The sequence below is a fragment of the Fibrella aquatilis genome, from assembly GCF_017353255.1.
Lineage (GTDB): Bacteria > Bacteroidota > Bacteroidia > Cytophagales > Spirosomataceae > Fibrella > Fibrella aquatilis.
Genome location: NZ_JAFMYU010000019.1, coordinates 57,672 through 113,855, shown reverse-complemented (window position 1 = coordinate 113,855; position 56,184 = coordinate 57,672). Strand labels below are relative to the sequence as shown.

The window sequence follows — 56,184 nt, the reverse complement described above, 5'->3', positions numbered from 1 at the left end:
ATGTCCGCCCAGCACTTCGGGCACGTTCATAAACCCGCCAATTGCCGACAGCACCGCTAGCACGATCAGGGGCAACGTCATGCTCAGCGGCGACTCATGGAGGTGATGTTTTTGTTCGTCTGTACCCCGGAACTCGCCGAAGAAGGTCAGGAACAACAGCCGGAACATATAGAACGATGTCATGGCCGACCCCAGCAAACCCAGCGCCCAAAGCACCTTGCTGTGTTCGTAGACGTGCGCCAGGATTTCATCCTTCGAGAAAAAACCGGCCAGGGGCGGAATACCGGCAATGGCGATGGTGCCAATCAAAAACGTCCAGAACGTAATGGGCAGCGACTTCCGCAGGCCACCCATATTCCGAATGTCCTGTTCGTTGCTCATGGCGTGGATGACGCTGCCGGCACCGAGAAACAGCAGGGCTTTGAAAAAGGCGTGGGTGATAACGTGGAACATACCCGCCGTATAAGCCGCCGCGCCCAGACCCAGAAACATATAGCCCAACTGCGACACCGTAGAGTAGGCCAGCACTTTCTTGATGTCGTTCTGCAACAGACCAATAGAGGCTGCCAGCAGGGCCGTAGCAATGGCAATGCCGCCGATAATGTCGAGCGTGAGCGGGGCCATGCTAAAGAGTACGTTGGCCCGCACCACCATATAAATACCCGCCGTGACCATGGTGGCTGCGTGAATCAGCGCCGACACCGGCGTAGGACCAGCCATGGCGTCGGGGAGCCAGGTGAACAGCGGAATCTGCGCCGATTTGCCCATTGCCCCCACAAACAGCAGCAGCGTAATGGTCAGAATCACGGGCGCACCTACCTCCATGCCCACCACCTGTTCGAACACGTCGGTGTATTCAACCGAGCCGAACGTGGTCATAATCGTGAAAATGCCCAGCAAAAAGCCCAGGTCACCAATGCGGTTCATGACAAAGGCTTTGCGGGCGGCGTTGTTGTAACTCGTGTTGGTGTTCCAGAAGCCGATGAGCAGGTACGAACAAAGCCCCACGCCTTCCCAGCCAATAAACATGATAACGAAGTTGGACCCCAGCACCAGCAAGAGCATAAAGAACAAAAACAGGTTCAGAAACGCCATGAATTTGCCGTAGCCCTCATCATGGTGCATGTAGCCAATGCTGTACAGATGAATGAGCGAGCCAATACCCGTCACGATGCCCAGCATGAGCATAGTGAGCTGATCGATCTGAAACGAGAAGTTGATGTGCATCTCGCCGACGCTGATCCAGTCGAAGAGGGTGGTTTTAATAACGGCGTCGTTGCCCGCGTGGAAATGACCCCAGAGCAGGCAGACGCACAAGAACGCCAGCACCGGCCCCGCCAGACCAACAATACCCACCAGACTGGTCGGCACTTTGCGGAAACCCAGCCCGTTAACGACAAACCCCAGCAGGGGCAGCAGCGGAATTAAGATACAGAGTAGATCAGGAGACATAGAAACCGAAGGGGTTCCAGTTTGGAGTTTACAGTTTAGAGTTTTCAGTTAGCTGACGCTAGAATAAGTTTGCGTCAGCCAACTGAAAACTCTAAACTGTAAACTCCAAACTGGTTTACCATTTAAGCTTGTTGAGCACCCCCACATCGATGGTGCGGATGTTGCGATAGATCATGACAATGATGGCCAGGCCAACCGACACTTCGGCGGCGGCAACAGCCATAATGAAAAAGACGAATACCTGCCCCGTGGGGTCTGACCGGTACGACGAGAAGGCGATGAGGAGGGTGTTCACGGCGTTGAGCATCAATTCGATAGACATGAATATGATGATGGCGTTGCGCCGGGTCAGTACGCCAATGATGCCAATGACAAACAGGGCGGTGCTAAAGATGAGGTAGTAATTCAGCGGAATCTGTTGAATAACCTCAGGAATGGTGACCGCTACGTCGTTTGGTTGCATAAGTGCCAATGAATGTTAACGTGCGGGCAAAGGTAGGATAAAATCTATTTTTCCCGTGAAGCGCCCCGCGAATGCGTCCCATTCAGTGCGCCCGTTAATGAGCGAAGGCGGATTTCGGTGAGGCGGCGTTTGGTATCCAGCGAAAAGTCGCCTTTCTGCATCCAGTCGTAGAAGGCAGGCTCGGTTTTTAGCACGTCGAGCACCAGTTTTCCGGCATGTTTGCCGAAGTTAACCACAGCCTCGCCTTTGTCATTATATACCATCCGCCCGGCCAGATCTACGTTGTTATTGCGGGCAATGGCGTCCAGCGCTTCTACGTCGTTGCTCAGGACGAAATCAAGCTTGCGCCCTTCGTCGCGGATGGGGCGGCCCAGGTGTTGCTGCACCATCGTGTCCAGAATCTCGAACGTGGCAATAGTATCGACTTCGGCACCGTGGGCACCAATCAGTTCTTTCCCGCAAAAATGCCGGTAGGCCGCCGTGAGGTTGCGCGGCTCCATGAGGTGGTAAATGCGCTGCACGTCTACCATCCGCCGGTTTTTCACGTCAAACTCGACGTTGGCGCGGAGAAATTCTTCTACCAGCAGCGGAATATCGAACCGGTTACTGTTGAACCCGGCCAGATCGCAGCCTTCCAGAAACTGTGCCAGCGTGCGGGCAATAGCCTTAAACGGCGGCGCGTCCTTTACGTCGTCGTCATACAGACCGTGTATCAGGCTCGTTTCCAGCGGAATAGGAATACCCGGATTCACCCGAAACGTTTTCACCTGCACCTCCCCCCCTATCATAGCCTTGGCCACGCAGAGTTCCACGATCCGGTCTTTGGCGGGGTTGACGCCCGTGGTTTCAAGGTCGAAAAAGGCCAGTGGCTTCTTCAGGATAAAGTGATGGGTCATGGTCGGCTATGTCTCGCAGGTCGGACTGGTAAGCCACAAAAATACATGAGGATTGCTTCCGGTAAGCGCCGTTCCGAACCCCGCCCCGGCCAACGGTGTTTTATACCTATGACCGAATACCTCAAAGATGCCCTGCGGAAGATCGCTTCGTACTGCGCGTATCAGGAACGGACGCAGCAGGAAGTGCGCAAACGGCTGGACAAATGGGACATCTACGGCGACGATGCCGAAGAGCTTATTGCCGAACTCATCACGCAGGGCTACCTGAGCGAAGAGCGGTTTGCTACCAGTTTTGCAGGAGGTAAATTCCGGGTCATGGGCTGGGGCAAACGCAAGATCTCGCAGGAATTAAAACAGCGCGGCATCACGGGCTACAACCTCAACAAAGCCCTTGCCAACATCACCCCCGACGACTATAAATCCCGCCTCACCGAACTCCTCGACAAAAAGCGCGGCCTCATCCGCGACGATAACCCGCTGATTGTCAAACAAAAATTAGCCCGCTACGCCCTCAGCAAAGGCTACGAATCGAACTTAGTCTGGGAAGTGCTGGGCGCGGAAGAGGAATAAATTTTTAGATGCATTCATGTCCTGTGTGACTTCGCGCTTTAGGCTACGCGCCGCCACACAGGACAGCAAACTATACAAAGGGCGCAACGAGAATAACCTTCGTTGCGCCCTTTGGACTTTAGACATTAAACGTTAAACTTAAAAATCTTCCTCCATCGAGAATTTGCCGACTTCTTTTTCTTTGGTAGTTGAACTCATCACGCCGGCTTTTTGGTACTCGCCTACCTTCTTTTCAAAGAAATTAGTTTTGCCCTGTAGCGAAATCATATCCATGAAATCGAAGGGGTTGGTGGCGTTGTAGATCTTTTGCAACCCCAGCGTTACCAGCAGGTGGTCGGCCACAAACTCGATGTATTGCTTCATCAGGCCCGCGTTCATGCCAATCAGCGAAACGGGCAGGGCGTCGCTCACAAACTCCTGCTCGATCTCTACGGCGTTGCGGATGATGTCGTACACCGCCGCTGGGTCCATTTTGTTGCGGATGTGGTCGGTGTAGAGCAGGCAGGCAAAGTCGCGGTGGAGGCCTTCATCGCGCGAGATCAGCTCGTTGGAGAACGTCAGGCCGGGCATGAGACCCCGCTTCTTCAGCCAGAAGATAGAACAGAACGAACCTGAGAAGAAAATGCCTTCTACGGCTGCAAACGCAATAAGCCGCTCGGCGAAGTTGCCATTTTCGATCCAGCGCAAGGCCCACTCGGCCTTTTTCTGCACACACGGAATGGTGTCAATAGCGTTGAGCAGCCGGTCTTTCTCGTTGGGGTCTTTGATATACGTGTCGATCAGCAACGAGTAGGTCTCCGAGTGGATGTTTTCCATCATGATCTGGAAACCGTAGAAGCATTTCGCCTCGGCATACTGCACTTCAGAAAGGAAATTGACCGCCAGGTTTTCATTCACGATGCCGTCGGAGGCGGCGAAGAAGGCCAGCACGTGCGAGATGAAATGCCGTTCGCCGTCGCCCAGCGCGTTCCAGTCTTTCATGTCCTGCCCAAGATCAATTTCTTCGGCGGTCCAGAACGATGCTTCGTGCTTTTTATACATCTGCCAGATGTCATCGTGCTTGATGGGGAACAGCACAAAGCGGTTTTTATCTTCTTCCAGAATGGGTTCTACACTGACTTCGGTAAGCATAAGGTATGAGTTGTTTAGCGATGAAAGACCGCCTGGTCGGCCCGTTAAAATTGGTTGTGGTAGACAAAAATAACGATTCGACCGGCCCCGCTACCAGTTACCGCCAGATATATTTCTGAGGTTATCCAATGGGCATTTCTGTAAATAAAAAGCACCCAATCCTATCGGAGACGGGTGCTTTTTGATACGTACAGGCAAGTTAAAACAGCGGCTTTAATCTAGTAATTACTCAAGCAATTTACTGATTATCAACCAATTCAGGTTTCAGCTTGTCGGCCAGATGTTTCTTGAATTTTTCTACTTTGGGCGTTGATACACTCATGATGTAGAAATCGTCGGGGTGAGCGCGGTAGTAGCCCTGATGATACACCTCGGCGGGGTAAAACGCCTTAAACGGCACTACCTGCGTCACCACCGGGTCTTTGTATTCGCCCGACGCATTGAACCGGGCAATAGCTGCCTCCAGCGACGCTTTTTCGGCGGGGGTGCGGTAGAACGCCACCGACCGGTATTGGGTACCCCGGTCGGGTCCCTGCCGGTTAAGCGTGGTGGGGTCGTGGGCCATCAGAAAAGCCTTCGCCAGCGTGTCGTAGGGAATCACCTTGGGGTCGTAATACACCTGCACCGACTCGGCATGACCCGTATTACCCGAGCCTACTTCTTCGTAGGTAGGCTGTCCGCCCGGCCCGCCCGCATAGCCCGACACGGCATCACGCACGCCCTTGAGCAATTCAAACTCTTCTTCGATGCACCAGAAGCAGCCCGCCGCAAATGTGGCTACGGCCTCGCCGGGTTTGGGTTCGGGCAGCGGGGCAATGGCGGTGTTTTTGGCTTCGCTCCGGGCTTCTTTATCGGCCGCTTTTTTGGTAGCGCAGCCCGCCGAAAACAGAGCAAGTAACAGGGCAACGGCAACGTAAGGTTTCATAGATCGGATCGGTTTGTTAGCTAACCGTATATACGTATAACCAGCAACCGGATGATTTAGAACGTAAGCGGGTCTAAATTTTTAAAGTGCCCATTCAACCGGATGCGTTCTTTGGTGCGTTCCATGTCGGCTACTACGGGAATGACTTTGTCGAGGTGCTGAATAAGCAGTTGCTGCCGGTCAGACTCGCGGTCGAGGGTTAAAATCTCATATTCCTGCTCAATAGACAGGCCTACTTTATGGCTGATGCGGTACGAAAAATCGGCCCCTTTCTTAGGGTCGTAATCGGTCTCGATCTGCAATAGGTCGTAGAGCCGCCCCAGCCGGTCGAGCAGGGCGTTGAGGTACTGATTGGGCGTAGGGTCAGGGGCGGGCAGCACAAACTGAACGGTACCCCCGGCGTAGAGCTTGCCCGGCAGCGGATTTTGAAATTCGTTCATCTTGAACACGCGTAAGCCCTTGGTTTTCACGTCCATACGCCCGTCATCGTAGCGCTGATGAAGCATCGTTACATGTACTTCGGTACCATAGCCGGGCAGTTTGTTGTCGATGAAGGCGGGGATGCCAAAAGCTTTTTCTTCTTCCAGGCATTCGTTGATGAGCTGCCGATAGCGCGGCTCAAATACGTGTAGATTGAGGTCTTCGCCGGGGTAAACCACCAGGCCGAGGGGAAAGAAAGGAATGGGTGTGTCCATAAAGTGTGCACGAATGAGAGCTTACTGACTGCTTTTTTCAACGCTGATACCCACGCTGACCAAGTCGGGCAGGGGGTCCTGACGCATGTACTGCTTAATGCGAAGGATGTAGGTACCGGGTTTGGGAAATCGGTAGGCCCGTTTCAGCACTACCTTATTATCATACAAATCGCCGAGTCCTTTGCCACGGGGTTGCCCGGTTTTAGGGTCCATCAGCAAGAGTTCGTCCAGACGTGATTCAATCTCGTGGCCTTTTTCGTCGGTGAGGTAGCGGGTCAAATACAGGTTATAGTAGGGGTAGGCCAGTCCGTTGCGTACTGTGTAATACAGGTCGTAGGGAACGGCAGCGTTGGTAATGGTAAACCGAAACGACGGGGTGTTTTTCACGTACCACTTGCCCCCCTCAATGTCCACGTTTTCTTTGTAGACAACAGATGGGTCTTGCTCACAGGCGGTTACGCCCAGGAGCAGGGCAACGTATAAACAATAGTGGCGCATACGGATTCCTTTAACAACGTACACAAAGCTACTCACGAAGCAGTTCATCACCCCAACGTATGCTAACCCAGCTAGCCCGCCTCGATGCACACCACCGGCTACTCATTGGCCTCGGCGTGGCAGCCATTGCGCTTGGTGTTTCTTATCAAATCCTCACCCTGCCTATTCGTGTACTGGTCGTTTACTTGTCCTATTCGTTGACAATCAACGCGTTGACGCTCATCACTATGGCAAATTTACATCCTAGCGAAACCCGACAAACGTACAAGCTTCAGGATCAGGGGCGGGTGTTTATACTACTATTTGCTGTTTCAGCGGCCTTTGCCAGCCTGTTTGGCGTTGTTTTTTTGGTCGACATGGTGAAGCAAGCCGACCCTGGGCACCTTAAGCTCTACGCGGGACTGTCGGTGATTACGGTGCTCAGCTCCTGGACACTGTTGCACACCCTGTTTACTCTTCGCTACGGCCACATGTACTATCGGTCTAACCCCGGCACAGGCCTGAACTTTCCGGATACCGAAAATCCTGACTATCAAGACTTTGCTTACGTGGCGTTTGGCATTGGCATGACTAGTCAGGTGGCCGACGTTGGCCCTACCAATCAGCGTTTCCGGCGCATGGTGTTGCAACACAGCCTCATCTCATTTGGCTTCAACACCCTCATCATCGCCCTCAGTATCAACGTCGTGGCCAGTTTGTTGTAGTAGCGGGCTGGCGGAGGGGCATTACGGCTTTTCACTCGCTAAGTTTTCTCGTGCTGCCTTGCGATACTTAGCTGAAAGGGGCAATTTGCCTTGATAAAACCGCATCGCTTTTCATGTTTACGCAAGCCGATCTTGACCAAATTGCCGCGCAGGGTGCTTCAGTAGCCCTGGTGGAAAGACAAATACAGCATTTCGTCGACGGGTTTCCTTTCCTCCACGTCATCCGCGCCGCCACCATCGGCGATGGCATGGTTCACGTGCCCGACGACCGTCTGACGCGCTACATCCGTCAGTATGACGAGCAGGCGGGCGACCTCGACCTCATGAAATTCGTACCGGCGTCGGGGGCGGCCACACGCATGTTCAAATCGCTGTTTGCGGCGCTGGAAGGCAAATCAGACAAGGCTACTGACCAGTTTTTTGAGCGTCTCGACGACTTCGCTTTCTACGACGACCTGAAAGCCGCCCTGGCTAAAGACGGTCTGGAGCTAGATCAGTTACTGACCGCTAACGACCGCCACACGGTGCTCACCTACCTGCTTACCGACAAAGGCCTGAACTATGGTAGTTTGCCCAAAGGCCTGCTGAAATTCCATAACTACGCTGACGGCCCGCGCACACCTGTGGAAGAACACTTGGTAGAAGGAGCCGCCTACGCCAACGCCGATGGGCAGGTACGGGTCCATTTCACGGTCTCACCCGAGCATCGGCAGCATTTTGAAACCCTCATTAACAATGAGCTGGCTGACTATGAGTCGTGGCTGGGGGTCGATATCCAGGTGTCGTTTTCAGAACAGAAAAAGGCTACCGATACCATTTCGGTGAACATGGACAACACGCCCTTCCGCAATGCCGACAACTCGCTGCTATTTCGGCCGGCGGGACACGGGGCACTGATTGAGAACCTTAACGACATCGACGCGGACATCGTGTTCATCAAAAACGTGGATAACGTGGTACCCGACGAGTTGAAGGAGACCACCGTCACGTTCAAAAAAGTGCTCGCCACGGTGCTTCTCGATGCCCAGAAGCAACTCTTCCGCTTCCAGGAATTACTAGCCGACGATAGCCCCAGCGAGGGTGTACTGACCGAAGTAGATACGTTCTTGCGCCAGACCCTGTGCGTGACCCCACCGGCTGGTTTCGAGAACCAAAGCACCGCCGACAAGCTGACTTATTTCCGTCAGAAACTCGACCGGCCCATTCGGGTGTGTGGCATGGTGAAGAACGTGGGCGAACCCGGCGGCGGACCATTCTGGGCCAAAAACGCCGACGGTTCGGTGTCGTTGCAGGTGGTCGAATCGGCGCAGATTGATATGGACGACGCGTCGCAAAAAGCCATTTTTGAACAGGCCACGCACTTTAACCCCGTCGATCTGGTGTGTAGCCTAAAAAACCGGCAGGGTGAAAAATACCACCTCCCTGATTTCCGCGACCCGCTGACGGGCTTTGTGACCCAGAAATCGAAAGACGGCAAAGACCTGAAAGCGCAGGAGTTGCCCGGCCTCTGGAACGGTGCCATGGCCAACTGGAACACCCTGTTTGTGGAGGTGCCACTCATCACGTTCAACCCCGTAAAAACCGTCAACGACCTGCTCCGCGCCGAACACCAGCCAGCAGAAATTGGTCATTAGTTATTCGCTGCGCTGTCATTGGTCGTATCCCGTCGGACCGTACCAATGACTAATGACCAAAAACAAACCCCTCACTGGTTTTAGCCAGTGAGGGGTTTGTTCTTGAAATAGAAGTAGCGTTATATCATACGCAGACCATGAGTTAGGCCGACATGAGGCCGACGTCTGAGCCAGAAACGGCAGGTGAGCCAATCGAAATCTCTTTTGTTTCCAGCGACTCCAAGTTCTGGAACGTCAGCAGCGAGGTGTTCTCATATACACCTAAGTTCGCATCCCGAACGCGCTCCATAATGGGTTTCAGGGCACAGGTAACTTCGTCTTCGCAGTCGTCGCATTTCACGTAGAAATTCAATGAAACGCAGGGAGTAGGAGCAATGGGGCCGTCGATCACACGCAATACCTGGGCCAGATTCACGCGGGCCGGGTCTATGCGGAGCAGGTAGCCGCCGCCTTTGCCTTTTTGGCTTTGCAGAATGCCGTGGTTACGCAATTCGAGCAGAATAGCTTCCAGAAATTTTTTGGGAATGCTCTCTTTTGCCGAAATGTAAGAGATGAGAACGGGACCCTTACCAAACTCTTCGGTAAGTACTTTGAGCGCCTTAATGGCGTACTTTGCTTTCTTTGAGATCATTGGTTACGGTAGTCGAACCGTTCATCGCGGCTAGGTGAGAAGAAACACAGATTAGGTAGTAATTACCAAACAACAAACGCCGAAGTTAGTAACCAACTCTATATCAGTCAAATTTTAACTTCGTCAATTACCAAGTCTATCATATATCGGGCCAAAAAAGTTCCTATACTCTATAGGCATACCGTTTCATCTCCCGTTCAATACTTTCCCTATAGGGGTGAAAATCAACTTGCAATGTATGCCGCGCCGACTCTTTATATCGCTGCAGGTTCTGTTCGGCATCACGCCTAATAGCCCCCAGCATGGTGGTGCGGTCAGGTAGGCGGCACTCGCCCACAATTAGGCTGGCAATCCAGTTAGCCTGCATTTCGGCCAGGGGCATAATGGCCCCCAACGGTTGCACCAGTCCCTGAAAATACAACCCCGGATAGTCGGGATGCACCACCCGCCGGTACAATTGCAGGTTATTGTCAGCTTCGACGTTGATGAAATCAGGAGCAAAAAACGGGAACGTCACCTTGTAGCCTGTGGCATAGATAACCATGTCGAACCGTTGCCGGGTGCCGTCGATAAAGACCACGTCGTGGCCCTCAAACAACTGAATATTAGGCTTAAACTGCACCAGTCCCCGACCTACTATGTTAAGCAGATCCTGCGAAATGGTGGGATGCTCACTCAACAAGGGGCGCTTGGGTACGGGCACTCCGTAAGCATCTTGCCGCCCCCGCGCCAGCAATAACGAGGCTTTCAGCAATAGCCGTTGCAGGGTCATGGGCAGTTTGGCCGTGAGCGGGCTGGCCAGCGAATCAAACGGCATGCCCATTAACCAGTTTGGAAGAATATAGGCCCCACTCCGCGTAGAAATAACTACTTTATTACCAGTGGCTTGCCGGGCGGCTTCGCAGGCAATATCGACCGCCGAGTTGCCAATGCCTACAATCAGGATGTCTTTGCCCTGAATTTGTTCGGGCACTTTATAATCGTGCGAATGCATCACCTGCCCTGCAAACTGCCCTGGAAAAGCAGGGTCGGGATAGCGCGGATTCCAGTGGTGACCGTTCGAGACAATTACGTGGTCGTAGGTGTGTTCCTTCCCATCGCTGGTGCTTACGCGATAGCCCCCCCCCTCATTACGCCGCACGTTGGTCACGGTGGTGTTGTAGGTGATCTTGTCGGCTATGCCGAAGTGCTGTACGTAGTTTTCGAAATACTGGATAATCTGGCTATGGTGCGGAAACATGGCATAATCGGCGGGCATCGGAAAATCGCTGTAGGCCATCACCATACGATTGGTGTTGATGTGCAGCGACCGGTAAGCACTTGACATGCCGTTGTCGTTATTGTAGCGCCAGTTGCCCCCAATGGCCGATCCTTTCTCAAAACAGTCGAAGGCTATACCCTTCTGTTGCAGCACTTTAGCGGCCGAAATGCCCGACGAACCGGCCCCGATAATACAAACAGTAGGTGTCATAACGCAGTAGCAGGCTGAGGTTGTAATGTCTGAAGAAAAGGGGTTATCAGGCCCGCTATGATCCGGGCACCTATGCTGTTGAAATGGAGCATATCCTGGGTAAGCTGATTGCCGTTGGCGGCACAGATTTGGTCCCACGAATGGCCAAACAGATAATGACGGGCTACACTCACCGTCAACAACCGCCGCGCCGCCTCATAACCGTAACGTCGTTTGGTAGGGAAATCGCCTAGGTAAGCCTTCATCTCTTCGCGCACGGGCAGGTAGGTGAGGCCTTCGTCAATACATAACTGTTTAATAAACAGACTATAGCTATCAGCGCGTAGGTTGGCTTCGTGGGTAAGGTCTTCGCCCATAACAGGCAGTGACGCCAGCGCAATACGGGCCTTTGTTTCAGCCCGTAACCGACTGATGATCTGCCGATAGTTAGCCTGAAACGACTCGAAACTGGGCGTTACGCCGGGGTCAATTCGCCCGATGTCGCGGTATTCTTTCAGCCGCCACTGGCTCAGTGTGGCGTTAACATCATTGGTACCAATCAGCACCGTAACCAGGTCGGGCTGAAGTTGAATAACATCGTCCAGCCGGTCGAGCAGGGTGTAAGTCAGGTCGGCGTTACGTCCAGCGTTGAAAAACTGCCAGGGCCTATCGGCAAAGGTGGTCGCTAGCAGATCGACGTAGTTAGCCCCTGTGTTGCCGTGGGTGATGCTATCTCCAATGCAGACAACTACCTGTTTATCAGCCAGTTTCAGTGCCGTATTGGGGTAATTTTCTGGCCGGTGGTGTAGCACTTTGCTGCGTAGCCAGAAGTAAACGCCAACCGGAATGCTGAGCAAAAGGCCGACAATTACATACCACATAAATAGACCGATGTCAAGATTTTATAAAACAAAACTTATAAAACAAAGGTAGGCCTTTTTGTTCAGTTGCCAGACAGCAAACCACCACGACCACAAAAAAACCGATACCCGGCTAGGGTATCGGTTAATAATATTCAACATCGTTCTGCTTTATGTGGTCACATCGGCGAGTTCTTCTTCGCGGATGGGTTGGCCCAACAGCGTGGCAAAGCGATTCACGTTGAAGGTAGGCTCAAACCAGACCTCGCCCAGCACGGGGTGCTTCACCGGCACGTCGGGATTCTGTATCTCCGCCAGCAATACGCCCGTTTCGCCAGTGGTGTGCTGCTTCACCTGCCTGATGGTGTAAAGCGTATCTTTCTTCGGCGTTTGTACCCCAAATTCGGCGTAGAAGGCCAACACAGGGGCCGGAAACTTGTCGTTTGTGCAGATAACTTCCATAATCAATAAGACTTACTCTGTTGAAAAACGGTCTCGCTCTGTCGAAAGTTCGGGTGGCTTTACGGGCCAGTCGGCAGCTACCTGCTCACAAACGGCCAGGAAGTTATTCACCACCGGATTCGGGTCGTTCATGCGCCAGATCAGATAGAGCTGTGTGCTGTTAGGCAGGATCAGGAAACGCAGGTTGAGCGAGGTACCCGACTGGTAAGAAATAGGCAATACCGCCAAGCCTAGCCCTTTTTCTACCAGCCGCAAGATGGTGGCCCCGTAGTTAGACTCATAGCGGGCTTTTGGCGTGTAACCATGCGTGGCAAACAGGCTTAGTAGTTGCCTGGTGTAGGTGATGCTCTTGCCCAGAGCAGGCAGAATAAATGGCTCATCGTGGCACTGCGCCAAACTCGTAAACGTGCTGGGGTTGAGCCAATGATTGCGCGGCAATACCAGGGAAAAAGGTTCTTCCAGCACCATTCGGCTGCTCAGGCGCGGGTCCTGCGGCAACTCACGCACAAAACCGACATCAATTTTTTGTTGCAACAGCGCCTCCTGCAACTCAACCTCGTTGACCTCACGCAACGAGGTGACTACACCGGGATACAGCCGCGAAAAGTCGGCCAGTGCATCGGGCAGGACAGAGTAGAGGGCTGATCCGGGATGGCCAATGCGTAGGTCGCCGAGGTCACCGTTGTGAATACGCTGCGCTTGCTCAGTGAGGTGGTCCAGGGTATCGAACCAAGAGCCTAGCTGTTCGTTGAGGTATGCTCCGGCGGCTGTCAGGCGCACAGTTCGCTTGTCGCGGTCGAACAAACGCACACCCATAGCATCTTCCAGGCTCTGAATTTGCCTGCTAAGGGCCGGTTGCGCCACAAATAATTTCTCGGCCGCCCGTGAGTAGTTCAGATCGGTAGCCACCTGACGAAATGCGCGTAATAAGCGTAGTTCCATGGATTAACTGGTTATGCCCCGGCGGCATCAATCCATGTAAAAATAGCATTTCCGAACATAAATAAAGATGCAGTGCTTTACAATCAAGTCATTGATCTCCACTCAGTTTAGACGCGCTGCTTTATGAAAAACGCCTACTACAGCTTCCTAACAGCTTTCGTCTTCAGCCTGTTAGCATTATCGACCAGCTATGCACAGCTGAGCGAAACCTATGTCAATGGCATAGGGTCTGAGACTATTCGGCAAGAGGCCTTCACGCTAATCATCACACCTGTGGGTGGCGCACTGCTCGATATATCGATCGACAAAAACCCCTATGCCAACACGAGTATACGGTTACGAGACGACCAAAAAACAACGATATACACTGCTCACTCACGATCTGACAACCCGCTGTTTGCCCGTCGGCTTGACCTGCGGGAATTAGACAATGGCACGTATTGGCTCGACGTCTGGGTAGATAAAAAGCACGTTGTGCGGCGCCTACAACTGACTTCTGTAAACGGCGAATACCAAGCCGTCATACTTCCCTAACGAACATCCAGCACCCAGGAAGGGTTACCTCCGGCCTATGCACAGCACAGACGATCCGTACCAGCCACTGGGCAGGAGTTTACTTTCCCAATACATCAGGTGGCCAATAAGGCCATGGGCCAGCGCAACAACGCCTTTGGGAGGTCGTTGCTGCTCGTTGCGGTCAGTACGCGAAAACCGCGTTTTAGCAAAAAGCAGGCAGTAAAGCGATTGAAAAAAGTATCGGTTCGTAACAACCTGAAACCCAAGCGCCTCCACCACCCGGCGCATATCGGGCAGGCTATAGCGCATAAAGTGACGGTTAAATTCGTCGAAATTCGTCCAGATTTCCTGCCGGGCTGGCACGGTGAAGACCAGTTCTGTCACATTGGGGTAAGCCTTCAGAATAGTTTCCAGAAAAGGAATGGGCTGCTCAATGTGTTCGATGACGTCGAAAAATGTGAGCGCCCCCACCTGAAGTCGTAACGTCTCGGGCAGCTCGGTCACGTTCGTTTTGTAGTGTATCGGTACCGTGTTGTTGGGCATGGGGTTCGAATCACCCAGTTCGGCGCCCTCAATAACAACCCCATGTTTGAAGAGGTAATCGGTCACAATACCCCGTCCACTACCCACATCCATATATAACAAACCAGGCGATAACGCATTCATTATCAGTCGATTTCGGCAGGTATGCCAAAAATTCGCTTCGATACCCTGGGGATATATTTCGTCAAACTCTTCGTCGGTAAACGCCGTTTCGTCGCTGGTTATGGCACGATTAGTCATTGGCTTGGGATTTAAACAAAACGCTAAATCATCTTGTAACCCCATAGGTTGTAGGCATTTACTCAACGACGAACGCAAGCCGAAAGGTATCTAAGAATAGCATGAGCTTGTGTATCAGCCCTCAAACAAATTACCCAATTGCCCCAGCACCGAACCGCCCTCTTTGTTGGCGTTGCCACCATAGGGTGCCAGCCGCTGAATGAGTTTCGAAATGGGCATAGACTGAATCCAGACGGTACCCGTGCCGCGCAATGTGGCCAAGAAGATGCCTTCGCCGCCAAACACCATGCTACGCAAGCCCCCCGACCGCTCGACGCTGAAGTCGATTTGTGGTTCGAAACCCACCACACAGCCGGTGTCTACCCGAATGGTTTCATTGTTAAGCTGCCGTTTCATTACCACCCCACCGGCGTGAATAAACGCCATGCCATCGCCCTGCACTTTTTCAAGGATGAACCCCTCACCGCCAAACAGGCCCGCGCCCAGTTTTTGGTTAAAATGAATGCTGAGTTTTGTGCCCAACGCGGCACACAAAAAGGCATCTTTCTGCACAACCAGGGTATTCTGGTAAATATTGGCCAAATTGATGGGCATGACTGTGCCGGGATACGGAGCCGCAAACGCCACCTTTTTCTTGCCACTTCCCCGGTTGGTGAAGTGCGTCATAAACAGCGATTCGCCCATGACCAGCCGCGAGCCGGCCTGCATCAGCTTGCCTAGAAAGCCCCCAGTTGCCTGCGAGCCGTCGCCCATTTTGGTTTCAAACGTGATGCCGTCTTCCATAAACAACATCGCCCCGGCTTCGGCAATGACGGTTTCGTTGGGGTCCAGTTCTATTTCAACGACCTGGATGTCCTCGCCAATAATCTTGTAGTCTATCTCGTGAGAAGTCATGTTTCACCAGTGGATTGGTTATGACACGAAAGCTATCAGATTAGCCGATTTGACCCGAAGGAAATTGGATAAACGGACGTGGAAGGGGCTTTGATGTTCAAAGTCTAAGGTCTAAAGTTTAAAGTTGGCTGACGCAAGAGACTAAGTGCGTCAGCCAACTTTAAACTTTAGACCTTAAACTTTGAACCTTGTTCCCCTCTTTTACTTCCCTTCGTCGGGCAGAATGTCATCGGTTTCGTCGAAGAGTTTTTCGGGGTCGTCGGCCTCATCAGCATCGTCGTCGCTGTCAGGTGATTCACCCTTGAGGGCTTTCAAATCGTCGCGGTGGCGTAGTTTTTTATCGTCTACAGTCCGGTTCAGAAACTGGTTGATCTTGTCGATCTCGAAGCTCGTGACGATCTCGCCGAACGAGTTAATCTCAATATTGAACCCTTCGAGTTCTTTGTGTACCCGTGGCTTTTCTGGCTCGTCGGGGTTGGGGAGTGGTTTCTTCTTAGCCATAAACTGACGGATGTAGGGAAGTTGCTGTATCGTTAGCCTGGTCCATGATTCAAACCGTGGACTAGAACATGCATTGCTTTGCAGTTAACTGAATAAGCCAGACTACAGTTTTGCCAGTGCATTCTCCAGTCGTGCCACTACCCCCTCTTTGCCCATGATCTGCATGCTCAGCATCAGATCGGGGCCAACGCCAGAGCCGGTGAGGGCCAGGCGCATAGCCTGCATGATCTTGCCCTGTTTGATGCCCGCGGCCGTGAGGGTGTCAGCCAGAAGGTGTTTAATCGCATCGGCTTCAAAAGGACCATCGTAAGTCAGCAGCGCGTCGCGAAAGACGGTCACGGCCTTGCGGGCGTCGTCGTTCCACTTGGCGGCGCGGATGGCTTCATCGTAGGTGTTGGGGGCATAGAAAATGGTATGGGCTTCGGGGAAAATGTCCCTGGCGAAGCTTACTCGCTCCTTCAGCAAACGCACCACCGCTTCGGCCTTTTCGGGCGGACAATCCAGTCCAGCGGCGGTTGCCTGCGTTTGTACGGCGGGGGCCAACTCAGCATCGGGCCGCTGACGCAGGTACTGCTGGTTGAACCAATCGGCCTTTTCAATATCGAAACGGGCACCACCTTTGTGGATTTTCTCCAGGTCGAATGCCTCGATCAGCTCGTCCATTCCGAAGAGTTCCTGCTCAGTGCCGGGGTTCCAGCCTAGCAGGGAGAGGAAATTGACTAGGGCTTCGGGCAAATAGCCGTCTTCGCGGAAACCCCGTGCCACGGTACCACTAAATGGGTCGGTCCATTGCAGTGGGAAGATCGGGAAACCACCCAAATCAGCATCGCGCTTGCTTAGCTTGCCGTTGCCTTCAGGTTTCAGCAGCAGGGGCAGGTGGGCAAATTGCGGCATGGTGGCCTCCCAACCCAGGTACCGATACAGCAATACGTGCAGCGGAGCCGAAGGCAACCATTCCTCCCCCCGAATCACGTGCGAGATGTTCATCAAATGATCATCAACCACGTTGGCCAGGTGATAGGTAGGCAGCCCGTCAGACTTCAACAGTACCTTATCGTCAATGGCCGATGAATGCACGTTGACCCAGCCGCGCACGATGTCGTTGAGCCTAACTTCCTCTTTGCGAGGCGTTTTCAACCGAATCACGTGCGGTTCACCCCCCTCAATGCGGGCCTTCACATCGGCGGCGGGCATGGTGAGGGCGTTGCGCATCTGTAGTCGGGTAATGGCGTTATACTGCGCGGCGGGGGCGTTGGCTTCTTCCAGCCGCTTGCGCATGGCGTCGAGTTCGTCGGCAGTGTCGAAGGCGTAATAGGCTTTACCTTCTTCTACCAGCCGGAGAGCCTCGCGCTGGTAAATCTCGCGCCGTTCCGACTGCCGGTAAGGTGCATCAGGCCCCAGGGGACCATTGGCAGTTTGCCCCTCGTCGATCTGGATACCTACCCAGTTGAGGGCCTCAATAATATAGCTTTCAGCCCCCGGCACAAACCGATTTTGGTCGGTGTCTTCAATACGGAGGAGCATTTTGCCGCCCGTTTTCCGGGCGAACAGGTAGTTATACAGTGCCGTACGGACCCCGCCAATGTGGAGCGGACCGGTGGGACTGGGTGCAAAACGGACGCGCACGTCGCGAACTAAATCAGGCATATCATGGTGTCAAAAACGAACTTGCAAAAATACACCCACAAAGGAGTCTTCTGTTTACTGTTTACCGAAGACCCCCTTGTTATGATGCCCGCAGGCGGTGGATGAACTCGTCTTTGAAATTTTTGCTCATGGGCACACTGTGCTTACCCAGCGTCACCTCATGGTCGCTGAAGGTGTCTACCTGACTCACGTTGACGGCAAATGACCGGTGTATCCTGACAAACCGTTTGGCGGGCATTTTCTCCAGAACGGAGGTTAGCGGTAGCCTAAGGGCATACTTGCGAACTTGGGTCACAAACGTAGTATATATATTGTCGGCTTCGAGCAAGACAATATCGGCTAGGTTTACTTTTACAAACTGGTAACCCTGCTTCAGAAATAGCTGGTCGTTTACCAGCAAAATGGGGTCTCGCACCAGGTCACGTTCAGTAGGCGAGGTTGTCGTTGCCATATCGGCAGGTGCTACGTCGGGGCTGTTGCGCTGCACAAAATTATGGATGGCTAGGTCAATAGCCAATCGTAAACTACTGATATCGAACGGTTTAGACAAGTACGCGGCAGGATAAGTCTGTTTGGCGCGGCCAACGGTTTCGTTGTCAGCGTAAGCCGTTAGGTAGATCACTGGCACGGGGCGTTGCTGCATAAGCTGGTGAACGGTCTCAATACCATCCCACGGCCCTTTGATCTGAATATCGGTTAAAATCAGGTCAACAGGATTGGCCATAAACAGGCTCAGGGCCTTGGCGCCGTTGTTTGCTACACCTACTACCGTATAGCCTTCGGCTTCTAATTTATCGCTGAGGGTCATGGCCAGAACAGCCTCATCCTCGATCACTAAAATATGTACAGGGGTGTGCATGCGGGCAATAACTTGTCAGGCCGATGCCAGCGGCGATGCTGGCACGTAGAGCCGGAAAGATAAGCCATCGCGGTTGTTTACAGTGACTTTTGCCCCAATTTGTTCGGCCAACCCCTGAATCAGCCGCTTACCAAACGAGCCTTCGGGTTGGTGCCAGGTTGCCAGGTCAAGACCGGGGCCGTTATCCTGCACGTCAAGCAGAAGCCCGCCAGCGCCGTTAGTACCAACGGGCTGATTGAGTTGAATACGCAGACTGGGACGGGCCACGTGTTCGTAGGCATGTTTGAAGGCGTTGGTAAGCAGTTCATTCAAAATCAACCCTACCGGAATGGCCGTGTCGGTATCTAGCGTACTAACGCCCACCTCTATGGTCAGGTCGAATTTACCAGCCATATGGCCATAGGCATGCATTAATGAACTAGCTAGGTGCTCCACATATTCGCGCATGTTGATAGTGGCGATGGCGTCGGACTGGTAGAGGCGCTGGTGAATAAGGGCCATAGCCTGCACCCGCTGTTGTCCTTCCTGCAATACCCGCCGTGCCGCACCATTGGGTAACCGACTGGCCTGTAGTTCCAACAGTCCTGATACCACAGCTAAGTTATTCTTCACGCGGTGGTGCAGTTCTTTCATCAGCATCTGCATCTGGTCGGCCTGCTGCACAATCTGTTCGCGGTTTTTCCGAATACGTACCGACTGCCGGTAGCTTAACAATAACAGTAACAACAGCAGTGCCACCCCCCCACTAAGCCATGCCATCTGCCTGTTTTTCAGCTCATTGGCTTTATTCAACTGTTCAAAGCGGGCTTGGTTTTTTTCTAATTCATAGCGGCTTTTCACTTCGGCCACGGCACGGGCTTTTTCTACGTCGGCGCGGCTGCTAATCAGCGAGATCCGGTGGGCTTTATCTGCCTCAATACGGGCCAGGGCTTGTTGCTGACTAAGCAGCAGGCGGGTTTTCACAGCGCTAATCTGCTGCTGCTTCTGAGCTTCGATAGTGGCCAAGTCGCGAGATTGGCGGTTGGCGTATTGAGCCTGTAATTCTGTCACGGCCCGCACGCTCTCGCCCCGTTGCAACGAATCTTCCAACGCCTTTAACTCTTTCAAATGCGCCAGACTTTTGGCCGGGTCGCCCGCTGCCTCGTAAATAGCCTGCGCCGCTCCTAACGACCGCAATAGTCGGGCCGACTCATTGAGCCGCCGCGCCATCTGTACTGATTGCTGCACATACGGAACAGCTTTTGCGTAATCTTTCTTGCCCTCATAGGCCCGGCTCAGCCGCAGGTTGAGGTATTCAGAATAAACAAGGCGCGGTTTAGCGGCATTGAATACTTGTGCCTTTTCCAGCAGCGCAATGGCTTCATCATACTGCCCCCGCGCTATCAGTAGTTCGCTCAAGTTGCCATAAAGCACCACCGGGTCACTGATCTTCCTGGTTTCAAGCAGCGAAATGGCCGTTCTGAATACCCATTCAGCCTCGTCATTGCGGTGGAGGTCGCGCAGGATAATACCCATCTGGTTATAGGCCGACGCGACGTTGTTCCAGCTTTTAGCCTCTGAATAAAGCGCCAGGGCCTCGCGGGCATAGACGAGGCCTTTTTCTAACAGGGGCTGAATATGCTGCTCGCCGCTGATGGTGGCCATTTGCTTATACATCAGCGCCATCTCGTTATATACCCCTGCCACGCCCGTCTTTCGCTTAATCGACTGATAAACCCGCAGTGCCCGTAGCTCATACTGTATGCCCCTGGTATAATCACCCTGATCAGCATAAACCCGGCCAAGCAAAAAATAGCCCCGCCCCAGCGCTAACGGCACGTTTCGCTGCTGCCCTAACGACAAAATCTGCCGGGCATAGATCGCCGCCGAATCTTTGTTGTCGTTTTTAATGGCCAGATACCGGTCGTAGAGCCGTTCGGTCAACATCGAGTCGGCGCGGAACGTGGCACTCTGCTGGCATGGTGCTACCAACGGGCCGCCCAGCAAAGCAGCCCAGAGTATTCCCATAAGCCAGCAATGCCATCTGTTCATGTGGCCGAAGAAAGAGCGATTTCGACCCAATAAGATGCACCCTACTACTTTACATTGGTTGCGGTTGTATGCGAAACAGACTGCTGCTGTGGTCAACGGCCTTTTTTTGTAGGCCAACGGGCCAACAACGCCTGCTACCCTACAGCAATAACCGAAATTTCGACGTTGACATCGCGGGGTAAGCGGGCCACCTCGACGGTTTCACGAGCAGGATAGTTGGTAGCGAAATAGCTGCCGTATACCTCGTTGATAGCGACAAAATTGGTCAGGTCTTTTACGAAAATAGTGGCCTTTACCACATTGGCATAGTCCATGCCGGCAGTACGGAGAATGGCACCAATATTTTTCATCACCTGCTGCGTTTCTGCCCGGATATCGCCCTGCGTTGCCAATTCGGCTGCTATTTGGCCCGACACAAACAACATACCATTCGCTTTTACGGCCTGACTGTAGGGGCCAATGGCCGCCGGGGCCTGATCAGTATAAACAATTTCGGTTGCCATGGCTTATTGAAGTTGAGATGTACACCACTTGACTTTTTTCTCAAAAGTAAAAAACGATGCCTACCCACCGCCTGGTTATTTTCGTTAAAAATCCCATTCCCGGCACCGTCAAAACACGAATTGCCAAAACCGTTGGTGCTGAGAAAGCTGCACGAGTGTACCGCCACCTGGTTCAATACACCCAGCAGATCACCCGGTATAGCCCGTGGGAAAAAATAGTGTATTACGCCGATTTCGTTAACCCCAATGACGGCTGGAGTGGTTATCAGAAAGCCCAACAAGCTGACGGCAATCTGGGTCAGCGAATGCAACAGGCTTTTCAGGATCAGTTTTCCACTAAAGCGGAGCGGGTGGTACTCATAGGCAGCGATTGCCTGGCTATTACCGAAACGCACCTCACCCAGGCATTTGCCGCCCTCGACACCGCCGATGTGGTCATTGGCCCCGCCACCGACGGCGGCTATTACCTGTTGGGTATGAAAGAACTACACAACAACCTATTTGCCAACATGCCCTGGAGCCAACCAGACTTACTGCTCGAAACAACCAAAGCCATTACCAATAGCAAACTCACTGTCAGCTTATTAGAGCAACTACCTGACATCGATGAGTGGAGCGATTACGTCAAGGCTATGGGTCATACGGTATAATTCTATTGCTGGGCGAAACTATTGGCCAAAGAAGTAGTCATATGTTGCATACGCCGATTGACAGGGCAGCATGGAGCACCATTGGCAAACTAGATAAAGGCGTTTTTACCGTTCGTTAAACCAATGACCCGCTTCATAAACCGTCCAACTAAAAAACAGTCCGTAGTCAACACTTTTGCGGTTGATATGTGACCACTACTTACCTTTGTAACCGATGAACGAAACAACACGTGTGCGGCAGGCAATTCGACAGATGATCTTCAGTTTGAACTACTTACTCAGGATGGCCATAACTGACCCACTTCGTGCGAAGCGCTAGTTAGCCCACTGGTTTTGTCCGCACGTAGATTCCTGGCTCTGTCAGGAATTTCTGCATTATATGGGTTTACTTGGTCATGAAACCATATCAGATTATCTATTACCGGGGGTTTGGGTCACCCAGCGCCGTCTGGCTAACAGGCCGGGTGTTGCGCCAGAACGAACTGGTATCTCCCGCTGATGAAGCTTCTTTCTGGGACAACCTATCCTCTTCTGTTGGCCGTTTTCTTACCCATGAAGTAAGTAACATTACCGTCAGGATCGAAGCATTCGGACAGGTTTTTCGTACCGTCACCAACAAAGAAGGCTATTTCGACATCACCGTCGACCCTGCCATTGACCCGCCCGTGGCACAGGCCTGGTTTCCAGTTCGGTATACGCTGGAAGGGATACTACAGCCCGAAGGTTACGAAGGCGCGCGCGAAGTAGTCAAAGACGGGCAACTGATGATTGCCCCGGCCTACAGTCAGTTTGGCGTTATTTCCGACATCGACGACACAGTGCTGGTAACAGGCGCCACAAGCTTGTGGCAGACCTTGCGGCTCACGTTTCTGGAAAATGCCTTCACGCGGCTGCCTTTTGCCGGGGTAGCGGCGTTCTACCGGGCGTTGCAAAGCGGTGCCGTCACTACGCTCTTTAACCCGGTTTATTTTGTGTCGAGCAGCCCGTGGAATCTGTACGATTTACTGATCGATTTTTTCCGGATTCAGGGCATTCCCAAAGGTCCTATTTTGCTGCGCGATCTGGACATAAGCCCCACCATGCTCTCGGCGGGGGGGCATCACCTGCATAAGGTGGCTATGATTCGGAAAATAATGGCCGTAAACCCACAGCTAAAGTTCGTGCTTCTGGGCGACAGTGGGCAGCAGGACCCGGAGATTTACGCCGACATCATCAGCGAGAACCCCGACCGGATTGTGGTAGCGTATATTCGTGACGTCTCGCGTGAGAACAGCCGTGACACTGCCGTGCAACACCTGATTGAGACAGCCGCCACACATAATGTACCTATGCTGCTGGTACCCAACACCGTAGCCGCTGCCGAGCATGCCGCCGCCCTCGGTCTCATCGACCCCGACACCCTCCCCGAAATCCGCGCCGACCGCAAAGCAGACCAGGAATAGTTTACTGTTTACAGTCTACTGCGGCCCGCCGCCCGGTCTTCTGTTGCTTCGCGAGAGTAGCTTCGCAGAGTCGTAGGATCACAAGCGCGAAGCTACTCTCGCGAAGCAACAGAAGACCGGGCGGCGGGCCGCAGTAAACAGCAAACAGTAAACTTTTTTTACATCAATGAATCCCACAACCCTCCATCCCGACCTGCGTTTTCAGTTTGCCCGTAGTGGTGGCGCGGGTGGCCAAAATGTGAATAAAGTGGCTACCAAAGCTGAACTGCGCTTTTCGGTGCGTGACTCAGCGCTGCTCACCGATGAAGAGCGGGCCACACTGACCGAAAAATTGGCCAACAAGCTCACCACCGAGGGTGAACTGGTACTGACGCATCAGACCGAGCGCACGCAGTTAGCCAACAAAGAGAAGGTAATCAAAAAATTTGACCGGCTCATTGTCCAGTCGTTCGAGGTGCAGAAACCCCGCCGTGCCACTAAGCCCAGCAAAGCCGCCCAGATCGAACGAATTGACACAAAAAAACGCCGCGGCGAGGTAAAGGCCTCACGACGGCGAGTGGAAGAATAGATTTACGAATTACGATGTACGACTTACGATTTGTTGCTGACGCCAGCGTATTCATGCGTCAGCAACAAATCGTACATCGTAAATCTATTCAGCTTTTTTGGCTTGCGCGGAATAGTTTCTGCTTCTCTTCGCGGGTGAGGCTCTCATAACCGGAGCGGCCAATTTTGTCGAGGATCGCGTCTATTTCATCCTGGTCGGGAATCGACACGGAGGGGCCGGGGCTACCGGCAGTGGCGTAGGCGCTGGTGGCTGTTTGGGTGCTGCGTTGCCGCTGCGACACTTTCACGGGCGGTTTTGGCCGAAGCATATTGCTCCAGAGATCCATGACCCAATAGATAGGCCGTCCGATGTCGCTGCCGTTTTGCAGGAATTTGATATACGAAAAGCCTACCAACGCCCCGCCGAGGTGCGCAATATTACCCCCTGCATTGTCGCCGACACTGTTGAAAAAGGACAGTACCACAAAAAACAGTACGATGTATTTGATCCGCACCGGGCCGATAAACAGCATATGAAACGTGTAGTTGGGCAACAACGTGGCCGCACCAACCGCCACTGCCAGGGCCGCACCCGACGCCCCCAACAAAGGCTGCGTACCCACCGGCACTGAGAAATAGGGAATAAAATTGTAGCAGACAGCGTAACACAGCCCGCCGCCAATAGCACCCAGCAAATACAACCCAACCAAACGCCGACTGCCTAGATACTCTTCAATGAGCCGTCCGAAATAGTACAGGAACAGCATGTTGAACAGAATGTGGAAAGGCTCAACGTGGGTGAAGGCATAGGTGATTACCGTCCACGGCTTGCGTGCAATGTCCCCCGGTGCCCAAGGCATCTGCAACTGGCTCATCACCCAGTGTGATACATACCCACGGCTCGACACCTGGGAGACCACCTTAATAATTACTACGGTCAGAAACACCACCGTGTTTATCAGAATCAACTGCACCAACGTGTTGTTGGGCTTCTTGAATTCAGACCGGAAATCGTCTAATAAGCCGCTCATACATCAATAGAATGTTTTTCGTTGAGATCCCCAAAGTTTTACCAGTATATACGCAAATAACATTCCGCCGATGTGGGCAAAGTGAGCGACGTTATCAGACTGCGCCTGGTAAATACCCGAGTACACCTCGTAGAGACCATAAAACAGCACCAAATACTTCGCCTTGATCGGAATTGGCGGAAAAAGCAGAATCAACTCGGTGTTGGGGAACAATAGGCCAAACGCCATGATTACCCCAAAAATTGCTCCAGAAGCCCCTACCATAGGCGTATCGACCTGAGCACCCACTATCGCGTTTACGTAAGCCTGTCCTTGCTTAATATACAGCGGATTGGTCGGGTCTGCATCAAATTTCTGGATAAACGGCGCCAACCGGTCGTAAATTGAGCTAGCGTACTGACTCATAAACCCAACAAACTCACCATTGGTTGGATTGGCCCGGTACATATTGTAGGCATCGACCAACGAAGACGTTTCGTAATAATTTACGCCCAAATACAACGCCGCTGCGCCAAGACCCGTGAGCATATAGAACAGAAAAAAGCGCGGTCCACCCCAAACCCGTTCCAGCATAGGCCCAAACACGATCAGCCCAATCATATTGCTGAAAATGTGCGTCCAGCCGCCGTGCATAAACATGTGCGTTAGCAGTTGGATAGGGCTAAACTTCTCCGACAGCACCGAATGCAACCCAAACCGGTCAACAGCCCAGTCGCCCATCTGCGAGGTGATGAAGAAGACAATGACGTTGGCAAACAGCAACAGACGAACTACCGGAGAGAGATTAAACATGAGCAGGCCAGACGCAGAAAATGACTAGAAAGACGAACGAATTGTGTAAACTCGTCTATCCTGACGAGGCGCTGTAATAGGGGTAACAACTTACGCTTTAAAAAGTCCCGACAGTTTATCGAGCGAAACCACCGACGTGATGGCTTCGCCCCCCGGTGTATAGCTCGGATTGGCCGATGCAAACAACTGGTCAACCAGGGCACGGCGCTCGGACTGACTTAAAAATTTGATGTAACGGCTCGCTGAACGCCGCGCCAACGACCGGGCCAGGGCTTCAGACCGGTCTAGTTTCAGTTTGCCCGTGTCTTCGCGGAGTTGCGCCAGCAGGTTGGCAAACAGTTCTTCCTCGCCAGCCCGCCGCCCCGACTCATCGGCAATTTGGGCGGGTACACCCCGGATCACGAAGGTGTTAGCCCCTAGCTCGTCGAACTGGAAACCCACGCTTTCCAACTCGGTGCGGAGATCTAGGGCCAGTTGGTAATCGACCGCCGAAACGGTTACAGTTTTCGGGAAAAGCACCTGCTGCGACGAGCCGCTATGTTTGGTCAGGGCGGTATGGAACTGGTCGTAAAGGATGCGTTCGTAAGCCCCGCGCTGATCTATCAACAGCAAACCCGATTTCACGGTAGTGACCAAAAAGCGGTTCTGAACTTGAATAACGGCCGTTTCAGCCTCACTCGGCAGGGGCTGACCTGCACTGTCCTGGCCCATGCGGTTGGCCCGGCTACCCATGGTCAGGGGTTGTTCGGCAGCAACCACGTCGGGTTTAGCCTCCGACGAGTCGGGCTGGCTAGCTGATTCAGGGGCCGTTGCCGGGTTGGTCGGTGCCCGATCATCGAGCCAGTTCACGTCGTCGCCAACGGGCTTTTCGGGGCGCGCTTTGGCCGTGGTAGGCCGGGTGGCACCCTCAAACATAGCCTGCCAGTTTTGCGGCGCGGGCTGTGGTGGGCGGGCGGGCGTGGGGTTGTCGGCCACCGCACGAGGGGCAGACGCGGGTTGTGCCCACGAGGGCGTAATGGGCCGCGGTGCCGACGGGCCATTGCCACCTTTACCAGCCGCCGAATGCCGCCCGCCGGGTTCAAATTGCTTGGCAATGGCCGCCCCTCCCCCATCCAGAAAATTAACATCCGAATCGAAATCGAGCGAAGGGGACAAATTATAAATACCCATGGCTTTCCGCACGGCCGCCATCACGATAGCATATACCGACCGCTCATCGTCGAACTTAATCTCCGTTTTGGTAGGGTGAATGTTGATGTCGATATGCGACGGGTCGATGTCGATGAAGAGCACGTAGAACGGGTGGTGGCCTTCGGGAATGGTGCCTTCGTAGGCCCCCACCACGGCATGATGCAGGTAGTTGTGCTTGATGAAGCGGTTATTGACAAAGAAAAACTGCTCGTTGCGCGTCTTGCGGGCCGATTCGGGCTTGCCAATGAACCCGTGTACCGACACGTAGGGCGTTTCTTCGTCGCAGGCGGCCAGTTGTTCGCGGTAGGCCTTGCCAAACATATCGACAATGCGGCGGCTTAGCTTTCCCCCCGGCAGGTTGAAGACCTCCTGATCGTTGTGAAACAGCGAAAACGTTACCTCCGAATTGGCCAGCGCCACCCGCTGAAACTCGTCGATGATGTGGCGCATCTCTACTGAATTGGACTTCAGGAAATTGCGCCGGGCGGGCACGTTAAAAAACAGGTTTTTGACCAGGATATTGGTCCCCGGCAAACACGACACCGATTCCTGCGCCTTGGTGTCCGAGCCTTCGATGCGGATGAGCGTACCCACTTCGTCGTCGGCTTTGCGGGTGCGCATCTCTACCTGGGCCACGGCGGCAATAGAGGCCAGCGCCTCGCCCCGGAAGCCCATAGTCCGAATCTTGAACAGATCGTCGGACGTGCGGATTTTGGAGGTGGCGTGGCGCTCGAAGCTCATCCGGGCGTCAGTTTCGGTCATGCCCTTGCCATCGTCGATCACCTGAATCAATGTCCGGCCTGCCTCCCGCACCACCAACTGCACCGACGTAGCCCCCGCATCGACCGCGTTTTCGAGCAGCTCCTTCACCACCGACGCAGGCCGCTGAACAACCTCGCCGGCGGCAATCTGGTTGGCAATGGAATCGGGCAGGAGGTGAATGATGTTTTGCATGGAGGAGCCAAATGACCAATTTCTTAACAGCAAAACGGCCAAAATAGTGGCCTTGCCCCTACCGATTTTGCCAGGTTGGCGAACGTTTTTCCAGGAACGCTGCCATGCCTTCGCGGGCGTCGGCGGTTTGCTGAATTTGGGTGAATTGGTCGTGCAAAAAAGCCTGCTGTTGGTCGCTGGGCAGGGTTTTTAGCTGCTGAAAGGCCCGCAAACCAAACTGCAACGCCATAGGCGAAACGGCGATTAAATCGGTCACCAGTGCGGCTACCGTTTGGTCAATTTTGGCCAGTGGCACTACCTGCGTAGCCAGGCCCGCGGCTAGGGCGTCGGCGGCGCTGAGGGTGCGTCCCCGCAGGCACAAATCCAGCGCCTGCCGGGCGGGCATTATGTCGAGCAAGACGGCCAGCACCTGAAATGGAAACAGGCCACGTTTTACTTCGGGCAGGGCAAAAGTGGCCCCCTCGGCCACTACGGCGTAGGTGGCCGTGCCTGCCAGTAAAAAGCCGCCTGCGTACACCGGTCCCTGCACCCGCGCAATGCAGGGCTTATGCAACCCGGCCATCAGTTCGGCCAGCCGCACCGGGCCACTCGGTGGGGGTACGGTGTCGGGTTCGGCGGTGCCATTGCTGAGTGCTTTCAGGTCCATGCCCGCGCAAAAGGTGTCGCCCGCAGCAGCCAGCACCACCACCCAGACATCAGCCTCAACATGGGCGTACGCTATCGCAAAGGCCAATTCGGCCAGGAGCGTGGGGTTCAGGGCATTCTTTTTTTCGGGCCGGTTCAACGTCAGCGTCAGCACGTGGCCGGTCTGTTCTACCAGTAAATAGCGCAGGGGTCGGGTAAGCAGATCAGTAGTTTGGGCAGCGGTGTAGAGCATGATTAGGGGGTTAGGTATTTACGAAAACAAACGCTATCGGGCATTCCGATGTATTGGCCGTAGTTTGGCGTCCGCTGGTAGCCATGTTTGGTGTAAAGATGTACGGCAGCAGGCAGTTTCACGCTCGTCTCCAGCACACAAACCCGAAAGCCCAGTTCCGATGCCCAGGCTTCTAACTCGGCTAGCAGGGCACCGCCAACGCCCCTACCCCGCTCAGCCGGATCGACATACATGCGTTTAATTTCAACCGATTCTGGGTCAACCTGTTTCAACGCCCCACAACCAACAGGTATGTTGCCATCGTCATAAGCCACCACCGCGTGTTGCAGAGCCGCGATGCTGTTGAACTGATTGTAGAAAGCATGGTCATCGCCATTGATTTCGGCCAGATACGCATCGAGCTTAGCAACAAGCTGCTGAAAATGAGCGTTTTCGGAGGAGGTTCGTGTGAGGGTCATGGAGAGTAATGCCGAAGCTCCAGCTTCGGTAGTCAATAGTACAGCAATCACTACCGAAGCTGGAGCTTCGGCATTACCCGTTACTCTTTCGGCAGTAGCAACGGGTGAAAACGCAGACCATTAACGGGGTTGTACTCTAGGGACGGGGCGGCGATTTTGAAGAACTGCACCGTACCCACAAACCGCTGCCAGGGTAACGGCTGCAACGGATCGGGCTGATTGATGCGCGACAAATCGACGTCGGGCGAGAGAAAAAACTGACGAAATCTTCTGAAAGTCAATGGTTTACCTTCTGCATCAGTCATCGGCGGGTTTTCGTGGCCGCCCGTCATGCCGGAACCACTATAGCCCAGGTCGAGGTTTAGCCACCGCGGAAAATCCGGTCCCACGGGTAGTATTGACGCCAGGTTGACCGACAGCCAGTACTGCTGCCCGTTATAATCTTTCAGCATCTGTTGGCCGGTGGTTTTGCCCAGCAGGTTGGGGCGGTAGGGCGGAAAAATCGTTTTGCGGAAGCCGTATTTCAGGCTCACCACCTGATGCCCCGCGCCAAACTGCTGCCCCATAAACAGGGCCGTACCCGCCACGTTGGCCACCATATCGCCTTTAGAAAAGCCCCAGCCCTCGGCGTGACCGTCATAGACTTCCAGCGTGGTTTGGAACAGTAGCGCTAGCAGCCCGCCGGTCAGGATGCTGGCCCGTTCGTCTACGCCGCTCCAGCGCATGAGTTCATACCCCCCCCGGCTCATGCAATAGGCCGTGGCCACGTGGCCCACCTTGTCCATTTGCAGCCATTCGCGGTTGTCGTTGAAGGTGTGGAACGGCATTTTTTTCTTGTACCATTGCTTCCGCAGGAGCAATAATGTGATGGTATAAAACGCCGCCGTACCCGCCACCACACCAATAAACCGACCCTGATTGATACCCGACTCGGCAGGTACTACCGGCGTTGGCTGCGCCTGCGCGGGGCGTTGCAGCAGGACCAGCAGTTCCAGAATCAGTAGGAAACGGAGGGGGATAATCATACGCCAAACCTACTGCAAAATAGACGAAGCAACAGGCCGAACAATTAATATCTGCCAGGCCTGTATACGTAAACGGAGGGTCGGTTAGTTATAGGGTTACAAAATCCGTCAACGTCTATTCCGAAACTTTCCATGCGCCCCCTTTACTGTCTCCTGCTCCTGTTGCTTAGTTCATCAGCCGCCTTCGCCGATCATATTTTCGGGGGTTACATCCGGGCTGAGCGCGTAAGCAATACCTCATTGACTTACGCCATCACAGTCACCATGTACGAAAATCCGGCAGCGGGTGGCGATCCCCCGCCCGCCCGTGTCGTGAACCTGTGTTTTGGTGATGGTCAGTTTAGAGAAGTACCCCGTGCATTTCCTGTTATGTCGGCAGACGGTAGCAAGCTATCTATCTCATTATATAAAACAACTTATACGTACACTGGGCCAGGTGTTTACGCGCTTGTAGCAACAGTAGTGAACCGGACTGCTATCATACGCAATATTAATAGTGGGCTTAGTAACGACCAACCATTTGCATTACGAACAACCATCCAGGCCGCTGGCTATATAAATACGAAAACACCTTTCATACCGTCTCCGCCAACGGGTTTACAAATACCCCTCAAGCAGCGTTTTTCGATGTTGGTAAACGCAGCTGATGCTGGTGGTGATAGTCTCTCTTACGCGCTAGCAGTGCCACTGACTAGTGCTCTTCCACAAAGCACAACAGCTGACTGGTGTACTAGCCTGTCGGCAGTTGCTACCTACCAGTTTCCCAACAATGCAAAGCAGGTTGGCACGTATCGCATTAACGCTAAAACGGGCCTACTCACCTGGGATGTACCTACCGAACTAGGTTCCTTCTCAATTGCCATCGTCGTATCAGAATGGCGATATGGTCAATTGATCAGCGAAACGCATCAGGAGCTGCTACTGACGGTGGTTGACAAGGGAGGCACGCCTATAACCCCGCCACCCTACGAGCCAGCCTACGTTGGGGTGCTCACGGCCACTGACGACCGGGCACCGGATGCGTTGCAGCTCACAGTATCGCCTAACCCTAGTATGGGGGGCGTGGTGCAGGTAAGCCTGCAAAATCGGCTTGGCCTTCCGGCGGTTTTCAGCGTGTTGGACAATCAGGGCCGAGTGCATCAGCACATTGAGAAAAATCAAGTGCTTGATCAACAAGGCTTTCAGCTTGATTTGAGCAATCAGCCTGCCGGGCTATACTTCATCCGCGCCGAGAGTGGGGGACGGCAAGTGGTGAGGAAGTTGGTGAGGGAATAGTCATTGGTGATTGGTCATTGGTGATTAGTCATTAGTCATTAGTCATTCGTAGCTGGATACGACCAATGACCAATGACTAATGACTAATGACTAATCACCAATGACCAATCACCAATGACCAATCACCAATGACTAAAACAACTGTTTCCAAGTCCCCTTCATGTAGTTGTATTTCAGGGTGCTGGGCAACGCGCTCCACCAATATTTAGATAGCTCAACGGCGAAAGAAGGCTGCATGTAGCAGTTGATCACACAGCCTTCGCAGGCGGGCAGGCGACCTTCCAGCGCTACTAGCTTTTGCACGTCGGCGCTGTGATAGAGATCGTGGAGTTGGCCGTCGATGGGGAAGTTTTTTAGTCCGAGATGGTAGCAGGGTAGCACCAGTTCGTTTTGCGGCGAGATAACCACCGTGGTGCTACCCGCCCGGCAAATGGGTTTGTCGATGTGGTTACCCCCATCACGCCGGAGTTGCACAAAACCATCATTCAGGTACACGCCCGGCTGTTTCCCCCAATGCGTGAGCATCTGCAATGCCGTTTCCGATAGCGGATTATCCGGTGTAGTTTCTGCCGAAGTACTCGCACCCGTATCAACGCCGTTATACCCAAAAACGGGGTTTAGAATCAGTACAAGGCCATTTGGTCGGCAAATTTGGCTGTACATCGCCTCGATTTGACCGATGTTGTGCTCAAAAACGGTGAAGAGAATATCGGGGCGTTCGCCCAGTTGTTTTGCCACGGCAATAGACTCTATCACTTTGTCGAAGCAGCGTACCCCGCGCCCAGCATCATGCTCAGCGGCGTCAGGTGAGTCGAGCGAGAAGTGAAGCATATCGACCAGGCCACGCAGGCTGTCGGCCTGTTTGGGGTAAAGCAGGCCGTTGGTAGTGACGGTGGTAATAAATTTCTGGCGTTTGGCTTCGGCCAGTAGTTCGGGCAGTTGGCGATGCAGCAGGGGTTCGCCACCCGTAAAATCAATCACCCGCACACCCAGCCGTTTCAGGTCGCGCAGGTTGTCGCGTACGTTCTCCAGCGTCACATAGGGCGAAGGCCGCTCCCAGATATCGCAAAACCCGCACGACGCGTTGCAGCGATACGTGACGTAGTAATTGCACAAAACCGGGTGGCGAACGAGGCGCATAAATCAGTTTATAGTTTTCTGTTTGCTGTCTTCTGTTGCTTTATGCACCGAGCGATGTTTCCATAGGCGAACAAACAGAAGACAGCAAACAGAAAACTGTAAACTCCCTTTATTTGATCATTTTAAGCAGGCAGGCTACTTTGTCTTTCAGGTCTTTACGATCTACGATAAAGTCGAGGAAGCCGTGTTCCAGTACGAATTCGGCACTCTGAAAACCTTTGGGCAGGTCTTTGCCGATGGTTTCGCGGATGACACGCGGCCCGGCAAAACCGATCAGGGCACCCGGCTCAGCAATGTTGAAATCACCCAGCATGGCATACGAGGCCGTCACGCCACCCGTGGTAGGGTCGGTCAGGAGCGAAATGTAGGGTAAGCCTGCCTCAGATAACCGCGCCAACTTCGCCGACGTTTTGGCCATTTGCATCAGCGAAAACCCTGCCTCCATCATCCGGGCACCGCCGCTCCGCGAGATCATCAGAAACGGCGTTTTGTTGGCCAGCGCATAGTCAATGGCGCGGGCAATTTTCTCGCCCACCACCGACCCCATCGAGCCACCGATGAAGTTGAAATCCATGCAGGCAATCGTGATTTCGGTTTCTTCCATTGGCCCATAGGCGGTGCGGACGGCATCGCGCAGGCCGGTTTTACCAATCGTGGCCCGCACCCGGTCGGGGTATTTTTTGGTATCGGTAAACGACAACGGGTCGGCCGACATCATTTTTTCGTCGAGTTCGGTAAACTGGTTATCGTCGAACAGGATCGAGAAATAGGCATCAGAGCCTATTTTTTCGTGGAAATTGCAGTGTACGCAGGTGTAGGCGTTGAGTTTGTGTTCGCGGGTGTGCATCACCTGCTTGCAACTTGGGCACTGATACCACAACCCATCGGGAGCCTCCCGCTTCATTTCGGTTGGGGTCTGGATACCCTTATCTTTTCGTATGAACCAGGACATAAACGTGCGTCTGACGGTTAGGCGTTTGCTGTTGCCGGTGTTAGCCTCCTCAGCAACGCAAACGGACGGCAAAGATACAAAGGTGACACTTAACCGAACGCCGCGCTACAGATTCAATAATGCCTGCCGTTGGGTGGGTTCATGGCGTTCGATAGCATAGCGCAGGGCCGTGCGGGGCAACTGCCGGATGTGGTCACGCAAAAATTCATCAAGCGCGGGCTGATCGCGCTTGCCCACTTCGCGGAGCATCCAGCCAATGGCTTTGTGGATCAGGTCGTGCGGGTGATTCAGCAGCAACTCGGCCAGAGCAAACGTGTCGCCAAACTGCCGCTTTCTGATAAAGGTCAGCGTGGTCACTATGGCCATTCGTTGGCTCCAAAGGTGCTCTTGTGCTGCCAGTTCATACAACATAGACCTGTCGCCGGTAAGCATGGGCAACCCCAGCACCGTGGGGCAACTGCTATCGACCAAGTCCCAGTTGTTAACAAACTGCCGGTTACGCACATAGCGCTCAGCCAGTTCCTGCTGTTGTAGTGGCCCGCTACTCTTGCTTTGAAGCACCCAAATTAGCAACCCCACCATACGGCATTCGTGGTAAGGATCCTGCACCAGCCGCTCGGTTTCAGCCATAGATAAGTGACTGAACTGCCGGGCAATAACGTGCTGCTGCGGCATGGAAAGCCCCAAAAACACGTCACCCTGGCCATATTGGCCAGGGTGCGTTTTGAAATACCGGGAAACAAACGAAGCTCGTTCAGGCTGTTCAAGTGCCCGGATAGCCGCTTTGACCGTTGCCGAAGTCATGCTAGTCAAACAGCCGGGTGCGAATTACCTCGTGGTCGGGCAGCAGGGGCAATTCATAGAGCGACACGCGGTGTCGGCTGAAGGCAGGTGCTTCCAATTCACGCTCTGTGAAGCGGTTGTTCAGAAAGTCGGTGACCAATTGCTTCACTTCTTCTGTATCATCGGGGCGTGTGGGGTTGAGGCTTACCCCCGTATAACCCGCGTTGCCAGCCAATCCGTTGGAGAAACCGCCCGTCATAGGCGGAAGCATTGTGGCGGCACCGTGCGTAAACGTAGGTGTACCCACACCGGTTTCGTCGGCTACCAATTCGGGGGTGTTAGTTTCTTCTGTAGGTTGGTCAACTAATACCGCTTCCGCAATAACCTCTTCCTGTTCCGCTTCGGCGGTAGTATCGGTGAGGGGTTGAATGGGCAACCCGCCAGCCGTTTCAAAACCAGCCGCAATGATGGTCACCCGCATTTTTGGCCCCAGCGAATCCTCGAAAATAGCCCCGATTTTAAACAGCCGGGCTTCCTCGCCGATCTTCTCGACAATGTAGTTCGAGATAATCGTTTGTTCTTCCAGCGTGGCTTCGTGTTCTGAACTCGACGTAATCGTGAGCAGGATCCGCTTGGCTCCTACAATATCGCTGTCGTTCAGCAGCGGCGAATTCAAGGCCTCCTGAATAGCCTGAAGCGCCCGGTTTTCGCCTTCGGCTTCGGCCTCGCCCATCACCGACGGACCCGCGTTTTGCAGCACCTTCTTCACGTCCATGAAGTCGGTGTTTACGTCGCCACGGGTGGTGATCACTTCGGCAATGCTCTTTACGGCTGTGGCCAGCACGTTGTCGGCATGGGCAAACGCTTTACGAATACTCAGCTTTCCGTAGAGTTCGGCCAGTTTGTCGTTCATGACCACCAGTACGGTGTCGCAGCTTTTTTTCAACTGCTCGATACCCTCCGTAGCCTGACGCCGTTTATCGATGCCTTCGTACTTATAAGGAGCCGTCACCACTGCCACCGTGAGCAAACCCAGTTCGCGGGCTACTTCGGCCACCACCGGGGCGGCACCTGTGCCGGTACCACCGCCCATACCCGCCGTGATGAACACCATCTTGATAGACCCACCCAGCAGGTTGCGTAGCTCGTCGATACTCTCCAGCGCGGCTTTCCGGCCTACTTCCACGTCCATACCGGCTCCTTCCAGGCCCGTACCGAGTTTTAGTTTGGTCTTCACGTCGCTGCTCATCAGGGCCTGCCGGTCTGTGTTGCAGATCGCGAACTCCACGTCTTTCACACCCATTGTCACCATGTGCTGCACGGCATTGCTGCCGCCGCCCCCCACACCGATCACTTTAATAATAGGTGCGTTGTTGTCTGGTATTTCGTATGTAAAACCGTGGTCCAGCATAGCCTGATTTCGGAGCGGGGTTCGAGTATTCATCCTAGTGGTTGGTGTAAGCGGTGGGGTAGAAAGCAATGTGCAATAGGACCAAGGTAAGCGCAGGCGTTTACTCTTTGTAGGTATCGTTCACGTCGCCCAGGTTTGGGTTGAACAGCTTTTTCACCCAGCCAAAAAGGCTGCCTGACCCATTCGTAGCTTCTTCTTTCGGCCGCGGGGTGGGTTGGCCCGTATTGTTGGTACGGGTGGTGGGGCGTTGCGGTTCGGGCTGACGTACAGGAGCAACCGTTGTGCCAAACGACTGCCCCGGATCGCTGATAAATGAAATGCGGTCGTCTACACTTCGGAAACCGGCCCAAACCAGGCCAACAGCTGTGGCAAACGCCGGGTCGCTGACCAAGTCGGCCCGCAGGTTGTGTTCCAGCTGCTCTGGATACCCCACGCGCACGTCCATATCGGTAACACTCTGAAAAATATCGTCGATGCCTTCGATCAGGGCCGAACCACCTGTGAGCACAATACCGCCCAGCAGTTTGTCCTTATACCCCGACCGGATCACCTCGGCCTGCACGAGCGCGGCAATCTCTTTCAGCCGCTCAGCAATGATGATCGATACGTTTTTGAGGAGTACGTCTTTGGGTTGCCGACCAGGCAAACCGGGCACCGACACCACTTCGTTGAGGCGGTAAGTGCCGGGATTGGCATTGCCGAATTTGGTTTTGAGCACTTCGGCCTGCTGCGGCAGCACTTTGCACCCCTCCTGAATGTCATTGGTAAGGCTGTTGCCCGCCCAAGGGAACACCGCCACGTGGCGCAACACATTGCGGTAGTAAATGGCCATGTCGGTGGTGCCGCCGCCAATGTCTACCAAGGCCACGCCTGCTTCCCGCTCTTCGGGCGTGAGCACAGCCATGGCCGACGCCAGCGGCGAGAGCAATACCTGATCGCGTTGCAAGTGCCCGGCGGTGCGTTCAATGCAGCGCCGCACGTTCACCGCCGCGTCAGACTGGGTGGTAATGATCTGAAAATCAGCACCCAGCTTCACGCCGTTGCGCCCCACAGGGTCTTCCACACCCGACTCGCTGTCGACGGTGAAGTCCATAGGCAACACGTGCACGATTTCCTTACCCGCCGACTGGGGCGTACGGTACATATCGCGCAGGAGGTGGTCAATGTCGGCGGGGGTCACTTCGTCGCCCGGCGAAAGCCGTGTAATACTGCCGGGCTGCTTTTGTGAGTTAATATTGTGGTTGCTGAAGCTAACATTGACCAGCCCAATATCTACATTCGACTGATTCGACACTTCTTCGATGGCCTGGTTGATGGCGGCAACCGTTCGGGTAATGTTCATCACCTTACCTTTCGTTACGCCTTCTGAACTGGCCCGGCTTACGCCCAGTACCTCCAGCGTGAGCTGGTTGTTGCTGCCTCGAGACATCCGACCCGCCACGGCACACACCTTGGTGCTGCCAATGTCGAGTCCTACCACAATCTTGTCATCCATAAGGTGATGGGTCATCACTCACACACTAACTGGTTACGGTACTGCACATTCACCCGGTGGTAGCGGTCCCAGCCACGGCGGGGGGCTATTTGGGTGTAGAACAGTTTTACTTTTTTAAACTTCGTGGCTAGCCCGTCGGGTGTGCCAAAGTCAATCTGGTAGTTGCCTACCTGCGGCCAGAGTGTCACTTCACCAACCGCATCTATGTTAATTTCAGCAATCTGTGCCCTCCAAAGCTCATCCTGCCGAATGTACTGTAACAAAGTAAGCAACGGTTGCCCGGCTTTGTCGGCCAGAGTACGGTGCTTGTTGAACCAGGCACCTGACACCACCGGCACACGGGCGGTATAGTTCATCGACAAAGGAAAGAAACGACCTTCATCGCTAATATACTGACCGCCAATCCACCGGGTAGCTTCATTGGTACCTTCATCTACTAACCGGGCCAATGGCTGCGGCTGATGTACATCAACCAGCAGGTTACCAGCCAAATCACGCGACAGGTGCACCTGTTTAATCAAACTATATTGCTGAAGCCGTTGCTCCAGTACACCCAAATCAATGGCATCATAGGGTTTTCCAACCAGTGGGTCTGCACCGTTATTGGTTAAATAACCTGTGACATCCCTACGCGTCAGAAACCGTTGCCCGTCAACCTCGTGGAGACGAACAATGATGGCTTCGCAATGCGATTGGCGGATGCGGTGTTCAGTGAACGCCACCAACCCGAAAAGGGTTACGGTACCTGCTATGCTCCAAAGCCATTTTTTTGGGTTACTAAAAGTAGGAAACATCTGTAAATAAGCTCAATCGGCCATTTAATTATTTTATCTATTGGTGTCAAATTCTTGTTTAATGATCGAAACTAACAGATCAATGTCGCCGGCGCCTACTGTAACTACCAAGGTAGCCTTCTTATTTCGCAGAACGGACAGTATAGCGTCTTTGGTGCTTATTTCTTTTGATTTGGTTTGAACGTGATCCAAAATCAGTTTCGATGTCACACCGTCAATTGGTAATTCACGAGCCGGATAAATAGGCAACAGCACCACATGATCGGCCAACGACAAACTTTTGCCAAAGCCTTCGGCAAAATCGCGGGTACGGGTGAACAGGTGCGGCTGAAAAATTACGGTCAACTCCCGGTCGGGATACAGTGCCTTCACCGATGTCAGAAACGCTTCTACCTCAGCAGGGTGATGGGCATAGTCGTCAATCAACACCATATCTTCGGTATCCAGGGCGTACTCGAACCGACGCCGAACGCCCCGGTACGTGTTTAACCCCTCGCGCAGAGCTTCGGGCGAAACACCCACTTCAAGCGATACTGCCGCCGCCGCCACCGCGTTTTCGACGTTGTGAAAGCCCGGCACCATAAGCCGGACGTCGGCAACGGTGCCACCGGGATAGACCAGATCAAACACAAACCGGGCCGCTTCGATACGCAAATTGGCGGCATGGTAAGCCCCCGATTTCAGCGAGTAATCGCGTACTTCGGCTTGAGCAGCGTCATTCAGATTCAGCCCCTGCCGCTGAAACAGGATGCCGTCTTGCTGAATTTGGCCGACAAACGCCCGAAACGAACTCAGCACGGCATCATGATCGCCGTAGATGTCGAGGTGGTCGGCGTCGGTGGAGGTAACAATGGCATATTTCGGGAAAAGCGTCAGAAACGACCGGTCGAACTCGTCGGCTTCTACTACGCAAATGACCTTTGAGAGGTCTTCGGATGGTTCGTTGAGCAGGAAATTGGTGCCGTAATTCTGCGTGATACCACCTAAAAACGCCGCACAATTGACCTCCGCATGACGCAGTAAGTGCGCCACCATCGACGAGGTGGTGGTTTTGCCGTGTGTACCCGCCACACCAACGGTGGTCATGCGGCCCGCCAGCAGCCCTAGCACCTGCGACCGTTTTTGGATGGTAAACCCGTTTTGAGAAAAGTAGACGTACTCGGCGTGATGTACCGGCACGGCAGGGGTATATACTACCAGCGTGTCGGCTGGGTTTTCGCGGAAGATAGCGGGTATCTGGTCAACGGCCTCGGTATAATGAATTACCATACCCTCAGCAGCGAGTGCCTCGGTAAGGGCGGTAGCTGTTTTATCATAACCAGCTACGTTATACCCATTAATGAGAAACCAGCGGGCCAAAGCACTCATGCCGATACCACCAATTCCCAAAAAATAGACATGACGAATGGACGAAAGTGTTACGGTTGTCAACGTGATAAATGAAAAGAATTTAACAAATGTAAGGTGGTGATTTTCATTCTTACAACGGGTTTATACGTCTTTCTACATCAGCTTAATTTTAAAATTTCGGCAACAATATCAGCGGCGGCTTGCGGTTTCCCAAATGACTTAATATGACTACTCAATGTTTTCTTTTGAGCATTATTCGTTAATAATTCGAGCACCCGGTCTACCAGTTTCGTGCGTGCATCGCGGTCAGTTACCAACAGAGCGGCCTCGTGGTCTACCAGCGCCATCGCGTTTTTAGTCTGATGATCTTCCGATGCCTGCGGAAACGGCACCAAAATAGCCGGACGACCCACCAGACACAACTCGGACACTGACAATGCGCCCGCCCTTGACACTACCACGTCGGCCACGGCGTAGGCGCGGTCCATTTCATAGATGAAATCGTAGGGTTTCACGTTGGCAATGCCCGCCTGTTGCACTGCTGCCCGTGCCCGGTCAATGAAGGCCGTACCCGTTTGCCAGACCACCTGCACGCCCGCTTCGGCAAAGCGGGTCAGTCCGGCCTCAATGCTCTCGTTAATCGTGCGGGCACCCTGACTACCGCCAATGACCAGCACCGTAGGCTGGGCCGGGTTGAGGCCAAACTGAGCCTGCCCAGCTTCGATTTGGGCATCGGCTTGCTGAATATCGCTTCGCACAGGGTTGCCCGTTACCCGAATTTTTTCGGGCGAAAAGAAGGCTTCCATGCCGGGATAAGCCACGCAGATGCGCTTCGCCCAGCGCGACAGCACTTTGTTGGTCAGACCCGCGTAGGAGTTCTGCTCCTGGATGAGAATAGGCACACCCTGCAAAGCAGCCGCCAGCAGGGTTGGCCCGCTGGCATAGCCCCCCACACCCACAGCCACGTCGGGACGGAAATCACGCACGATCTGCCGTGCCCGCAACAGGCTTCGCCCCAGCTTCAGCGGGAAAGCCAGATTGCTCAACGTCAACTCGCGCTTGATGCCTACCACCGGAAGCCCTTCAATGCGATAGCCCGCACGAGGTACTTTCTCCATTTCCATCTTCCCCTCGGCCCCTACAAACAGGATATTTACCGACGGGTCGACACGTTTTAACTCATTGGCAATGGCAATGGCCGGGTAAATATGCCCCCCCGTTCCACCGCCAGATATGATGATGTTCACGTTCTGATTTACGATTTACGACTTACGATGTACGATTTAGCTCCGCAAGACGAAATAGCCTGCCAATCGGCAACGCATAAATCGTAATTCGTAATTCGTACATCGTAAATCAAAGCTTGCTTTCGTCTGCTTCGTCGCGGCTGACGCTGAGCACAATACCGATGGCTGCGCCGGTGAAGAGTAGCGACGTGCCGCCCATGCTGAGCAAGGGCAAGGGCAGACCTGTAACGGGCACCAGCCCCACCGCGACAGCCATGTTGATCATAGCCTGAATGACAATACTGAAGGTAAGGCCCGCCGACAGCAACCCGCCGAAAGGCCTTGTACTACTCTGGATCGCTCGCATCCCGCGCATCAGTAGCCAGAGGTAAGCCAGTAGCACCAGCACGCCACCAATGAGGCCATATTCTTCGATGATGATGGCATAGATAAAATCGGAGTAGGGGTGCGGCAGGAAATTTCGTTGGTGGCTATTGCCCGGTCCCTGTCCGGTTATGCCCCCATTGGCCAGCGCGATGTAGGACTGTTCGACTTGATAATCAATCTTTTCGGTATCCTGGAATCGGTTCAAGCGGCCCAGCACGGTCTCGAATCGCTGACCCAGCACGAGCGCGAAGCCACCTACCACCAGGCAAAACAGCACCATGCCCGCCAGGTAGTTGCGCGGCACCCGGCCAATGTACATGAGCAGAAAGCAGGTCAGACCCAGCAGCAACGCCGTGGAGGTGTTGGAGATCACGATAAGGGCGCAGATGCAGCCGATCCAACCAATCATATTCACCAGCACCTGCGGTTCGTAGGGTACGCGCTGCCGTTTGGCCAGCATGGCCGCCAGATTCGAGATCAGGGCCAGCTTGGCTAAATCAGACGGCTGAAACGTCTGATTAATAATCGGGATGGTAATCCAGCGCGAGGCGTCGTTGAGGTTGGTACCTTTGAAATAGGCCCACACCAGCAAGGGCACCGACAGGTACAGGCCAAACTTAGACAGCCGGGCGTAATGGATGTAGTTGATGCGGTGCGCCAGAAACATGCACCCCAGTCCCAGCACCACCAGCGCCCCATGCTTGAACAGGTAGGCCTCGGTGTTGCCGCCCATTTTCTGGTAGGCAATGGTCCCGGTGGCGCTATATACTACCAGTACGCTCAAAATAGACAGAAACAGCACGATCCACCAGATTTGGCGGTCACCTTTCAGATTGTCACGGGCAAAATCGCGGATGGAGAGGGTCATAGTTTTAGTGGTGAACGATAAGTGGTGAACGGTAAGTGGTGAGTTTGCTTCCGCAAGAATATTTACTCTTGAGGAAGCAAACTCACCACTTACCGTTCACCACTTACCACTTTTTTAAATTGCTCCCCCCGGTCTTCGTAGTTTTTGAAGAGGTCGAAGCTGGCGCAGGCGGGAGAAAGCAGCACCACGTCGCCGGGTTGGGCCAGGGCCGTGGCCTGTTGCACGGCTTCCTCTACCGAATGCGTGTCGGTAATGGTGGCAATGCGACCACTAAAATAGTCGATCAGTTTTTGGTTGTCTTTGCCCAGACACACCAGCGCCTTCACATGCTGCGCCACTACAGCGTCTAACTGACTGTAATCGTTGCCTTTATCCTGGCCACCCGCTATCCAGACCGTTGGTGCAGTCATGCTGGAAAGGGCATAAAATACCGAATCGACGTTGGTAGCTTTCGAGTCGTTGATGAACTGTACGCCGTTGATAGTGGCCACGGGTTCCATGCGATGAGCGGCATTTTTGAAACTCCGCAACCCCACCGCAATAGCCTCCTCCGGTACCCCCACCGACTGCGCCGCCAGGATGGCCGCCAGCATGTTCAGGGCGTTATGCGGCCCCTTCAGTGGCAACTCTGCCAGGGTATCGGTGTACATCTGGTCACCGAAATGAGTGGTTAACTTCCCATCTATCGCGTACCCTCCCGGCGAAACGGGCATTTCCAGCGAGATAGGCAGGGCTTGGGCTACGGCTGGTCTTTGGGCCAGTTGCCCTACCGTGGGGGCGTTTTCGAGAAAGTAAATGAACGTGTCTTCTGGTCGCTGGTTTTGGGTAATGCGGAATTTGCTAGCTACATACTGGTCAAAATCATACCCATACCGGTCGAGGTGATCAGGGGTGATATTGAGCAAAATGGCCGTATCCAGCCTGGCTTTGTACATACCGTCGAGTTGGAAACTGCTGATTTCCAACACGAAATAATCGAATGTATCCTGAATGACTTGCTTGGCAAAGCTCTCACCAATATTGCCCGCCAAGCCTACGTTCAGGCCCGCCGTTTTCAGCAGGTGGTAAATGAGCAGCGTAGTGGTGGTTTTGCCGTTGCTGCCCGTAATGCCAATAAGCTTAGCCCGCGTATAACGCGCCGCAAACTCTAGTTCCGACACCACTGGTATGCCCTGCGCTCGCAGTTGCACTACCAGCGGCACCGTGTCGGGAATACCGGGACTTTTCACCACCTCGGTAGCGTTCACAATCAGCGCCTCGGTGTGTTGGCCCTCTTCAAAGGCAATACCCGCTGCTGTGAGCGTGTCGCGGTAAGTCGGCTTTAGTGGACTACGGTCTGACAGAAACACGTCGTAGCCCTTGGCTTGCCCTAGTAAGGCCGCCCCCACCCCCGACTCGCCACCGCCTAGAATGATTAATCGCATAAAGGTTTAGGGTTTTCAGCCACAAAAGTACCAAACAAAAAAACCCCGGCTACTGGGCCGGGGCTAAACGATGGGTTGGATTTGCAAACGTTACTCTTTAGGCGCAAATGAGTCAGCTACCTTCGCCCGGTTGGCAGCTTTTACAATCATAAAGATCACCCAGGCAATGATCAGAAACTGAATCAGCACATTTAGGAAATTGCCATATCGAATAGCCACTTCCGGGGCTGTTCCCACAGCTTCTTTAAGCACAATCTTCAACTGGCTGAAGTCAATACCACCAGTGACCAGGCCAATGATGGGGTTAAGGATGTCTTCCACCAATGAGGTGGTGATTTTACCGAAAGCGGCACCGATGATGACACCGACGGCCAGGTCTAATACACTGCCTTGGGCAATGAATGTGCGAAATTCTTTTAGCATAATGTTACGGGTGTTTTGTAAGAGGTTAAAAAAACGGCGGTAAGTAGTATTAATTAAGTCAATTTGCCAAGTAACCGTCCAAAAAATTTATTTCTTTCTGAACGTACTAGTATTATAAATCAGACCGATACCCAACGATTGCTGCAACTGTAATCCATCGTAGAAATCCTTGTCGTACAAGGCTATTAGACCAAAATTTGTACTTAAGTAACGGTTCAATTTGGCCGTCAGCAAAATATCTACGCGGTGATCAATGGCATCCAGCGTTTCATAGTTGGCGTAGAGCTGGTAGCGAGCTGTCAGGCTCACATTTTCACCCAACTTTTTGTTTAGCGCGGCCTGCAACTGCAACGCCAGCCACTCCGACCGTACTGACTTCCCCGCCTCTACGCCATAGGCCTTTGCTGTTTTATCAGGAATAATTACGCCACCCGCGCCCTCGCGGAATCGCACGGCATCGTCGGCCAGGAAAGTAAACCGGGGGGCAAACGGGCTGATGCGCAACGAGAACTCGTCGCTGGGTTTGTAGGCTACACCCCAAGCCAAGGTCAGCTGAGCGGGTGCAAAGAAATTTGCTATTTTGAAGTCTTCGGCACCAGCTGGCAGTTTGTCGTACCGGTAGCCTGGAGCAAAAAATGTGTTGAATGTGCCTGAAGCGAACAGATCCCAGTGAGGCGCAATTTTATGGCCAAGTACAGAAATCAGAATGAGTTGGTCGGCGGCTTTGCGGGTACGCCCTCCCTGCGTGATAAAGCCAAGCTGAAAATCGGCGGTGTTGTCCCACGAGGTTCTACCTTTTTCGTATAGGGCGCGGCCCGCCAGAATACCACCAATAGCGATTGAGTTAACCCCGCCACCGGCCCAGTTACTGAAACTGGCCTGGTTGAAATTGATTCCTCCCGTAACTGATTTCTGCCAGTATGTCGTGTCTGGCTTCACCGAAACCGTGTCTTTAAAATTGGTCGTTACCTGCGTGGTGGCAGGATCCTGGGCATAGGCCGTATAGGCGAAGCCCGTGGCCAAAATGGCCATTGCTACGTTTCTTTTCATGGGTACAAGTGGTGAATGGGTACTGAACTCCGGCGGAAACTTACAACTGTATAAGTGTCAATCCAAAAACTCAACTGTCTTTGTTTGAAGTAGTTGCATAGGCACGGTGGTTGTTGAGTCGCCTGTTTTCAGCGTCAGGGTGGTGCTCTCTACGCTAACAATCTGACCCGTGATGCCCTCTACCCGTATACGCTGTCCCTCTTTAAACTTGTTTTTCGTGTAGAACGACGACAGCAAATTGGCCATCACATCGCGTGAGGCGAGGCCATAGCCCACGGCAAAAGCGAAGATGACACCGCCAATAAGCAGGTTGAAACTCGATTCCAGCAACTCAGTATTGATGCCCGCCTGCCCCAGTGCCGAAATGATGGTGATAAGCAGAAAAAAAGCAAACACCACCGTGCCTAACAACCGCCCTGAGGCAATATTGAACGACGCACAAAGGCTGACAACGCCCTTTTTGAGCACATCGGCCACGAGCACACCCACTTGCAACATAATGGCAGCAGCAATCAGCTTCGGGATAAAATTCACCAGCGACGTGACCATGCCAGTGATGGCAGCCACCCCCAGTGTTTCGGTAGCGGCGGTGATAAACACCAGCAGGATGAAGTAGTACAGCACTTTAGACACGATCTCGCTCAGCTTGATCTCGGTCTGTAGTTGCCGGATTACGTCGATCTCGTTGAGCTTGTCGCCTAGCCGGTCGAAGCCAGCCTGTTTGAGTACTCGCCCCACCAGCGCTGATACAATTTTGGCCACCAGCACGCCAATACCCAACACGACTATCGCACCAATCAGCTTGGGTACAAACGAAATAAACTGCGTAATAAGAGTCTGGAATGTGTTAATCAGGATTTGGGTAATGTTTGGTAGCTGTGGGTTCATGAGTGCGGTGAGTTTATGATTAACAACGAATTACGGATTGGCTGGTGGTGTTTCGGCAGAGTCAGCTAACATAGCTGAAAAAGCTCCGAAAAGATCACCAGTATACAATTCCACGACTTTGAGTGCGTTACGGATCATATCAATCTCCGACACAATTTGCTCACGCAGGTGAGGGGGGCAGTCTGCATCAGGCTCAATTAGTTTGAACGGGTTTTCCATGACGATGTGTTTACAAATAAAATTTTATTTGAAACTGGTGAGCGCTTTTATGCCGACTAAAATCCAGAAAATGAGTGCTTCCAGATAGCGTTTGCGTAGCTTTTCTTTAGCCCGCATTAAGCGCATTTTTACGGCACTTTCGGTAATCTGCTGCGCATCGGCAATGTCGCGGATGCTAATATCGTCTTGGTATTTCATCATCAACAGCCCCCGCTCGTCAGAGGTGAGATGGTCGAGGGCCTTGTTCAGGCGTTGCGCTTCCATCTCGGCTACCTCGGCATCGTCGTCGTCATACATGCCTACGCCTTCATACGGCTCATCGGAATACACTTCTTTCTGCCGGGGGCTACGCAGCTGGTCCATACAGTAGTTGTAGGTGACTGAATAAAGCCAGGTTGAGAATTTAGCCTGTTCGCGAAAGCCGCTCAGCTTCGTGACTACCCGGATGAAGATATCGTGCGTAAAATCTTCCGCCCGTTCCGAGTTTTTCGTAAACGACAGACATTTCCGGTACACTTTATCGCAGTAACGGGTGTATAAAGCCTCAAAATAGGGGTTACGCTGTGTACTTACATATAGCCGTACCAGCTCTTCATCTGACAAGTGTTTCATGATAGGCGCTCCTATGACCACGTGCGGAGCTAAAAGTAACAGCAATAAACGCAAAAAGCCCGACCAACTTGGCCGGGCTTTCCACCAAAAAACAAAGAAGCAAGAGGTAAGAAGCGAGAAGTAAGACTATTCTCTTGTTTCTTGCTTCTTACCTCTTGACTCTATTTATCCAATTGACACGCGCTTAAACGCTGATACGGTTAGGCCCTTGCTGGTCTTATCGAGCAACTGCGCGATAGTCAGGGAGTTGTCTTTCACAAACTCCTGATTCAGCAGGGTGTTCTCTTTGTAGAATTTGTTCAGCTTACCCAGCGCGATCTTCTCCAGCATAGCTTCGGGCTTGCCTTCCTGGCGAGCCTGATCTTTACCAATTTCAATCTCACGCTCAACGATAGAGGCATCAACGCCGTCTTTATCGAGTGCAACGGGCTTCATAGCGGCAATCTGCATGGCCACGTCTTTGCCCACTTCTGCCACATCGCTGCCGTTGGTGTTACTCAAACCAACCAGTACGCCCAGTTTACCATTTGAGTGGATATATGACACCACTTTGTCTGCGCTGATAGTCTCAAATGACACCACATCAATCTTCTCTCCAATTTTGCCCATCAGGTCGGTGATGTGATCCTGTAGGGGGCGACCGTCGGCCTGCACTTCAGCCAGCAGCACTTCTTTGCTGGTTACGTGGTCGGCAACGGCGTTGCTCAACACGGCCATAGCCAGATTCTGGAAATCGGCCACTTTCGATACAGGCTCGGTTTCACAAGCTAGCGCTACCACTTTACCCGTTTTACCGTCGGGGCTTACGTGGGCCAGCACTACGCCCTCTGAAGTAGCATTGTCGGCACGTTTGTCGGCTATTTTCTGCCCCTGCTTACGCAGAATGGCTTTTGCCTCGTCGAAATTGCCATCGGCTTCAACAAGAGCTTTCTTACAATCCATCATGCCGGCACCTGTTTCCTGCCGGAGTTTATTTACGTCTGCTGCGGTAATTGCCATTTTTAAAGGAAGTTTTCAGTTTACAGTTTTCAGTTCAGAGTTGGCTCACGCATTCATAGAATTGCGTGAGCCAACTCTGAACTGAAAACTGTAAACTCATTTAAACTGAATAAAAAATAGCCCATAGCCGGGTTGGTGTGGCTACGGGCTATCCGGTCAAATCGTCTGTTGTCTGTTAGAACAAGTTAATCGGTATTGCCTACGGGCGTAGCGTCGGCGGCAGGAGCGTCTACCTCGTCAGCAGCTTCGACCTCAACGGTTTCGGCTACGGGCGTGGCGGCACCTGCTGGTTCGTCAGCACCTTCGGCGGCGGCCCGGCGCTGGTTTTCCTGACGCTTAGCATCTTCCTCCTCCTGCGCTGCCTGACTGTCTTTGTCCTGCTTCCGCTCCATCAGGCCTTCTTCGATGGCCTTACCAATGGCAAGCGTAATTAGTGAGATCGACTTGTAGGCGTCATCGTTGGCGGGGATAGCGAAATCAACCAGGTTTGGGTTCGAGTTCGTGTCGCACATAGCAAACACGGGGATACCCAACCGTTGTGCTTCCAGCACCGCGATGTTTTCACGTTTCACGTCGACTACGAACAGCGCCGCAGGTAGACGCGTGAGGTCGGCAACACCGCCCAATACACGCTCCAGTTTTTCTTTTTCGCGCGACAGCGTCAGGCGCTCCCGCTTGGCGACGTTCTTAACGAGGACTTCGTCTTTGAGCATCTTTTCCAGCGTCTGGAGTTTCTTCAGCGACTTGCGGATCGTGGCGAAGTTGGTCATCATACCACCCAGCCAACGGTCAGTTACGTAGGGCATTTTCAGCCGCTTCGCTTCTTCGGTTACAATTTCCTGGGCTTGTTTCTTCGTTGCCACAAACATCACCTTCCGGCCAGAACGTACAATGCCTTTAATAGCATTCGACGCTTCTTCGAGTGAGGCCAGGGTTTTGTTCAGGTCAATAATGTGGATGCCGTTTTTCTCCATGAAGATATACGGAGCCATCCGGGGGTCCCACTTGCGCGTAAGGTGGCCAAAGTGCACACCGGCGTCTAAGAGGTCTTTATATTCGATTTGTGCCATTTTCAGCTAAAAAATGAAAAATGATTGACGTACGCAGCACCCCGCATCGGCAACGTCTAAGCGGGGTCTGGACAAAGGAGCTTGGCGCTGAGAGCATAGGGCTCAGAGAATGTTCTCTATGCTCATGGCTCTCTGCTCTTCGCTTATTAACGTTTCGAGAACTGGAACTTGCGGCGGGCTTTTTTGCGGCCTGGCTTCTTCCGTTCTACCATGCGTGAATCCCGCGTGAGGAAGCCTTCTTTCTTGAGGGCTGGGCGGTACTCGGCGTTGGCTTCTACCAGCGCACGAGAAATAGCCATGCGAGTGGCTTCGGCCTGACCCGTTACGCCACCACCGCGCACGTTGACTTTCACGTCATACGTAGCGTCGGCTTTCACAGTAGCGAAAGGCTGGCGGGTGATGATTTGCAGTACTTCGGTCGGGAAGTACGTATTGAGTTCTTTTCCGTTTACCGTGATGGCTCCGCTACCTGCTGACATGTAGATGCGGGCAACAGCGGTTTTCCGGCGACCGATGGTGTTGATACGATCCATTGGTTAGAATTTGATTTCTTTCGGTTGCTGTGCCGCGTGGGGGTGTGAATCACCCGTATACACGAACAGATTGGTGAACAGGTGGCGGCCCAGACGATTCTTGGGCAACATACCCCGGATGGCGTGCTCCAGCACGCGCTCTGGGTGTTTCTCGAGCCATAGACGCGGCGAAGCGAACCGCTGACCACCGGGATAGCCCGTATGGCGAACGTACACTTTGTCGGTCATTTTGCGACCCGTGAAGCGAATTTTTTCGGCGTTGATGATGATGACATTGTCACCGCAATCAACGTGGGGGGTGAAGTTGGGCTTGTGTTTGCCGCGAATGCGGGCCGCTACCTGGCTTGCCAGACGACCAACAACGGCATCCTTAGCGTCAACGACGATCCACTCCTTGTTTGCGGTCCCTCTATTGGCCGAAACAGTTTTGTAGCTTAACGTATCCACTGGATTGTGAGCGGTATTGATTGATTAACAGACGATTGTACCTAACAAAAAAAGTCCCGTCTCGAAACGGGAGTGCAAAGGTACAGCCTATAGGCCTGAAAAACAAGGGAGAAGCGGTAACTGGGATTTACGAATTACGAGGTACGAATTACGATTTATTGCTGACGCAAGCGTATTCAAGCGTCAGCAATAAATCGTAATTCGTACCTCGTAAATCTTTACTTCCATGTCAACGTGTTCAGCATCCGCATCATATCGGCCTTGACGTAGTCAATGACGGGGGCGAGGGAATCGTTGGCGGTGGCGATGTCGAAGTAGAGGGCACCGCGCAGGAAGTGCCGACTGGTGTCGGTGGTGACGAACTGAAACTGGGTGGGTACCTCGCCCACTAAGGTGATGAGGCTGGCCGACAGACCGTTTCTGAGTTGTACCCGCTGCTGGTTGATGGAATAGGCTTTTACGTTGTGCTTAGCCGTGAGTTTATACGCATCGGCAAGCATACCACGCAGATTATCAAGGCTTTGTACGGGTTTATAGGTCAGTTGCACGGTAGCTTTCAGCGTGGGATAGTACACGAAAATCCAGTGCGGCTCAGCGCGTTTGAACGTATCGGGCAACACGCGGGCGATCTTGTTTACGTCAAACTGATACGGGTGTATGGGGGCCATGGGCACGTATTCGGCCACGGGCAGGTCGATGCGTGGGTAGCCTTTGGGCTTGGGTACGTAATCGGCCTGATCTGACGAACCGCAGGCCCATACCGCCAATAGGCAACTACCAATAAAGCCCGTGTAGCAGAGGCGAATAAGAATAGTACGAATCATGCTTTACCTAACGCAAACGTAGCCCGGTTCGTTGTAACCACCTTAAATTACCCGCTCATGCCTACCACTTACTTTCTCACCGGCTGCGCCAACGGCATTGGCCGCCATATGGCCCAGGTCTTCTACGACCAAGGCCATAATGTAGTAGCCACTGATATTGACCCCGTTGGCCTGGCCACACTCACCGCGCACTGGGACCAAACCCGCGTATTCGCCCTGAAGCTCGACGTGCGGAGCGCAGCAAGCTGGCAAGAGGCTATAGATCAGTCACTTACCCGCTTTGGCTGTATCGACGTGGGGCTGAACATTGCCGGGGTAGTGCACGTGGGCTACGCCGCTGAGTTCAACCCCGCCGACGTTGACCTGGTGGTAGACGTGAATCTGAAAGGCGTGGTGTTGGGTACGCGGCTGCTGGCGGCGCAGATGGTGAAGCAGGGTGGCGGGCAGATCGTCAATATAGCGTCGCTGGCGGGGGTGGCTCCCATTCAGGGCCTGAGCCTCTATTCGGCTACCAAGTTTGCCGTGCGGGGTTTCTCGCTCGCGGCGGCGGGCGAACTGCGCAAGCAGGGTGTGCAGGTGTCGGTGGTGTGCCCCGATTTGGTCAACACTGACATGCTCACGGCCCAGATTGACCACCCGGAAGCCGCCCTGAGCTTTTCGGGTGGGCGCATCCTGACGGTGCAGGACGTAGAGCGGGCCATTGTACGCGAGGCCCTGCAACGCCGTAAGCTGGAGGTGCTGATTCCTAATAGCCGGGGTTGGCTGGGTAAAATCGGCAACCTCTTCCCCGCCCTGGGCTTCTCCATCACCGACTCGCTACGCAAAAAAGGGTTGAAAAAACAGGCGATTTGGCAATCACAGAAAACAAGCGACGGCCAGAAAGTTGCTTAGGCTTACTTATACGATTACCGAATCACGCACTGTTATTCAGATAGTTGTGCTGCGCGACTGGCTTCGTATTACGGTCTACTCAGGGTCTAGCCGTTGCCGCTTGGCTCTACCCGGTGCACCTAGCCAAGCGACAGTGACATTGCAGATTTTTACTCGACGCGCTTACAGGTATACGTAGGAATATAGTCCATCATTAACTCATTCCTCAACGTTAACAGGTCGTTGCAAACGAAAAAATGGGTATTCGACACATCCAGATCACCACTGGCGGTGTAGGGGACAGAGCGACTCAGTTGTAGGTAAAACCCCGGATGACCCGGACTATATATTGGCGGGGATACCGTAACAGTATAGTTTATCGGAGCCAGCTCAAGACCGTCTTTCGTGACAATCAGCGTGTTATCGGGCCGGAAAACCAACGTGATGTCTTTGGTTGCCCCTATGTCTTTGGTTGTCCAAAGATTTGGATTGTCTACCGCACCAGATACATACAGAAATTTCCATTTTCCCAGCAGCGCCTGCTGGGCCTTAACGGTAGACGTGACCGTTAAGGCCCATGTGTAACAAACTGGCTGCGGCTGATCGACTGACTCCTGATGACACGACAGCAACAGACCAAGCAACCCGATGCATATTACTTTAAACATCTTGCCTTTTTTCATAAACGTTTGATTTATTGCCTGACCCACTATCCTGTTGATGGGTTGCAATCCAAACGTACTTTTCTCTACCTGTTCAGCGTGATATTCCCGGCGGCGTTGTAGCGGAGTTCTTCTTCGGCCAGCATCAGGCGGACGGTCTGGGCCAGGTCCTGCTCGTTGGTTTGGTTGAAATAGTTGGCCAACTGGCGGGGGGTTACGCCTTTGTCGCGGGCCAGGGCTACGTAGCTGCGGACGGCCTCGCGTACTTCTTTGGGCACCAGCGTACCGTTTTCGGCCCGTTTCTTATTGGCAATGCAGTTGTCGCACACACCGCAGACGGCATCGGTTTCTTCGCCGAAATAATGTTGTAACATCCGGGTGCGGCACTGAGTCTGGTGCTGGGCGTAGTCGATGGATGCCTGGGCTTTTTCCAGCGCATGCTGGCGGCGCTGGTTTAGGCCCTGCACGTCGAAGGGAAGTTGCCGGGCGTCGTGGCGGGGGGTGAGGTAGGTGAGCTGGGGCTTGTCGGTCTGTTTTTCGTAGAGCAGTACCTCCCGTTGCGCCAGTTGTTCCAGCAGTTGAATCACCTCATTTTCAGACACCAGGTACGCCCGCGACAGGTTGCCCTCCGAGATGGGCGTAAAGTCGGTGAACAACTCGCCGCCGTACATGCGCATGAGCAGTTTGATAAACGGGTCGAAACGGGGGTTCATGACCTGAAACTCGTAAAGCGACCGGTTGTCCATGTTTAGCACCACGCGCGAGGGCCGGAAATAAGCTTCGCTGAGGTCGATGTAGCCCGCCAGTTGCAGTTGTTTCAGGGCGTAGTGTGTGTCTTGCGGGGGCAGGTTGAAGGTTTTGATAAAGCTGGCCAGATCGAAATCGTAGGTGGTCAGTTCGCCCCCACCGGTGGGCACGGCGGTGTAGTTGGCCAGCGCCTGATATACCCGCCGGATTAGCTCGACCGGTGGATATTGCTGTTCAGTTTGCTGAATAACTCGCTGGCAATCAGCATTGGTGTATAATAACACGGCATACGATTTTTGCCCGTCGCGCCCGGCCCGGCCAGCTTCTTGGTAGTAAGCCTCGAGGGTATCGGGCGGTTCCAGATGCACCACCACGCGCACGTCGGGCTTGTCGATACCCATGCCAAAAGCGTTGGTGGCCACCACCACGCGGGTACGGCCCGCCATCCAGTCGTCCTGCTTCTGCGACCGTTGGGGGGTGGTCAGCCCGGCATGGTAGAAATCGGCCGAGATACCCTGCTGCACCAGCCATTCGGCAATCTGCTGGGTCAGGCGGCGGCTACGGACGTAGACAATGGCGGTGCCCGGCACATTGGTCAGAATGGTGAGTAGCCGGGCTTCTTTGCCTTCTTCCAGCCGTGCCGAATAGGACAGATTAGCCCGCGCAAATGACTGCCGGAAGGTCTTGAAATTGGTACGAAAGTCCAGCTTATCGGTGATCTCGGCCTGCACTGCGGGTGTGGCCGAGGCCGTAAGGGCTACCGTGGGGATAATGCCCGTGAGCTTCTCGCGGAATTCGGCAATTTGCAGATATGGTGGCCGAAAATCATGCCCCCAGGCCGAAATACAGTGGGCTTCGTCAACAGCTAATAGGCAGACTTTCATCTGTTTAGCCCGTTCAATCATGATCTCGGTACGGAGCCGCTCGGGCGACACGTAGAGGAATTTAATGTTGCCGTAAATGCAGTTGTCCAGCACCGTGTCGATCTCGCGGTAGTGCATGCCCGAGTAGATAGCCGCTGCCGCAATGCCCCGCCGCCGCAGTTGGAACACCTGATCTTTCATGAGCGCAATAAGGGGCGTCACCACAATGCAGATGCCCTCCATACCCAGCGCGGGCACCTGAAAACAGATGGATTTACCGCCACCGGTGGGCATCAGCACCAGGGCATCGAACCCGTCGAGGATGGTGCTGACGATGTCTTCCTGCAAGGGGCGGAAGTTGGTATAGCCCCAATAAGTCTGAAGAAGCTGGCGTGCGGTCATAAGCGACTACAAAAGTAATAGAGGGGTATCTTTGCCGACTATGATTTATCACATCACCACCCGCGCCGCCTGGCAGCAGCAGGCCGACCAAGCCGAATACGAGGCCGAGAGTCTGCACTCGGAAGGATTCATTCACCTCTCGACCACCGGTCAGGTGGCGGGCGTACTGGAACGGTATTATCAGGGGGTACCCGATCTGTTGCTCCTGCACATTGACCCAAATAAGCTCACCCATGATCTCCGCTACGAGGCAGCGACTAACAACGAACACTTCCCCCACCTGTATGGCGCATTGAACAAGGATGCTGTAGTGGAGGTGGAGGCCATTCGGCAGTGATTATCAGTTATCAACGAACAAGTAGTAGTTATTGAGGAACCTTGGCCTAACCCATCTCCTGAACTTCCTATAAGGAGTAGGCTTGGACGATTTTGGTGTTCATTGATAACTGGTAATCGTTCATTGTACCTTTTTTGAGATGAAACGTTTTCTCCTTTTTCTATTTCCGCTTGGCCTGGTTGCTCTGTTTGTGTTTGTGGGCGTGTTACCCCGCATCCGCAACCAGCAGGAACTTCGCGCCGATGCCAACGCCGAGCGCACCCGCGAACTGGTTGTCAACGCCGTGCCGTTGCGACAGGGCATTGACTCTATGGGGTTAACCTTGCCCGGCCAGATTCGGCCTTTTCTGGAAACGCCCATTCGCGCCCGGTCGCAGGGGTTTGTGCGGAAACGCTATGGCGACATTGGTCAGACGGTACAAAGAGGGCAGCTTCTGGTAGCTCTCGACGTGCCGGAAATAGAGCAGGACATTGCCCGCGCCCGCGCCGATTTGCAGCTGGCCCAGGCTAACCTCAGCCGTGTCACAAGCGTAACGCTACCGGGTGCTATTTCGCGACAGGACATCGACAACCGGCGGGCAGCGGTGGCCGTAGCTGAAACAAACCTGCGTCGGCTCCAGTCGGTGCGGGGGTTGCAGGAGATCCGGGCACCGTTTAGTGGTATCATCACCAGCCGGGGCGTGGAAGTAGGCGACCTTATTTCGCCCACCAGCACCCAGCCTATGTACACACTTGCGCAACTCGACCAACTCCGGGTGCTGGTCGACGTGCCCCAGACGTATTACCAGCAAATCAAGGTGGGAATGTCCGCCGTGGTGCGTATTACGGAATTGAAAAACCGTGTGTTAACAGGAAAAGTGATGCGCACGGCTGGTTCGCTCAATAATGATTCGCGGACGTTGCTGACCGAGGTAGTTATTCCCAACCCAGGCCGCGCCATCCCGTCGGGGTTGTTTGCACAGGTATCTTTTTCACCCCGCGGCCAGCGTGGCGGGGCCGTTCTGCTGCCAGCCAATGCGCTGAAAGTCACTGCTAAAGGTGCTCTGGCAGCCGTTTTGGCAGCCGACATGAAGGTCCATTTTCAACCCATCACGCTTGGCCGCGACTATGGCAATGTGATTGAAGTAACCACTGGACTCACCGGCGACGAGCGCGTCATCACAAACCCCAACGACCGCCTCAAAGAAGGCATGAAAGTACGCCTCCGCCAGTCCGCACCCGCCAAGCCGGGGCAGGTATAGCTTTTTTTAAGTCGAATGAAACACCTCATTTACTTTCTGCTCCTTACTGCTCCCACCTTTGCGCAGGTCTCGCCTCCGGGCGGGGCGGTCACGTTGCAGCCGGGCGCAGGCACGGTACAGCCATCGGCTAATGGGCAAGCACAGGCAAACACGACACTGATGCCAGCTGGGCAAGAAGGGTGGTCTACCACTACAGATCTAATAATCAACGGATTATCTCGCTTTTCAGACCCTCAACTGGCTGAACTCATCCAGGCTGGTCTGGTCAACAGCCCAAACCTGAAAGCCGCCGTGAGCCGCATTCAGGAGTCGCGGGGGCGGGTGCGGATTGCGCAGTCGTTTTTGCAGCCGTCGGTTCGGAGTAGTGCGCTGATGAGTACCCAAAGTTTATCGGAACACCGGCCCGTGGCCATTCCCCTGGCCACTGACAAACTGCCTCGTTTTCAGCTGAATACTTTTCAGTTTTTGCCCGTCGATGCCAGTTGGGAGCTAGACTTGTTCAAGCGGATTCGAGGTGGTATTGCCCTGGCGCAGGTACAGGCGCAGGCGTCCGAGGCCGATCTTCAGGCCCTCCGCCTCGCTCTGGCCGCCGACATTGCCCGGACCTATTACCTGATTCGGGGCAACGAATCGGAACAGGCGGTTTTCGGGCGAAACCTCTCGGCGCGCGATTCCACGCTGAATATTGTTCGTGAACGATTCCGGGTGGGGCTGGTCAGCCAGATCGACGTACTGCGGGCCGAAACCGATTTGGCACAATTGCGGGTACAACTGGTTGGTTTACAGCGTGCCCGAGTTGAACTGGTGAACGCACTGGCGCAGTTGGTAGCGCAGGACCCGGCCACATTTACACTCAATACCAGTGCTTTACCCGCCACGT

Annotated in this window: 59 protein-coding genes (2 of these 59 running past the window's edge); 12 read left to right on the top strand and 47 right to left on the bottom strand. The window is 53.6% G+C overall.

From position 1 onward, the window contains the following. From nuoL to J2I48_RS20655, 3 genes are all read right to left on the bottom strand, one after another. A protein-coding gene (gene nuoL / locus J2I48_RS20665) for an NADH-quinone oxidoreductase subunit L (protein ID WP_207337401.1) crosses the window boundary here: on the bottom strand, positions 1-1,452 show its 5' portion. The gene continues 483 nt to the left of window position 1, outside the view; the window shows 1,452 of its 1,935 coding nt (coding positions 1-1,452); its start codon is at positions 1,450-1,452; its stop codon lies off the left edge, out of view. Between the two features lie 115 nt (positions 1,453-1,567). Further along, positions 1,568-1,915: an NADH-quinone oxidoreductase subunit NuoK gene (nuoK, locus tag J2I48_RS20660; protein WP_229376565.1), complete on the bottom strand. Its 348-nt coding sequence runs from the start codon at positions 1,913-1,915 to the stop codon at positions 1,568-1,570. A gap of 44 nt (positions 1,916-1,959) precedes the next feature. Beyond that, complete coding sequence (locus tag J2I48_RS20655) at positions 1,960-2,811, bottom strand: 3'-5' exonuclease (protein ID WP_207337400.1); 852 nt, start codon at positions 2,809-2,811, stop codon at positions 1,960-1,962. Positions 2,812-2,919: 108 nt separating this feature from the next. Between J2I48_RS20655 and J2I48_RS20650 the strand changes: the two genes are divergently transcribed. After that, entirely contained in the window at positions 2,920-3,381 is a 462-nt protein-coding gene (locus tag J2I48_RS20650) for a regulatory protein RecX (protein WP_207337399.1), read from the top strand. Positions 3,382-3,519: 138 nt separating this feature from the next. On the opposite strand, the gene J2I48_RS20645 is transcribed toward J2I48_RS20650, so the two are convergent. From J2I48_RS20645 to J2I48_RS20630, 4 genes are all read right to left on the bottom strand, one after another. Continuing rightward, a complete protein-coding gene (locus J2I48_RS20645; RefSeq protein WP_207337398.1) occupies positions 3,520-4,512 on the bottom strand; it encodes a ribonucleoside-diphosphate reductase small subunit in 993 nt (330 codons plus the stop codon). 238 nt (positions 4,513-4,750) lie between these two features. Beyond that, positions 4,751-5,437, bottom strand: coding sequence for a peptide-methionine (S)-S-oxide reductase MsrA (msrA, locus tag J2I48_RS20640; protein WP_207337397.1), 687 nt, complete (start codon positions 5,435-5,437; stop codon positions 4,751-4,753). A 56-nt stretch (positions 5,438-5,493) separates the two neighbouring features. After that, the gene (locus J2I48_RS20635; protein ID WP_207337396.1) at positions 5,494-6,132 is read right to left on the bottom strand and encodes an LON peptidase substrate-binding domain-containing protein; all 639 of its coding nucleotides are present in this window, start codon (positions 6,130-6,132) and stop codon (positions 5,494-5,496) included. A 21-nt stretch (positions 6,133-6,153) separates the two neighbouring features. Beyond that, positions 6,154-6,630, bottom strand: coding sequence for a gliding motility lipoprotein GldH (locus J2I48_RS20630; RefSeq protein ID WP_207337395.1), 477 nt, complete (start codon positions 6,628-6,630; stop codon positions 6,154-6,156). 59 nt (positions 6,631-6,689) lie between these two features. Here J2I48_RS20630 and J2I48_RS20625 point away from each other — a divergent pair, with 59 nt between their 5' ends. Then, complete coding sequence (locus tag J2I48_RS20625; protein WP_207337394.1) at positions 6,690-7,334, top strand: DUF1345 domain-containing protein; 645 nt, start codon at positions 6,690-6,692, stop codon at positions 7,332-7,334. Between the two features lie 113 nt (positions 7,335-7,447). After that, on the top strand, positions 7,448-8,968 hold the full coding sequence (locus J2I48_RS20620) for a DUF4301 family protein (RefSeq protein WP_207337393.1): 1,521 nt from the start codon (positions 7,448-7,450) through the stop codon (positions 8,966-8,968). A gap of 142 nt (positions 8,969-9,110) precedes the next feature. Here J2I48_RS20620 and J2I48_RS20615 read toward each other — a convergent pair whose 3' ends face one another. The 5 genes from J2I48_RS20615 to J2I48_RS20595 form a co-directional block, all read right to left on the bottom strand. Beyond that, positions 9,111-9,599, bottom strand: a complete 489-nt coding sequence (locus J2I48_RS20615; RefSeq protein WP_207337392.1) for an RrF2 family transcriptional regulator — start codon at positions 9,597-9,599, stop codon at positions 9,111-9,113. Positions 9,600-9,762: 163 nt separating this feature from the next. Beyond that, the gene (locus J2I48_RS20610; protein WP_207337391.1) at positions 9,763-11,070 is read right to left on the bottom strand and encodes a flavin-containing monooxygenase; all 1,308 of its coding nucleotides are present in this window, start codon (positions 11,068-11,070) and stop codon (positions 9,763-9,765) included. Further along, positions 11,067-11,930, bottom strand: coding sequence for an SGNH/GDSL hydrolase family protein (locus tag J2I48_RS20605; RefSeq protein WP_207337390.1), 864 nt, complete (start codon positions 11,928-11,930; stop codon positions 11,067-11,069). Before J2I48_RS20605 ends, J2I48_RS20610 begins: the two co-directional genes overlap by 4 nt. A 150-nt stretch (positions 11,931-12,080) precedes the next feature. Then, positions 12,081-12,371, bottom strand: coding sequence for a hypothetical protein (locus tag J2I48_RS20600; protein ID WP_207337389.1), 291 nt, complete (start codon positions 12,369-12,371; stop codon positions 12,081-12,083). Positions 12,372-12,383: 12 nt separating this feature from the next. Then, positions 12,384-13,313: a LysR family transcriptional regulator gene (locus J2I48_RS20595; RefSeq protein ID WP_207337388.1), complete on the bottom strand. Its 930-nt coding sequence runs from the start codon at positions 13,311-13,313 to the stop codon at positions 12,384-12,386. 123 nt (positions 13,314-13,436) lie between these two features. On the opposite strand from J2I48_RS20595, the gene J2I48_RS20590 reads away from it, so the two are divergent. Then, positions 13,437-13,847: a hypothetical protein gene (locus J2I48_RS20590; RefSeq protein ID WP_207337387.1), complete on the top strand. Its 411-nt coding sequence runs from the start codon at positions 13,437-13,439 to the stop codon at positions 13,845-13,847. A 24-nt stretch (positions 13,848-13,871) separates the two neighbouring features. On the opposite strand, the gene J2I48_RS20585 is transcribed toward J2I48_RS20590, so the two are convergent. The 7 genes from J2I48_RS20585 to J2I48_RS20555 form a co-directional block, all read right to left on the bottom strand. Next, complete coding sequence (locus J2I48_RS20585) at positions 13,872-14,612, bottom strand: methyltransferase domain-containing protein (RefSeq protein WP_207337386.1); 741 nt, start codon at positions 14,610-14,612, stop codon at positions 13,872-13,874. A gap of 114 nt (positions 14,613-14,726) precedes the next feature. Beyond that, positions 14,727-15,506 (bottom strand): TIGR00266 family protein, encoded by a 780-nt coding sequence (locus J2I48_RS20580; RefSeq protein ID WP_207337385.1) that lies wholly within the window; start codon positions 15,504-15,506, stop codon positions 14,727-14,729. Positions 15,507-15,707: 201 nt separating this feature from the next. Continuing rightward, entirely contained in the window at positions 15,708-16,007 is a 300-nt protein-coding gene (locus J2I48_RS20575) for a hypothetical protein (RefSeq protein WP_207337384.1), read from the bottom strand. A gap of 102 nt (positions 16,008-16,109) precedes the next feature. Next, positions 16,110-17,654: a glutamate--tRNA ligase gene (gltX, locus tag J2I48_RS20570; protein ID WP_207337383.1), complete on the bottom strand. Its 1,545-nt coding sequence runs from the start codon at positions 17,652-17,654 to the stop codon at positions 16,110-16,112. A 79-nt stretch (positions 17,655-17,733) separates the two neighbouring features. After that, positions 17,734-18,513 (bottom strand): response regulator, encoded by a 780-nt coding sequence (locus J2I48_RS20565; protein ID WP_207337382.1) that lies wholly within the window; start codon positions 18,511-18,513, stop codon positions 17,734-17,736. Between the two features lie 15 nt (positions 18,514-18,528). Beyond that, a complete protein-coding gene (locus J2I48_RS20560) occupies positions 18,529-20,520 on the bottom strand; it encodes a histidine kinase dimerization/phosphoacceptor domain -containing protein (RefSeq protein ID WP_207337381.1) in 1,992 nt (663 codons plus the stop codon). A 158-nt stretch (positions 20,521-20,678) separates the two neighbouring features. Then, positions 20,679-21,047 (bottom strand): Rid family detoxifying hydrolase, encoded by a 369-nt coding sequence (locus tag J2I48_RS20555; RefSeq protein ID WP_207337380.1) that lies wholly within the window; start codon positions 21,045-21,047, stop codon positions 20,679-20,681. Positions 21,048-21,103: 56 nt separating this feature from the next. On the opposite strand from J2I48_RS20555, the gene J2I48_RS20550 reads away from it, so the two are divergent. The 3 genes from J2I48_RS20550 to arfB all read left to right on the top strand — a co-directional run bounded on the left by J2I48_RS20550 (position 21,104) and on the right by arfB (position 23,707). Further along, complete coding sequence (locus tag J2I48_RS20550) at positions 21,104-21,697, top strand: TIGR04282 family arsenosugar biosynthesis glycosyltransferase (protein ID WP_207337379.1); 594 nt, start codon at positions 21,104-21,106, stop codon at positions 21,695-21,697. Between the two features lie 395 nt (positions 21,698-22,092). After that, entirely contained in the window at positions 22,093-23,139 is a 1,047-nt protein-coding gene (locus J2I48_RS20545; RefSeq protein WP_207337378.1) for an App1 family protein phosphatidate phosphatase, read from the top strand. Between the two features lie 166 nt (positions 23,140-23,305). Then, entirely contained in the window at positions 23,306-23,707 is a 402-nt protein-coding gene (gene arfB / locus J2I48_RS20540) for an alternative ribosome rescue aminoacyl-tRNA hydrolase ArfB (RefSeq protein WP_207337377.1), read from the top strand. 88 nt (positions 23,708-23,795) lie between these two features. On the opposite strand, the gene J2I48_RS20535 is transcribed toward arfB, so the two are convergent. The 6 genes from J2I48_RS20535 to J2I48_RS20510 all read right to left on the bottom strand — a co-directional run bounded on the left by J2I48_RS20535 (position 23,796) and on the right by J2I48_RS20510 (position 30,013). After that, positions 23,796-24,716, bottom strand: a complete 921-nt coding sequence (locus tag J2I48_RS20535) for a rhomboid family protein (protein WP_207337376.1) — start codon at positions 24,714-24,716, stop codon at positions 23,796-23,798. 3 nt (positions 24,717-24,719) lie between these two features. Beyond that, positions 24,720-25,508 (bottom strand): rhomboid family intramembrane serine protease, encoded by a 789-nt coding sequence (locus tag J2I48_RS20530; RefSeq protein WP_207337375.1) that lies wholly within the window; start codon positions 25,506-25,508, stop codon positions 24,720-24,722. Positions 25,509-25,598: 90 nt separating this feature from the next. Next, positions 25,599-27,653: a DNA mismatch repair endonuclease MutL gene (mutL, locus tag J2I48_RS20525; RefSeq protein WP_207337374.1), complete on the bottom strand. Its 2,055-nt coding sequence runs from the start codon at positions 27,651-27,653 to the stop codon at positions 25,599-25,601. A gap of 58 nt (positions 27,654-27,711) precedes the next feature. Then, on the bottom strand, positions 27,712-28,530 hold the full coding sequence (locus tag J2I48_RS20520; RefSeq protein ID WP_207337373.1) for an enoyl-CoA hydratase-related protein: 819 nt from the start codon (positions 28,528-28,530) through the stop codon (positions 27,712-27,714). Between the two features lie 2 nt (positions 28,531-28,532). Then, on the bottom strand, positions 28,533-28,988 hold the full coding sequence (locus J2I48_RS20515; protein ID WP_207337372.1) for a GNAT family N-acetyltransferase: 456 nt from the start codon (positions 28,986-28,988) through the stop codon (positions 28,533-28,535). A gap of 80 nt (positions 28,989-29,068) precedes the next feature. Then, entirely contained in the window at positions 29,069-30,013 is a 945-nt protein-coding gene (locus tag J2I48_RS20510; protein WP_207337371.1) for a DUF2279 domain-containing protein, read from the bottom strand. A gap of 681 nt (positions 30,014-30,694) precedes the next feature. Between J2I48_RS20510 and J2I48_RS20505 the strand changes: the two genes are divergently transcribed. Further along, positions 30,695-31,288, top strand: a complete 594-nt coding sequence (locus J2I48_RS20505; protein ID WP_207337370.1) for a T9SS type A sorting domain-containing protein — start codon at positions 30,695-30,697, stop codon at positions 31,286-31,288. A gap of 132 nt (positions 31,289-31,420) precedes the next feature. On the opposite strand, the gene J2I48_RS20500 is transcribed toward J2I48_RS20505, so the two are convergent. The 20 genes from J2I48_RS20500 to gldD all read right to left on the bottom strand — a co-directional run bounded on the left by J2I48_RS20500 (position 31,421) and on the right by gldD (position 50,183). Then, on the bottom strand, positions 31,421-32,428 hold the full coding sequence (locus J2I48_RS20500) for a radical SAM protein (RefSeq protein WP_207337369.1): 1,008 nt from the start codon (positions 32,426-32,428) through the stop codon (positions 31,421-31,423). Positions 32,429-32,537: 109 nt separating this feature from the next. After that, positions 32,538-33,380, bottom strand: a complete 843-nt coding sequence (gene accD / locus J2I48_RS20495) for an acetyl-CoA carboxylase, carboxyltransferase subunit beta (RefSeq protein WP_207337368.1) — start codon at positions 33,378-33,380, stop codon at positions 32,538-32,540. A 105-nt stretch (positions 33,381-33,485) separates the two neighbouring features. Continuing rightward, positions 33,486-34,184, bottom strand: a complete 699-nt coding sequence (locus J2I48_RS20490; protein WP_207337367.1) for a DNA alkylation repair protein — start codon at positions 34,182-34,184, stop codon at positions 33,486-33,488. A 1-nt stretch (position 34,185) separates the two neighbouring features. After that, positions 34,186-35,574, bottom strand: a complete 1,389-nt coding sequence (gene ftsZ, locus J2I48_RS20485) for a cell division protein FtsZ (RefSeq protein WP_207337420.1) — start codon at positions 35,572-35,574, stop codon at positions 34,186-34,188. 100 nt (positions 35,575-35,674) lie between these two features. Then, positions 35,675-37,069 (bottom strand): cell division protein FtsA, encoded by a 1,395-nt coding sequence (gene ftsA, locus J2I48_RS20480; protein ID WP_229376562.1) that lies wholly within the window; start codon positions 37,067-37,069, stop codon positions 35,675-35,677. Positions 37,070-37,083: 14 nt separating this feature from the next. Beyond that, positions 37,084-37,863, bottom strand: coding sequence for a cell division protein FtsQ/DivIB (locus tag J2I48_RS20475; protein WP_207337365.1), 780 nt, complete (start codon positions 37,861-37,863; stop codon positions 37,084-37,086). A 33-nt stretch (positions 37,864-37,896) separates the two neighbouring features. Further along, positions 37,897-39,231 (bottom strand): UDP-N-acetylmuramate--L-alanine ligase, encoded by a 1,335-nt coding sequence (locus tag J2I48_RS20470; RefSeq protein ID WP_229376584.1) that lies wholly within the window; start codon positions 39,229-39,231, stop codon positions 37,897-37,899. Positions 39,232-39,371: 140 nt separating this feature from the next. Further along, positions 39,372-40,460, bottom strand: coding sequence for an undecaprenyldiphospho-muramoylpentapeptide beta-N-acetylglucosaminyltransferase (murG, locus tag J2I48_RS20465; protein ID WP_207337363.1), 1,089 nt, complete (start codon positions 40,458-40,460; stop codon positions 39,372-39,374). A gap of 109 nt (positions 40,461-40,569) precedes the next feature. Continuing rightward, positions 40,570-41,694 carry an FtsW/RodA/SpoVE family cell cycle protein gene (locus tag J2I48_RS20460; RefSeq protein WP_207337362.1) on the bottom strand — a complete coding sequence of 375 codons (1,125 nt, stop codon included), beginning with the start codon at positions 41,692-41,694 and terminating at the stop codon, positions 40,570-40,572. An 89-nt stretch (positions 41,695-41,783) separates the two neighbouring features. After that, on the bottom strand, positions 41,784-43,118 hold the full coding sequence (murD, locus tag J2I48_RS20455) for a UDP-N-acetylmuramoyl-L-alanine--D-glutamate ligase (protein WP_207337361.1): 1,335 nt from the start codon (positions 43,116-43,118) through the stop codon (positions 41,784-41,786). Positions 43,119-43,208: 90 nt separating this feature from the next. Beyond that, the gene (gene mscL / locus J2I48_RS20450) at positions 43,209-43,541 is read right to left on the bottom strand and encodes a large-conductance mechanosensitive channel protein MscL (protein ID WP_207337360.1); all 333 of its coding nucleotides are present in this window, start codon (positions 43,539-43,541) and stop codon (positions 43,209-43,211) included. 87 nt (positions 43,542-43,628) lie between these two features. Further along, on the bottom strand, positions 43,629-44,591 hold the full coding sequence (locus J2I48_RS20445) for a DUF3078 domain-containing protein (RefSeq protein WP_207337359.1): 963 nt from the start codon (positions 44,589-44,591) through the stop codon (positions 43,629-43,631). A gap of 57 nt (positions 44,592-44,648) precedes the next feature. Continuing rightward, positions 44,649-45,479, bottom strand: a complete 831-nt coding sequence (locus tag J2I48_RS20440; protein ID WP_207337358.1) for a mechanosensitive ion channel family protein — start codon at positions 45,477-45,479, stop codon at positions 44,649-44,651. A 30-nt stretch (positions 45,480-45,509) separates the two neighbouring features. After that, complete coding sequence (locus J2I48_RS20435) at positions 45,510-45,698, bottom strand: hypothetical protein (protein WP_207337357.1); 189 nt, start codon at positions 45,696-45,698, stop codon at positions 45,510-45,512. A gap of 24 nt (positions 45,699-45,722) precedes the next feature. Beyond that, positions 45,723-46,310, bottom strand: a complete 588-nt coding sequence (locus J2I48_RS20430; RefSeq protein WP_207337356.1) for an RNA polymerase sigma factor — start codon at positions 46,308-46,310, stop codon at positions 45,723-45,725. A 165-nt stretch (positions 46,311-46,475) separates the two neighbouring features. Then, on the bottom strand, positions 46,476-47,309 hold the full coding sequence (gene tsf / locus J2I48_RS20425) for a translation elongation factor Ts (protein ID WP_207337355.1): 834 nt from the start codon (positions 47,307-47,309) through the stop codon (positions 46,476-46,478). Positions 47,310-47,494: 185 nt separating this feature from the next. After that, positions 47,495-48,379 (bottom strand): 30S ribosomal protein S2, encoded by an 885-nt coding sequence (rpsB, locus tag J2I48_RS20420; protein ID WP_207337354.1) that lies wholly within the window; start codon positions 48,377-48,379, stop codon positions 47,495-47,497. A gap of 146 nt (positions 48,380-48,525) precedes the next feature. Continuing rightward, a complete protein-coding gene (gene rpsI, locus J2I48_RS20415; protein WP_207337353.1) occupies positions 48,526-48,912 on the bottom strand; it encodes a 30S ribosomal protein S9 in 387 nt (128 codons plus the stop codon). 3 nt (positions 48,913-48,915) lie between these two features. Further along, positions 48,916-49,359 (bottom strand): 50S ribosomal protein L13, encoded by a 444-nt coding sequence (rplM, locus tag J2I48_RS20410; RefSeq protein WP_207337352.1) that lies wholly within the window; start codon positions 49,357-49,359, stop codon positions 48,916-48,918. Between the two features lie 218 nt (positions 49,360-49,577). Continuing rightward, on the bottom strand, positions 49,578-50,183 hold the full coding sequence (gldD, locus tag J2I48_RS20405) for a gliding motility lipoprotein GldD (protein ID WP_207337351.1): 606 nt from the start codon (positions 50,181-50,183) through the stop codon (positions 49,578-49,580). Between the two features lie 57 nt (positions 50,184-50,240). On the opposite strand from gldD, the gene J2I48_RS20400 reads away from it, so the two are divergent. Further along, on the top strand, positions 50,241-51,074 hold the full coding sequence (locus J2I48_RS20400) for an SDR family NAD(P)-dependent oxidoreductase (protein WP_207337350.1): 834 nt from the start codon (positions 50,241-50,243) through the stop codon (positions 51,072-51,074). A gap of 149 nt (positions 51,075-51,223) precedes the next feature. Here J2I48_RS20400 and J2I48_RS20395 read toward each other — a convergent pair whose 3' ends face one another. Beyond that, a complete protein-coding gene (locus J2I48_RS20395) occupies positions 51,224-51,736 on the bottom strand; it encodes a hypothetical protein (RefSeq protein WP_207337349.1) in 513 nt (170 codons plus the stop codon). 65 nt (positions 51,737-51,801) lie between these two features. Then, positions 51,802-53,727 carry a RecQ family ATP-dependent DNA helicase gene (locus tag J2I48_RS20390; protein ID WP_207337348.1) on the bottom strand — a complete coding sequence of 642 codons (1,926 nt, stop codon included), beginning with the start codon at positions 53,725-53,727 and terminating at the stop codon, positions 51,802-51,804. 40 nt (positions 53,728-53,767) lie between these two features. Between J2I48_RS20390 and J2I48_RS20385 the strand changes: the two genes are divergently transcribed. The 3 genes from J2I48_RS20385 to J2I48_RS20375 all read left to right on the top strand — a co-directional run. Then, positions 53,768-54,064 carry a DUF952 domain-containing protein gene (locus J2I48_RS20385; protein ID WP_207337347.1) on the top strand — a complete coding sequence of 99 codons (297 nt, stop codon included), beginning with the start codon at positions 53,768-53,770 and terminating at the stop codon, positions 54,062-54,064. A gap of 139 nt (positions 54,065-54,203) precedes the next feature. Then, positions 54,204-55,304 (top strand): efflux RND transporter periplasmic adaptor subunit, encoded by a 1,101-nt coding sequence (locus tag J2I48_RS20380; protein ID WP_207337346.1) that lies wholly within the window; start codon positions 54,204-54,206, stop codon positions 55,302-55,304. A gap of 15 nt (positions 55,305-55,319) precedes the next feature. Next, positions 55,320-56,184, top strand: partial view of an efflux transporter outer membrane subunit gene (locus tag J2I48_RS20375; RefSeq protein ID WP_207337345.1) — the 5' portion only. The gene runs 587 nt beyond the window's last position; only the first 865 of its 1,452 coding nucleotides appear in the window; it begins with the start codon at positions 55,320-55,322; its stop codon lies off the right edge, out of view.

Excerpts from the sequence above, each read along its gene's own strand:
- J2I48_RS20530 (WP_207337375.1), bottom strand. The coding sequence starts at position 25,508 with ATGTTTAATCTCTCTCCGGTAGTTCGTCTGTTGCTGTTTGCCAACGTC.
- J2I48_RS20605 (WP_207337390.1), bottom strand. The coding sequence starts at position 11,930 with ATGTGGTATGTAATTGTCGGCCTTTTGCTCAGCATTCCGGTTGGCGTT.
- accD (WP_207337368.1), bottom strand. The coding sequence starts at position 33,380 with ATGTCCTGGTTCATACGAAAAGATAAGGGTATCCAGACCCCAACCGAA.
- J2I48_RS20565 (WP_207337382.1), bottom strand. The coding sequence starts at position 18,513 with ATGCACACCCCTGTACATATTTTAGTGATCGAGGATGAGGCTGTTCTG.
- J2I48_RS20590 (WP_207337387.1), top strand. The coding sequence starts at position 13,437 with ATGAAAAACGCCTACTACAGCTTCCTAACAGCTTTCGTCTTCAGCCTG.
- J2I48_RS20440 (WP_207337358.1), bottom strand. The coding sequence starts at position 45,479 with ATGAACCCACAGCTACCAAACATTACCCAAATCCTGATTAACACATTC.
- J2I48_RS20550 (WP_207337379.1), top strand. The coding sequence starts at position 21,104 with ATGCCTACCCACCGCCTGGTTATTTTCGTTAAAAATCCCATTCCCGGC.
- nuoK (WP_229376565.1), bottom strand. The coding sequence starts at position 1,915 with ATGCAACCAAACGACGTAGCGGTCACCATTCCTGAGGTTATTCAACAG.
- mscL (WP_207337360.1), bottom strand. The coding sequence starts at position 43,541 with ATGCTAAAAGAATTTCGCACATTCATTGCCCAAGGCAGTGTATTAGAC.
- J2I48_RS20515 (WP_207337372.1), bottom strand. The coding sequence starts at position 28,988 with ATGACCCTCACACGAACCTCCTCCGAAAACGCTCATTTTCAGCAGCTT.
- arfB (WP_207337377.1), top strand. The coding sequence starts at position 23,306 with ATGAATCCCACAACCCTCCATCCCGACCTGCGTTTTCAGTTTGCCCGT.
- J2I48_RS20490 (WP_207337367.1), bottom strand. The coding sequence starts at position 34,184 with ATGACTTCGGCAACGGTCAAAGCGGCTATCCGGGCACTTGAACAGCCT.
- tsf (WP_207337355.1), bottom strand. The coding sequence starts at position 47,309 with ATGGCAATTACCGCAGCAGACGTAAATAAACTCCGGCAGGAAACAGGT.
- J2I48_RS20645 (WP_207337398.1), bottom strand. The coding sequence starts at position 4,512 with ATGCTTACCGAAGTCAGTGTAGAACCCATTCTGGAAGAAGATAAAAAC.
- J2I48_RS20625 (WP_207337394.1), top strand. The coding sequence starts at position 6,690 with ATGCTAACCCAGCTAGCCCGCCTCGATGCACACCACCGGCTACTCATT.
- J2I48_RS20600 (WP_207337389.1), bottom strand. The coding sequence starts at position 12,371 with ATGGAAGTTATCTGCACAAACGACAAGTTTCCGGCCCCTGTGTTGGCC.
- rpsI (WP_207337353.1), bottom strand. The coding sequence starts at position 48,912 with ATGGATCGTATCAACACCATCGGTCGCCGGAAAACCGCTGTTGCCCGC.
- J2I48_RS20500 (WP_207337369.1), bottom strand. The coding sequence starts at position 32,428 with ATGCGCCTCGTTCGCCACCCGGTTTTGTGCAATTACTACGTCACGTAT.
- mutL (WP_207337374.1), bottom strand. The coding sequence starts at position 27,653 with ATGCAAAACATCATTCACCTCCTGCCCGATTCCATTGCCAACCAGATT.
- J2I48_RS20575 (WP_207337384.1), bottom strand. The coding sequence starts at position 16,007 with ATGGCTAAGAAGAAACCACTCCCCAACCCCGACGAGCCAGAAAAGCCA.
- msrA (WP_207337397.1), bottom strand. The coding sequence starts at position 5,437 with ATGAAACCTTACGTTGCCGTTGCCCTGTTACTTGCTCTGTTTTCGGCG.
- J2I48_RS20620 (WP_207337393.1), top strand. The coding sequence starts at position 7,448 with ATGTTTACGCAAGCCGATCTTGACCAAATTGCCGCGCAGGGTGCTTCA.
- J2I48_RS20655 (WP_207337400.1), bottom strand. The coding sequence starts at position 2,811 with ATGACCCATCACTTTATCCTGAAGAAGCCACTGGCCTTTTTCGACCTT.
- J2I48_RS20555 (WP_207337380.1), bottom strand. The coding sequence starts at position 21,047 with ATGGCAACCGAAATTGTTTATACTGATCAGGCCCCGGCGGCCATTGGC.
- J2I48_RS20445 (WP_207337359.1), bottom strand. The coding sequence starts at position 44,591 with ATGAAAAGAAACGTAGCAATGGCCATTTTGGCCACGGGCTTCGCCTAT.
- J2I48_RS20650 (WP_207337399.1), top strand. The coding sequence starts at position 2,920 with ATGACCGAATACCTCAAAGATGCCCTGCGGAAGATCGCTTCGTACTGC.
- J2I48_RS20580 (WP_207337385.1), bottom strand. The coding sequence starts at position 15,506 with ATGACTTCTCACGAGATAGACTACAAGATTATTGGCGAGGACATCCAG.
- J2I48_RS20475 (WP_207337365.1), bottom strand. The coding sequence starts at position 37,863 with ATGTTTCCTACTTTTAGTAACCCAAAAAAATGGCTTTGGAGCATAGCA.
- J2I48_RS20610 (WP_207337391.1), bottom strand. The coding sequence starts at position 11,070 with ATGACACCTACTGTTTGTATTATCGGGGCCGGTTCGTCGGGCATTTCG.
- J2I48_RS20430 (WP_207337356.1), bottom strand. The coding sequence starts at position 46,310 with ATGAAACACTTGTCAGATGAAGAGCTGGTACGGCTATATGTAAGTACA.
- J2I48_RS20560 (WP_207337381.1), bottom strand. The coding sequence starts at position 20,520 with ATGGGAATACTCTGGGCTGCTTTGCTGGGCGGCCCGTTGGTAGCACCA.
- ftsZ (WP_207337420.1), bottom strand. The coding sequence starts at position 35,574 with ATGCTGGACCACGGTTTTACATACGAAATACCAGACAACAACGCACCT.
- J2I48_RS20385 (WP_207337347.1), top strand. The coding sequence starts at position 53,768 with ATGATTTATCACATCACCACCCGCGCCGCCTGGCAGCAGCAGGCCGAC.
- J2I48_RS20470 (WP_229376584.1), bottom strand. The coding sequence starts at position 39,231 with ATGAGTGCTTTGGCCCGCTGGTTTCTCATTAATGGGTATAACGTAGCT.
- J2I48_RS20630 (WP_207337395.1), bottom strand. The coding sequence starts at position 6,630 with ATGCGCCACTATTGTTTATACGTTGCCCTGCTCCTGGGCGTAACCGCC.
- murD (WP_207337361.1), bottom strand. The coding sequence starts at position 43,118 with ATGCGATTAATCATTCTAGGCGGTGGCGAGTCGGGGGTGGGGGCGGCC.
- J2I48_RS20520 (WP_207337373.1), bottom strand. The coding sequence starts at position 28,530 with ATGCTCTACACCGCTGCCCAAACTACTGATCTGCTTACCCGACCCCTG.
- rpsB (WP_207337354.1), bottom strand. The coding sequence starts at position 48,379 with ATGGCACAAATCGAATATAAAGACCTCTTAGACGCCGGTGTGCACTTT.
- J2I48_RS20535 (WP_207337376.1), bottom strand. The coding sequence starts at position 24,716 with ATGAGCGGCTTATTAGACGATTTCCGGTCTGAATTCAAGAAGCCCAAC.
- J2I48_RS20390 (WP_207337348.1), bottom strand. The coding sequence starts at position 53,727 with ATGACCGCACGCCAGCTTCTTCAGACTTATTGGGGCTATACCAACTTC.
- J2I48_RS20400 (WP_207337350.1), top strand. The coding sequence starts at position 50,241 with ATGCCTACCACTTACTTTCTCACCGGCTGCGCCAACGGCATTGGCCGC.
- J2I48_RS20395 (WP_207337349.1), bottom strand. The coding sequence starts at position 51,736 with ATGAAAAAAGGCAAGATGTTTAAAGTAATATGCATCGGGTTGCTTGGT.
- J2I48_RS20615 (WP_207337392.1), bottom strand. The coding sequence starts at position 9,599 with ATGATCTCAAAGAAAGCAAAGTACGCCATTAAGGCGCTCAAAGTACTT.
- J2I48_RS20460 (WP_207337362.1), bottom strand. The coding sequence starts at position 41,694 with ATGACCCTCTCCATCCGCGATTTTGCCCGTGACAATCTGAAAGGTGAC.
- gltX (WP_207337383.1), bottom strand. The coding sequence starts at position 17,654 with ATGCCTGATTTAGTTCGCGACGTGCGCGTCCGTTTTGCACCCAGTCCC.
- J2I48_RS20595 (WP_207337388.1), bottom strand. The coding sequence starts at position 13,313 with ATGGAACTACGCTTATTACGCGCATTTCGTCAGGTGGCTACCGATCTG.
- J2I48_RS20635 (WP_207337396.1), bottom strand. The coding sequence starts at position 6,132 with ATGGACACACCCATTCCTTTCTTTCCCCTCGGCCTGGTGGTTTACCCC.
- J2I48_RS20545 (WP_207337378.1), top strand. The coding sequence starts at position 22,093 with ATGAAACCATATCAGATTATCTATTACCGGGGGTTTGGGTCACCCAGC.
- J2I48_RS20585 (WP_207337386.1), bottom strand. The coding sequence starts at position 14,612 with ATGACTAATCGTGCCATAACCAGCGACGAAACGGCGTTTACCGACGAA.
- J2I48_RS20510 (WP_207337371.1), bottom strand. The coding sequence starts at position 30,013 with ATGATTATCCCCCTCCGTTTCCTACTGATTCTGGAACTGCTGGTCCTG.
- gldD (WP_207337351.1), bottom strand. The coding sequence starts at position 50,183 with ATGATTCGTACTATTCTTATTCGCCTCTGCTACACGGGCTTTATTGGT.
- J2I48_RS20435 (WP_207337357.1), bottom strand. The coding sequence starts at position 45,698 with ATGGAAAACCCGTTCAAACTAATTGAGCCTGATGCAGACTGCCCCCCT.
- ftsA (WP_229376562.1), bottom strand. The coding sequence starts at position 37,069 with ATGGATGACAAGATTGTGGTAGGACTCGACATTGGCAGCACCAAGGTG.
- J2I48_RS20380 (WP_207337346.1), top strand. The coding sequence starts at position 54,204 with ATGAAACGTTTTCTCCTTTTTCTATTTCCGCTTGGCCTGGTTGCTCTG.